The following is a 44,174-nucleotide window of genomic DNA, read 5'->3' as shown; positions in this document are numbered from 1 at the left end:
GTTCAAGAAAGACCCTGCAACAGCGAGTACTCCTCTTATAACAACTTTAGCCGATATAATCGGAACGGGCATTTTTCTGGGGATAGCACATTTAATGCTTGGTTGATATATGAACCAAGTGCACAATTCATCTAACAGCGGCTATGCGGTTCGGGTGAGTACTGCCCTCACCCAAATTGCCCCACGCTGCCTTTCGACAGGTGCAGGGAGCAGCTTCGGACAACTTCGCATAGCCACAGAACGTTATACCAAATAATAAGGAGAAGCCAGCATCTTCATAAATACCAAAAAGTTCCCAGCCCTCAAACTTTCGGCTTTAAAATGAAGTAAAATAACAAGGAGAGAAGAAATTATTTTCCTTTGTTAATAAGAGCTTCTTTATTTCCTACTTTCTTCCACCATTCATCTATTTCATCTTTTCTAAATCTGCATTGATTAGCAATTTTCACGGCGGAGATTTTGCCTTCCTTGCCATCTTATCAAAAGTAAACTTCCCTTTTCCCAAATATTCTACAGTCCCCTCGAGGATCACCTTTCTAACTGCCAAAATTTATACCACATAAGGCAGAGAAAAGCAAAAAGTCAATCTAATCTCCAAGCCTCTAGATTTATAGTTATACATCACCCCATCCACCTTTCTACCAAAAATGGAACCTTCAAATACTAAAATATCCCCCAAAAGTCTTTCTTTTCCCTCTGTAATAATTCGGTTCACAATTTACGGTCAGCGATCGTAGTCCGTCTCGCTACTTTCTGCTTTATGGTTCCTTAGTATATGTGTAAGTTCAATAAATCAGGGGAGGAGTTTTTAATCTGAACTTTGGCTTGCCATTACCACATACCGTTAAGTAATATTAAAAGAATTTCGCAAAATAAAAGCAATGCGACCGAGGATAAAATTTTTAATTAAACATGACGCCTGAGAATAGAAGGGGAAGACCAATCTCTCTTATAAGCCTAATGCTTTTTGCTTGGTCCTTCAGTCAGTTAATGGTTAAGCCTCCATTCTCGCCGAAAGAGAGGGATCCTCACTACTTCCTCTCAAGAGACGGATTAAGGCTCTATTACAAAGAGTTTGTTCTCAAGAAGGAGATCCGCGGGATAGTAATGATCACCCCGGGCATCGGCGGAATAAGAGAGGGAGATTACAATAAATTGGGTGAGTTACTCTCAGGAGAAGGTTTCGCCCTCTATATCCTCCATCCCCGGGGTACGGGATACTCCGAAGGCAAAAGAGGGGATATTTCGGACTTTGATCTACTCCTAAAAGACTTCAGGGACTTCGTCAAAAAACTTGAGGAAAAACACCCGAAAAAGCCTTTATTTTTGTTCGGGCACAGCCTGGGGGGTGCTATAGCCATCCAGCTTGGAGCAGACCTGGGGAGAGAGATCGCCGGCGTCATCCTAATAAATCCTGCCTATCGCTATTCAAAGCGATCTGGACCATCCTTCTGGACCTACATCTATTATGCCTTCAACTACATCTTCCGCCCATCCGCCCTTACCGTGGATATGAAAGGAGACCCGAGGAAGATAAGGCATCCCGAAGATAGAAAAGAGGCTATAGCGCGAGCTAAAGATCCCCTTATCGTCAAGAAGTTCAGTATGAGATACCTCACAGGCGCGAGAAAAATTATGGATAAATCAGCGGAAAATGCCAAACTCATCAAAAAACCGCTCCTTTTGATCTACGGAGCACAAGACGAGATTATAGACCATAGCGGAAGCGAAGAGATATTCAAGAACTGGAAATGCGGTAATAAAAAGAAGGTGATCCTGAAAGAAGGGGGCCATGGGATACATACGGTAAATATGAGTCTCACGATTATAGGGAAATCCCAACTTCTCCGTCTATTTCAAAAACCAAAGGTTAAAACCATTTTGTCAAAAAAATCGTTCAAATATATGCGGTAAACGAGTAAGAATCAAATCTAAGGAGGACAACATGAAGCTTAAGGGATTAGTTGGTTTGATATTGGGGATTGTTCTGGCGGTTTTCGGGATGATCAATCTCTCGAAAGGAAGCCCCGGAGGAATAGTAATGCTATCCATTGGGGTAGCACTCATCTATTTAGGGTTTAGAGGGGGAAGGACAGCTCTCCTCGTCTTTGGCCATACCTGCATCATCCTCGGATGCTTCCTCATTACCTGGGGAATATACCTTCTACCTTATGCAAAACCTACCATATCTCATATCTTTGGCCTTCCTCTCTTTTGGGGCTTGTTCTCTTTGATGGGTGGGATTTGCGCTAACTACCACGGATTCTGCCGGTGTGTCAGAGAAGGATGAAAAAGCAGGGATCGGCTCTTAGTTTTAAACTTATGGCGCTTTCGTTCAAGCTGCGCGACCTCCTCCTACCGAGAATGAAGATCTTGGAAGAGGTGGGGATCGAGCCCGGCTTTAGCGTGCTCGATTATGGAGTAGGACCGGGAAGCTATATCATCCCCACCTCAAGATTGGTAGGGGAGAAGGGTAAGGTCTATGCCCTTGACATCAACCCGTTAGCAATTGAGAGGGTTCAAAGGATCATCGAGAAGAAAGGGCTTACCAATGTTGAGACCATCCATTCCGATTGCAAAACGGGTTTGCCGGACGAAAGCATCGATGTCATCCTCCTCTACGACACCTTCCACGAGATAGATAACCCAACTGAACTACTCGCTGAGCTATACCGGGTATTGAAGCCTAACGGCATCCTTTCCTTCAGCGATCACCATATGAGGGAGAAAGAGATATTGTCCCAGCTGACGAGCGGAGGATTATTCCAGCTATCAAAAAAGGGCGAAAGGACCTATAGCTTCTCGAAAGTAAAACGGAAAACAGAATAACTCTTCTTTAGCTGGAATCGGAACCAGAGCCTAATTGGTTGGCGGAAGAGAGAGCATAAGCGATCATCTCCACCGGAGGGACACCTCGTATCTCCCCGGAAGAGGTAGTGTATATCCGACAACAGGAGCCCCCTTCAGAAGGCTCGACTCCCGCCACATCCTCTTCGTTGACCAGGATGGTAGGAGAGCCATAACGCCGTACATAAGAAGGGCTTTCGGGATTACTCCGACCACCGGAAGGGAATGTGTTTTTCTCCCTTTATCTCTGATATACTGTTTGGAGGAAGGAAAATAAGTTCGAGTTTGGAAAACTACTCTGTGTGGCAGACCGTGGAAGGACAAAATAAGATGAAGAAACGGAGGAATAGCAATATGTTTCTTCCAACGATCATAATGGCGATACTCGCTTTGGTTCTTCTCCTCGTAGGGTATTACAAAGGGGAAGGGAAGCACATTGTTGGGATGAGGCTCGCTTTTAATATGACGGTGGAGATCCTTCCCCTACTTATCCTCGCCTTCATAGTGGCTGGTATGGTGCAGGTCCTTCTCCCGCGAGAGCTCCTTTCACAGTGGATAGGGGCGGAGGCAGGCATCAGGGGGATACTGATCGGCACCATTGCTGGGGCGCTAACCCCGGGGGGACCCTATGTCAGTCTTCCTACCGTGGTTGTCTTCCTCCGTTCTGGCGCAAGCATAGGAACTATGGTTGCCTTCCTCACCGGATGGTCGTTGTGGGCAGTTAGTCGCCTACCGATGGAAGTGGGAATATTAGGTTGGAGGTTCACCCTGATCCGTCTTGCGAGCACCTTCTTTTTTCCTCCAATCGCTGGATTGATAGCGGAGGCTCTCTCCACCGGCCTCAAATGAATAGGAGGCTTTCAAACTTTTAGGAGTTCAAATTTGAAAACCTCCGGGGTATTATAAACTCGATTTTTGGTAGTGAAAGAAGGAGGAGACGATGCAGGAAGTAGCAGTAATCGAAAGATATCTAAGGGCAAGATACCTGTTTTTTAAATGGCGTTATAGCTTAACCGCGGCAAATAAGCTCATACTCGCATTTGGGATGGCTTGCTTAACCGGACTTTTAGCCCGGATCTACATCCCCTTACCCTTTACCCCGGTGCCCATCACCGGTCAGGTTTTAGGCGTCCTCCTAAGTGGGGTAATCTGTGGCGGACTGTTTGGTTCGATCAGTCAGATGATCTATGTGGGTTTGGGGATAGCTGGAATGCCCTGGTTCGCCGGGGGGGCATCGGGCTCCTTAGCCACCTTCATCTCTCCTACGGGAGGGTATTTCATCGGTTTTATCATCGCTCCCCTGATAGTCGGGCGATATATAGATAGATATATCTCCGCTCGTAGCTTCCTCTCTCAGCTGAAGTATATGATGCTTGGGGTGGGGATCATTTATCTCTTTGGGGCAACTGTTCTGGCACTTGCTATAAAAGCTGGTTTCTTAGAGGCACTGGTTAAAGGGGTGATACCCTTCATCCTCGTCGATCTGGTGAAAGCAGTTATAGCTGCCGCTGTTAGTACCTCTATTCTTCCCAAGGCTTCGTATAACGGGGAGGTGGATAGGTCGAAATACCTCCATCGGAAATACTGATAATATGCGCATCCGAGCCCATCACCTCTTATGCCTTCAGGGGTTCCAAGGATATGGATATAGCCGGGATTTCGTAGGTACTATGGCTCAAGTGGTGAAGGAGATAAATTCCTCCCCCCATTTGGAAATAGAGATAATCGATAAATGTGATGTTATCTGTTCTTCTTGCCCTCACCAAGAGAAGGGAATATGCAGGCGGAATCCAGACTCTGATGAGAGGACAAGGGGGACAGATGGATATATCTTAAGGCGGTTAGGGTTAAAGGCAGGGGTGAGGGTTAAAGTTGAAGATATCTTTCATCTTGCCAATGAAAGGTTGAAAAACAGCTCCGATATCGAGCGTATATGCGGAAAGTGCGGGTGGAGAGAAAAATGTCTCTGGTTTCTCTCCCAGAAAAATACCTCGGAGGATAAAAACTCCCTCCCTCCTCCCAAGGAGAAGCTCCTCTAATAAGGAAGAAAAAACAGTACACCGTCCTTTGTTTAGAGGAGGCAGAGAATAATATTTATTGATCCTGCTACTTCGCTCCCCTCCGCCATACAGCGATAGTACAGAAGCCCCCGAGGAGGGCAATCAAGCCCCAGAAAAGCGGATCTGTGAGGACTGCCTTAAAGCTTGCCGAGCCCTTTATCCCCCAGGTAATGACATAGCAACCAACGACAAAAAAGATATGGGCTACGATAAGCCCGCCACTTGATCTTTTAGCCATTTGAACCCCTCCTTTTGCTAAAGGAATACCAGAGAGGGAATCACATTGTCAAGGGATAAATTACGACAAATAAAAAGAGGGAGTTACAACCGATAAAATCAAAAAGTACTCCGACCACGCGCTTCTCTACTTCGAGGTCCAGCGAGTATAAAACTCTGCGCATATATCGGTAGGCAAAGGAAAAGACCAGATGCCTCTCCTCCTCAATTACCGGGCAAAAATAAAGGGTACACCCTTTTGAAAAAGAGGACTATTTCTTTTTGTTAATGAGTTACTTTATCTCAGCCTTGAAGGGTATCACCCCTTTGAGCTGCTCCTTCCTCAGAATATCCCTTACCTTGATCTCAGAGAGACCAAGTCTCCCCGAAATCTCGCCAGCATCGATGGCTTCCTCCTTCCGCAACATCGCAAAGGCAAACTCGAGGACCCTCTTTCTGATATTCATTCCCTTTTTCCCGAAGTAGATCATCAATGAACCACCGCCAGCAAACATAAGGAAACCAAGGATAGCTCCTCCAGGATCATTGGTCACCGGCTCCACGGCAAAGTTCCCTATCAGGCTGAGAACAGCGATGCTTACTAAAATGATCCCTCCTACAAATAGCTTCATAGTACCACCCTCCCTAAATCGTTAGACATTTATTGGTTACAAAAGATAAACCATTCCGGATAACACTGAAGCACCTAAAATTGAGGAGCCAGATAAGTTAGCACGAGGAGCTCTCTAAGATGGTGATGATCCAGTGAGGTGGAAGGATAACAAGTTTCCTTCTTTTAATCTGGGCAGGCAAGCGTCGGAAACTTAAAGAGGAATTACCTCCAGATAAGTATTCGGTACCAGTGGCTCTCCTTGATAAATTCAAAAACCCCCAATTTCAAATTGATAATACCGAAGAAAAAAGTCATTTGTCAAACATAAACGCCATAGTGAATGTAAGGGTAGCAAAAATGCGAAGTTCACGAAAAAACTAAGAGAAGTCGGTCTTCATCCTTGGTGAGGCTATATTCCTCAAGCAGATCGATAACAGTAATTGAGCTACCAAAAAATCTTGAACCCATCGGGAAGGGTGGGTTCAAGTCGTATTCTCAAATCAGTCTTATCTCATCTGCCTCATATCCTCTAAAAGAGCCTCGAGGTCCTCCTCGTGCTCTATCTCATCCTCAAGGATATCAAGAACCATATTATAGGTGATAGGATCCTTATCCTTAACCATATCGAGCAGTTTAGAATAAACCTCAATGGCACACTGCTCACCCTTCACATTCTGCTCTAAAACCTTCCTCACCGAAGGATCCGCAGGAGCTTCATAGCCACAATTGGTCATCTTATACCAATCCTCCGGCTTAAGGATCGGCGTCCCCCCAAGCTTGATGATCCTATCAACGAGCATCCCCGCGTGTTTAAGCTCATCCCCGGCATGCTCCTCAAGCTCGGCAACCACCGCTCCCCGCATAGGACCTACTACTACCTTCGCTCCAATCCAATATTGATAATAGGCAAGCCACTCATCAGCAAGCGCCTTGTTCAGAAGCTCTATCAACTTGTCCACATTGACCCCTATTATCTCTCTTCCCTTGGTTCCCATCTTGCTACCTCCTTAATCTTTAAGAGGGATGAAAGACAAAGAAAAAATCCGTCTTCTTACTCTAATTCATTGTAGCTGAAATAGAAGAGGGAAAGCAACAAGGAAATATCCTATTTTGTTAACCGCCAGGTTTTTCCGCGCTCACGAACAGAGAAGGACCGATCAGCCACCTCCCCCAACTAAGTAAAGCAACCAGATTGGAAAAACCATATACCAGTTGAGCAAAAACCCTCTTCCTGAAGCTAAACTTCCCTTCCGAAGGATCGTTCAGAGATAACACCGAATTCGACACCGCAATTTTGACAAATCCCGTTTCCTTAAGAAGGCGCTCTATCGATCTCCTATCAAAGGAGTAAAGATGAAAAACAGAGGGGTCGAAAGAACCGAATCTCTCCCATACACCGCCGAGGAAGGAAAAGAATTTATGGCAGGCGATTTGGAAGGCTCCATTAGGAAAACGAAGAAAAAGACCGCCACCGGGCCTCAACACCCGGTGAACCTCAACCAATGTGGCTTTTGGGTCTGGCAAGTGATCAAGGACATTCCATAAAGTGACCACATCGAAGAAATCATCGGGATAATGAGCCTCCTCAAGAGAGCCCTCAAATATCTCTAAATTGAACTTTTCCTTGGCGAAAGTCACCGCCTCCTTCGAGATCTCCACTCCATAACACTCCCACGAGCGTTCGGTACAGAGCCTGAGAAAAAAGCCGTGCCCGGCGCCGATATCCAATAGGCGGTTTAGCCTTCGGAAATTATCTAACAATTTTATGTAGTGCCGAAAAAGCGCTCTCCTACTCGCCGAGAGATCCTCTGGCTGATACTCCTGTTCATAACGCTGACGGATAACGGCAGTTGACTCCCTAATATTCCGATAAACAAGACCACACCTTTCACAACGGACAATCCCCTCTCTCCGTCCATCAGGGAGCTCCCTAAGATGAAAGAGCAACCTCCCCTCGTCAGCACCACATAGGTTACAGACTACATAATCCCTGCTTCCTGGTGACATACAACCTTTCCTTTAACCTTGATCATTGAATGCAAAACACGAACTTTTTTTATTATACTCAATGTGGAGAGAAAACCAACGCTTCACCTCTACCCAAGGAAGGGCCCTCCACTTTATTTCGTTTTTATCTCAGATCGTTGAACCTTGAGACAAATTACCCTCTATGTTAGTCTGTATGGGACGCTCAAAATCCTATTCCTATGCGGTAAGAATTCCTGCCGTTCTCAGATGGCGGAGGGGTGGACGCGTCACCTCAAGGGTGATGAGATAGAACCTTATTCCGCAGGAATAACTCCTCACAGGCTTGATCCCCTTGCAGTCAAGGTAATGGCTGAGGCAGGGGTGGATATCTCCCACCAAAGATCGAAACCTATAGATGAGGTTAAAAACATCGGGTTCGACTATGTGATCACCGTCTGCAGTGAAGCGGAGGAGAATTGCCCCCTCTTCCCGGGTGGGGTCAAACTATGTCATATCTACTTCGATGATCCTCCTGAACTTGTCTCTTCTCTCAAGGACGAAGAGGAAGCACTCTTTCATTACCGCCGGGTCCGGGACGAGATAAGGAAATTTGTAGAGAAGCTGCCTGAGATACTTGCCGAGCTTTGCCTTTAAAGCTATAAGTAAGAGGGCTTGGTCTTAATCAAAGTCAAGCCCTTCAGCAGGGAAAAATGGATCTGCCGCCTACTCCTCAGGCGAAAATTCATCCTTCCCCGCACCACAAATGGGACAGACCCAATCATCGGGGAGATCCTCAAATGGGGTCCCTGGGGCTATGTTATTATCGGGATCCCCTTCCGCAGGATCGTAAACATAGCCACATACATCGCAAATATACTTCTTCATCTTTTCCCTCTTTTCTTTATTTATTGATTCCCCCTATAGGTTGGCGCCTTCTTCGGGCTCTTGCCTCTCTTCTTCTCGTGGTAGAAGGCATAGGTAAGGGGTTTTCCTTTCCTCAACACCTCAGCAGAGACAAGTTCACCCACAAATATGGTATGACTGCCCATATCAAGCTTATCTATCACCTTCGCCTCTAAGATAGAGAGTGCGTTATCGGTCACCAAGGGGCAGCCAGTAGCCCCCTTCTTAAAGGTCACTTGGGCGAGCTTATCCACCTCCTTTCCCGACTTGAAGCCGAAAAGCCCGATGAATTCCACCGGAGTATCCTCATCAAGGATGGATACCGCAAAGGCGCCACTTTTTGCAATGTATTCGTGGGTCAGGTTTTCCTTGTTGATACTCACCGCAAGACGAGCGGGCTCGGCAGTAACCTGAAACACGGTATTCGCTATCTGTCCGTTCAGCTTACCATCACTATGGGAGGTAACTACATATAGTCCATAGCTTATGCTCCATAAGGCTTTAAGATCCAGCTCATTCTCCATCACTTCCCCTCCTTTGTATCCTCGAGCATTACCAGGTCCACCGGCTTTGGTCCCTTGACCGAGAGGAAGAACGCGGGTTCATCCCCGATGTTCTCAAAGGAATGGGGGATATCCATCCTCCCCTGAACAAGATCACCCTTTACCGCTACTATCTCCTTATCTCCCACCCTGAACTTGATCCTTCCCTTAAGAACGAAGAAGAGCTCATCGGTAGTAGGATGCTTGTGGAGGGGAACCCTCTTTCCCACCGGAAGATTGTAGATGTAAGGGGCGATAGCCTGGTAATCCCCGAAGAAGGGATTTACATCCACCTCATCCCCATAAGAGACCTTCTCTCCGTAATGCATATGTAGCTTCGCAAAATCGGGGGACACCTCCACGAATTTTTCCCGCGGGGCACCGCAGTTGGGGCACTTATCCGGTGGCTCTTCCCCCTGATGGATGTAGCCACATACGGTACAACGCCATCTTTTCATCCCACCTTCTCCTTTATCCTCTTGCCGATCAAGGCTCCAAAGGATCTGCACTCCTTGAGGGCATCTCTATCCGGGACATACTTCACCTTGATGCCCTCGCCCACCACCTCCACCTTCATCGCCTTAAGGATATCCTCGACCTGTCTCACCGCTTCACCACTCCAGCCATACGAGCCAAAAGAAGCCCCCACCAAATTTTGAGGCTTAAGCCCCTTAAGGTAACAGAGGAGATCCGCCACCGTAGGGAACATATTGTTGTTTATAGTAGGCGAACCTACCACCAGGGCACCAGCAGAAAGTATCTCGGTGGCGACATCGCTCCGGTGAGAGGAACGAAGAGGCATCAATTTGATGCTTCCACCAGAGGAAGCAATCCCCTCACCGATAGCCCGTGCCATAAGAGCAGTGCTACCCCACATCGTATCGTAGGCGATCACCGCCTTCATCGTCGGTTTCTGGTTTGCCCATATCCCATATAAGTCGAGTATCCGCCCGATATCCTTCCGCCAGATCGGTCCATGGTCCGGCGCTATCATCTTTATGCCAAGAGCGAGTTTCGTCACCCGTTCAAGAAGCTTCAACACAAATGAGGAGAAAGGAAGAAGGATGTTGGCGAAATACTTCGCCCCTTCGAACTCCAGAATGTCGCTTGGTACCTCATCGGCAAACCGTTCGCTGGTGGCAAGGTGCATCCCGAAGGCATCCTGAGAGAAGAGGATCCCCTCATCAGCCAGGTAGCTGAACATACTCTCGGGCCAATGAAGCATCTTGGTCTCGATAAAGGTGAGCTTCATATTGCCCAAACTGATGCTTTCCCCATCTTTAACCGGAACTAGCCTCTCTTGAGAATGGAAATGCTCGGCGAGGGTCTTCACCCCCATCGCAGAGGTGAATACCTTCTCCGGCTTTGCCAGCTCTATTACCTCGGGGAGTGCCCCGGAATGGTCCATCTCTGAGTGATTGGAAACTATATAGTCTATCTTTTCTGGCTCAATGACCGAGGCGATACGGGCGATGAGCTCATCCTTAAACGGAGCCTTCACCGTATCGATCAGGGTCACCTTGTCGGCGAGAATGAGGTAGGCATTGTAGGTGGTTCCTCTTTTAGTGGAGTAACCATGAAAGTCGCGGATCGCCCAATCGATCGCCCCTACCCAATAGACATTCTCGCTTATCTCAACCGCTTTAAAAACTTCACTCATCCCTACACCTCAAGGTTTTCTTACTAATCTTCCTGATGAAATCCAGGCGACAACAGGCTTCTCTCCTCTTATCCTCAACCGATGTCAAGACCTGTTGCCGCCTTTCTTTAAATCTCCTCTTTTCAGTTATTTCTTCGCTATCTCGATGTCCTCAAGGATCGCCTGGAGGTCCTCCTCGTGCTCCACCTCATCGGAGAGGATCTTCAATACCATATGGTAGGTAACTGGATCCTTGTCCTTTACCAGCTTGAGGAGCTTGTTATATACCTCGATGGCGCACTGCTCACCCTTCACATTCTGCTTTAAGATCGCCACCACCGAGGGATCAACCGGTGCCTCGTAGCCACAATTGGAGAGTTTAAACCAATTTTTGGGATTGATGATAGGGGTACCACCGAGCTGAATGATCCTCTCCGCTCCCTCCCCATCCAAATAGGGTTCTCATTGTCCCTCCCCTGCGGTATCCGAGGAGAGGGTTGCCTTTCTCTTTCCCAATTCCCTGTCGAGCATCAAAAGGCCATTTCCGGAATCGCCGATTCGCTCAAGCATCTGCACCACCTTCAAGGTGGAATCCTCCTCCTCCACCTGCTCGGTAACGAACCATTGAAGAAGGGCTTTCGCCGGATAATCCTTTTCCTTTTCGGCAAGCTCGACCAGCTCGTTTATGGTAGAGGTGATAAACTTCTCGTGTTCGTAAGCATCCTTGAACGCCTCAAGAGGAGATGCCCACTCCTTCTTTGGCTTTGAAAGGGCGGGAAGCTCCACCCTGCCACCGCGCTCATTGATGTGATTGAAGAACTTCATCGCATGAACGATCTCCTCTATGGTCTGCGCTCTCATCCAGTTCGCCATCCCATCCAAGCCGAGTGAATGGAAATAAGCAGCCATCGAGAAATAGAGGTAAGCGGATTCAAGTTCATTCTTTATCTGCTCGTTAAACGCACGCTCCATCCTCTTCCCGATCATCAAGAACCTCCCTTCCATAACCCGTGGATGTTGCAGAACTCCCGAGCGGAGACCTTCTCCGTCTCGATCTCGAAGATAGCCTCGGGGGCATCGCCCGGGGTCAAGAACTTGCGGTAGGACCTATCATCGGCGATCAGCTGAACCCACTCGATATGGTGCTTTTCCTCCATCGGGTGAGGAATGCTCCCCACCTTTACCTTAAGCCCCTTTTCGGTTTTCTCAATTACGGGAACATGCTTTTCATAACCCTGCTCCTCCGTCTGTTCCTCGAAGAGCTTCATCGGCTGGCCACAGCAGACAAGCTGCCCTTTTCCCGGGTGGAGCACCTCTACGATGTTCCCGCAGACCTCACATTTATGAATCTGAAACCTCTTGGTCATTACTTCCTCCTTATGTTAACTTTTTGTGGCAGAACCACCAATCGAAGCAGGTGTACTTCTTAGTCCTTTCCTTCGCCGTCTTCTCATCGAGCGGAGGTGGTACGATAACCTCGTCCTTCACCAGTTCGTTGTTGGGCCAGTTCGCCGGGATAGCGACCTTATGTTTATCCGATATCTGGAAGCCTTTCACCATCCGCAGTATCTCATCCATATTCCGCCCAAGCTCCTGCGGATAGTAGAGGATAGCTCTTATCACCGCTTTGGGATCGACGATGAAGACCGCTCGTACTGTGTTCGTCCCCTTCCCCGGATGGATAAGTCCGAGAAGGGAAGAGACCTTTCCCGTATCCGATATGATGGGGAACTTGATCTCGACATCGAGCTTGTCCCTGATCCACTCAACCCATTTAATATGGGAGAACACCTGGTCCACGCTCAGACCAATTAACTCGCAATCCAATTTCTTGAACTCGTCATACCTCTTCTGGAAAGCGACAAACTCGGTGGTGCATACCGGGGTGAAATCAGCCGGGTGGCTGAACAGAATGAACCATTTACCGGCAAAGGCATCGGGAAGGGTGAGAGCCCCCTGGGTCGTTTGTACCTCAAGCCTGGGGAACTTATCCCCAATAAGCGGCATCTTTTTCTCCATCTCTCCCATAACCAAACCTCCCTTTCTCTGTTTTTTAAAAATGTAATTAACAAACCACGAAGAAGATTATTCCTTCGAGCCTTTCCCTTCCTTCAGGCACTTAGGGCACAAGCCAACGAGTTCAAATCTGTAGCCGATTATCTTGTAAGGAGTTGCCTTACGAACATTATCCGTAATGGGAAACGGTATGTCAACATAAATATCGTCCACCCGACCACAGCGGATACAGCAGATATGATGATGGGGCTTAATATCACCATCGAACCTCTTGGGACCACCTCCCATCTCGAGCTTCTTTATAATTCCCTCCTTGGCGAGCATCTCGAGATTCCGATACACAGTAGCTAAACTGATGCGGGGAAGCTTCTTTCTCACCACCTCGTAAACCTCATCCGCGGTGGGGTGAGTTTTCATCTTCCTAAGCTCCTCAAGAATAACTCTTCGCTGTCTTGTCACCCTAAACTCTTCTTTTTCTCCCAATCCTTCCTCCTTTTGAAAATAATAATCATTATCAAATATAATGCCGGATATCCCCTTTGTCAAGCTTTTTCGAAAGTTTTAGAAAAAAAGATACATTAAAAAAATGTGTTCGCAATGAATAGCAATGAGAGTCGGCTGCAGAACCGAAACCAAGGGGTTTGAGTTAAAAGTAGATTTGTTCTATACTATAAAAAATATAAAACGGAACTTAACATTTAAGGAGGACAATTTATGAGCCCCAAAATTAAACTTTATGAGCAAGGGCTGGAGAAGTATCCCAAGGGGGAGATAGTCTTCAACAATGTCCTTTTCATCCTGCTGATCGCCTTGGGTACCATCGCCTGTCGTTTCATACATCCCATTCTCGGCTGGATCTACCTCTCCTTCGCCATCGTGACGGTCGGCATCGTGCTCCGAAGACTGGTCTGCACCAATTGTTACTACTACGATAAATGGTGCTCCATCGGTTGAGGGAAACTATCCGCTCTTTTCTTTAGCCGGGGCGATATTGAAGGGTTCAACGAAAGCGTCGGACTGAAACTTGCCCCGGCTGTCTATGGACTTTTAATGGCTGTTCCCCTCATTTTGACCGTCTTCTCAATATTTCAAAGATTCACCACCTCAAAAGTGGTGGTATTATCGCTTCTTCTCTTATTATCGTTTTATAACGGACCGATCGGCAGGAAAAAGGGTTGTACCAGGTGCAGGATGAGGCTTATTTGTCCGGGAAGCGCGGTAAGGGGAGAGAAGATTAACTGAACTTTATCCCTCCTTCTGCGGCGATGAATATGTCTTGGACGCAGGCTGTGGTTTAGGAAAGGTAACCGTCGGGGTAGCCAAACTCCTTACGGAGGGGAGGGTAGTCGGTATCGATATCTGGGATAAGCTTGATATAAAAGGTATCTCGCCCAGACAGGCTTACCAAAATGCAGAAATCGAGGCGGTAAAGGATAAGGTGGAATTCAAGACCGGTAATGTGCTTAATATCCCCTTCTTGAACAATTCTTTCGATGTAGTAACCGCCGGAGGTTCGTTGCTTTCTTTCTCAAGTAATAAAAAGAGGCCCAAAGCCCTATCCGAGATCCTCAGGGTGCTCAAACCAGGAGGTAAATTCTTGCTAATGGAACCACTACGGACTCCATTAACCCTTATATTATCCCCTGGAATGGCTTGGAAGTTCCTCTCAAGGAGAAACTGCCTCAATCTCTTGAATAGGGCTGGGTTTATAAACCTCAAAGAGGATTACCGGGATATTATGGGATATTTCCTCGCTAAAAAACCACAAGAAAAGTACAGATGAAAGAGAAAAAAGTAAGCAAACAGTATAAGATATGGGCGGAAAGCTATAACTATGACAAAGTAAAGCTGTTTGAAAAGGCAGAGGTTGACTACTATGAATTTATGACATCTTTCATAGAAATTTGCGCCTTAAAACCAGGGATGAAGATATTGGATGTAGGCGCCGGAACCGGGTTAACCAGCATCTTCCTTGCCAGGGCTCTTTCAGGGAACTTTAGGATACTGGCAATCGAGCCTTCGGGCGAGATGCTCGAGAGAGCGAAGTCAAACATCGAAAAGGAAGGGCTCAGAGATATAATTCTCATCGTGAAAGCCAAGGGAGAGGATATACCATTTGAAGATGAGTGCTACGATCTGATAACCTCCACCTTTGCCATCCGGCATATGGAAGTGGAAAAGGCTTTAACCGAATTCAAAAGGGTCTTAAAACCGGAAGGAAAGATCGTTATCGCTGATATTGCTGCCCCAGAAAAATGGAGAACCCTTGGGGGAAGAATTTTCTCGTTCCTTATCACCCTTTTCTTAAGTCTCAAAGGGAAGTACAAAGGCGAGGCAGAATCGAAGGTGCTTACCGTAGCTGAATGGAAAGATTTAATTGGCAGGATGGGGCTTATAATCGTTCAACTTAAGGAGTTCCCCGGGAAGAAAGACCCGGAATGGGCGCTGAAACGGGTTATACTATCTCTCTGTAAGTTATAAAATAACAAACCATCTTCTTACTTGAAAGCCAAATTTTTAGGCCCATTTTGAACCTTACCTGGTTGACTTGGTAAATGGGGAAAGATATCATAAAGGCAGATGCTGTGATTCAGGAGAAAGAAACATGTTTACAAAAATAAAGAAGAGAGATGGACGAGTAGTTGAATTCGATGCTCAAAAGATCACTACCGCAATAAAAAAAGCGGGCGAGGCGACCGGGGAGTTCGGTGAAGAGATCGCTAAAAAGCTCACCCTTAGGGTCCTAAACTTAGCCCAGCAGATAATCACTCACAGGATCCCCACGGTAGAGGAGATCCAGGATATCGTTGAGGAAATCCTCCTCTCATCCCCCTACAAGAAAACAGCAAAGGCTTACATAATCTACCGCGATCAACACGCGAAGATAAGGGAAATTGTCTCCAAGGCAGGAGTGGACTTGATCGATCTATACTTAGAGAAGCTGGACTGGCAGGTAAACGAAAATAGCAATATGGCTTACTCCCTTCAGGGGTTGAACAATTACATCTCCTCGGAGATAAGCAAGATTTACTGGTTGAACAAGATATACCCTCCGGAAATAAGGGAAGCTCACCTCGAAGGTGACTTTCACATCCATGATTTAAATATGCTTTCCACCTACTGCGTCGGCTGGGATCTCAATGACCTGCTACTCCAGGGCTTTAAAGGCGCAGCGGGTAAAGTGGAAAGCAAACCAGCTAAACATCTACGAAGTGCTCTTGGGCAAATCGTAAATTTCTTTTATACCTTGCAAGGCGAAGCTGCTGGCGCACAGGCTTTCTCCCATTTCGATACCTTCCTCGCTCCCTTTATTCGATACGATAACCTGTCCTATCCCGAGGTGAAACAGGCTTTGCAGGAGTTTATCTTCAACATAAATGTACCCACACGAGTGGGGTTCCAAACACCGTTTACAAACATTACTATGGACCTAAAGGTCCCCAAGATGTACGCCGACTCACCTGTGGTGATAGGCGGGGAATTAAAGAGGGCAACCTATGGGGACTTCCAAGAGGAAATGAACATCTTGAACCGTGCCTTCCTCGAAGTGCTCTCAGAGGGGGACGCCAAGGGCAGGGTCTTCACCTTCCCCATCCCAACTTATAACATCACCCACGACTTTGACTGGGATGATCCTAATTTGAAGACCCTATGGCAGGTCACTGCTAAATATGGAATACCTTATTTCTCCAATTTCATAAATTCCGATATGTCTCCTGAAGATGCACGCTCAATGTGTTGTCGTCTCAGATTAGACCTTAGAAAACTGGAGAAGAGAGGCGGTGGGTTATTTGGAGCCAATCCATTAACCGGCTCGATAGGTGTGGTCACCATAAATATGGCACGGTTGGGGTACCTCTCGAAGGACGAAAGCGAGTTTATGAAACGCTTAGAAAGATTGATGATACTTGCCAAGGGGAGCCTGGAGATAAAAAGAAAGGTTTTAGAGAAACTCACGGAGAAGGAGCTTTATCCTTATGCGAGATTCTATCTCCGCAATGTGAAAAAGAGGTTCGGGGAATACTGGAAGAACCACTTCTCCACCATTGGGCTAATCGGGATGAACGAAGCCTGTCTCAACCTACTGGGGGTGAATATTGGAAAAGAGGAAGGAAGAAGATTCGCCATAAAGGTCCTCGATTTTATGCGGGAAAAGCTCCTCTCCTTCCAGGAGGAGACAGGTAACAATTACAACATCGAGGCAACCCCAGCTGAGGGAACATCATACAGGCTGGCGAAAATAGATAAGGAGAAATACCCCCGGATAATATGCGCCAACGAGGAGGAGTGGAGGAAGGGAGCGGAGCCTTTCTACACCAACTCCACCCAGCTCCCGGTAAACTACACCGACGACATCTTCGAGGTGCTTGACCTGCAGGATGAGATCCAAAGAAAATATACCGGCGGTACCGTCCTACACATCTACATTGGAGAGCAAATCAAGGACCCCGAAAGTGTAAAGATCCTGGTGCGAAAGATATGTGAGAATTATCATCTACCTTACTTCACCATCACCCCGACTTTCAGCATTTGCCCTGCCCACGGCTATCTCCCGGGGGAACAAGAAAGATGTCCCAAGTGTGAAGCACGATGCGAGGTTTACTCCCGCGTCGTGGGCTATCTCCGTCCAATAAACCAATGGAATGAAGGTAAGAAGGAAGAATTCAAACTGAGAAAAGCTTTTAACATAAAGGGGTAGCCGTGCATATCGGCGGTTTTCAAAGATTCTCGTTAATAGAGTACCCAACCAAGATATCCGCTATTGTATTCACTCAGGGCTGTAACTTCAGATGTCCTTACTGCCATAACCCCGAGCTCGTTGACCCAAGATTCTTCGAACAGCCGATCGCAGAAGAAGCCGTATTTTCCTTTTTAGAAAAGCGAAAGGGGAAGATCGATGCTATCTCAATAACTGGGGGAGAGCCTACCTTACAAGAGGACCTCACGGAGTTTATTCGCAGGATAAAGAGTATGGGATATCTGGTAAAGCTTGATACCAACGGAAGCAACCCAGAGGTTTTAGAGCAGATAATAGGCGAAGGACTTGTTGACTACATAGCAATGGATATCAAAGCTCCCCTCAGCCGGTATCGGGAAGTGGTAGAAAGAGAGATAGATGGAGAGATAATAAGAAAGAGCATAGATATAATTGCCTCTTCAGGGGTAAGCTACGAATTCAGAACCACCTTAGTCAAACCACTGTTGTCAAAACAGGATATCTTGGATATAGGGAAGACCATCAAGGGCGTTAAAAACTACATCTTGCAACGGTTCGTACCATCAAAGACCCTGGCAAACGGGACCTTAAAGCTATCTCCCTTCCCTATGGCTGAGATGGAACTACTGAGGGAGGAGCTCCGCAGACACGGTGTCGGCTGCATCCTCCGGTGAAAGAAAATGCCTGATATCTCCTTTAAATCCAAATGGAAACACACCCCAACTATAAATTCCAAGCTAACCTTTTACCCCATAAACATTTATCATCATCCCCAGATGAAACACATCGAGCAACCTCAATATAGGCTTAACGGGTAGATATTTAGCTAACCCCTTCCCCAGAGGTAGTCTCTTAGCTATCGATCTTGGACTAATTCTTGAGACCCATTGAATCTCGCGCACCATGAAACCATATTTACCCAAAAGCAAGGAGAGGCTCTTAGGGGTGAAGAAGTTAAGATGAGAAGGAGGAGCGATGTACGGGTCCTTCTCCTGAAGGATAAGGCGAAAGATACTTGCAAAGTTGGGCAGGGCTATCGCCAACACTCCACCACCAGTGAGCAAGCGATAGGCTTTTTCAACCCATAGATTAACATCCCAAGCATGTTCCAATATCTGGCTCATCAGGACAACATCGTAGCTCTCCTTCTCAGCCGAGAAATCCTCAAATGAGGTAGGCAAGGGCTTGAGCCCTGTCATCTCTTCTGCAATTGCTCTTTCGGTGGTAGCGAACTCAAGGGGGGTAACCTCAAATCCAAATCTCAGTGCTTCCCTTGAAAAGAAACCATAGCCACAGCCAACATCCAAAAATCTTCTGCGCCCTTTAGCGGGTTCAGCCCCCAGAATATCTATGATCGTTTTGATCATTCTCTTGGCATCGATTGTTGAGTTTGGATATTCCTCCTCGCTTCTCAAAACCTCAGCAAGGGATCTATGCCCCCTATCTCCATGTCCCCGCTTGGAATAGAAACTCCTTAAGTACTCCAGGGTAGGTCTTGGATTAACGAAAGCGAAACCACAGCCATTACAAAGAACAATATTGAAATCTCCAAAGGAAGTGGTTTTGGTCTTCCAATGCCTGAAATCAGACGAGCAGACGGGACAGGAATCAAGGAAAATTGTCTTCATTATCAAGATCTCTGCTATATTATCCTATAGCGATGGTAGCAGATAAGTAAGTCTCCTTCAAGGAGATACTGCAGAACCCATCCGCTCCTTTTGGCAAAAGAGCCCTTGGAATTTGAAGAAGAACCTCGTATAATAAGCGTTGCAACTATGGATGTAAAAGAGAAGGTCGTAAAAGCAGAAAAAAGGATAAGACCCCACATCAGAAGAACACCGCTTGAGTTCTCGCCCTATCTCAGCAAGCTATGCAATTCCAACATCTACCTCAAATTGGAGAACGAGCAGTTGACCGGTGCTTTCAAGATAAGGGGGGCGATGAACAAGCTCCTTTCTCTATCCGAGGAGGAGAAGGAGCGGGGCATAGTAACCGCCTCAAGCGGAAATCATGGCTTGGCAGTTGCCTACAGCCTTAAGAAACTCGGTATCAAGGGTACCATCTTCCTTCCGGAAAACGCCTCCAGGGCAAAGGTCGAAGCTCTAAGCTACTATGATGCCCCGGTGAAATTTTACGGTACTGACTGCGTCGAGACCGAAGCCTATGCCCGGAAGGAGGCAGAGGAAAGGGGGATGATATTCATCCCTCCCTATAACGACCCGGAGATAATCGGCGGTCAGGGGACGATAGGGTTTGAGCTTCTGGAGGAACTTCCGGAAGTGGATGCGGTTCTCGTCCCGGTTGGCGGTGGTGGGCTCATCTCCGGAATAGGGGGATACCTGAAGGAGGAAAAGAAAAAGATAAGGGTCTTCGGTTGCCAACCGCTTGCCTCTCCGGTGATGTATGAATCGGTCAAAGCGGGAAGGATCACCGAGATGAAGAGCGAGGAAACCCTCTCCGATGGAACCGCTGGGGGCATCGAGCCCGGGGCGATAACCTTCGATCTCTGTAAGAAGTATGTCGATGACTACTTCCTCTTAACCGAGGAGGAGATAAAGGAGGCGATCTATCTCATCTTAGAAAAACATCATAAGGTGATCGAGGGGGCTTCTGCCCTCCCTGTTGCCGCCCTCCTCAAAGAGAGGAAGCGATTTAAAAACCAAAACATCGCTCTCATCATCTCCGGAAGTAATATCGGCATCGAGAAGTTAAAGGAGATAATAACCGCCAGAGAATAGCTCTCTCATACCACATAAATAGTAATTTGACAGAAAGAGCCCTCCTTAGATAGACTAATTTTGTCTTGATAAGAGCAACAATAATGGAGTTTAGATTGGGGAATGAATAAAAAAGTTCTTAAATCATACCTTAAGAAGATAGGGGACATAGCCAGTCGAGGGGACGCGCGTGAAGAAAGCTACTATTCAACGCTGGAGGATTTGCTTAATGAATACGCAAGATCCAGTAAGAAGGACAATATTAAGATCACCGTTCTCCCGAAAAAAACGGAGGCAGGAAATCCGGATTTCCGAGTCTGGGATGGTAAGGAACACATCGTAGGCTATATCGAGGCGAAAAAACCTGGCGAGAACCTGGACCACATAGAAGAAAGCGAACAGCTTAAGCGCTACCGCCACACCTTTCCCAACCTAATATTGACCGATTTCTTCGAGTTCAGGCTATACCGCAATGGAGAAAGGATGAAGAGCGTCTCAATCGGAAGACCCTTCATTGCTCAGGAACTAAAAACCACCCCACCACTTGAGAAAGAAAAAGAATTTCTCAACCTGCTCGAGAGCTTCTTCTCCTTTTCCCTGCCCAAGGTATATGATGCGAAATCGCTTGCTATTGAACTGGCAAAAAGAACCCGCTTCCTCCGGGATGCAGTGGTAAAGGAGGAGCTGAGGGAAGAAGAAAGAAAGGAAAAAGGCTTCATTTTAGGATTTTACGAGGCATTTAAGAAATATCTCATCGGCACCCTCGAAAAGGAGGATTTTGCCGATCTCTACTCCCAAACCGTCACTTATGGGCTTTTCGCTGCCCGTACCCGGTCAGCTAATGGGTTCAATCGGAAGCTTGCCTACGATATGATCCCTCACACCATCGGTATATTAAGGGAGATATTCAGGTTCATCTCTTTAGAAGACCTGCCGAAGCAGATGGAATGGATTATAGATGACATCTCCGAGGTGCTTTCGGTAGCCGATGTAAACAAAATATTGGATGATTATTTCCACAAAGGGAAAGGGAAGGATCCGATAGTCCATTTTTATGAGACCTTCCTTGCTCACTACGATCCAGAGACAAGAGAGAAAAGAGGCGTCTATTACACCCCGGAGCCGGTCGTCTCCTACATCGTCCGCTCCCTTCATCTAATACTCAAGGAGCGTTTTGGCAAGCGGGATGGCTTTGCCGACAGTTCGGTTACCGTGCTCGACCCAGCAGCGGGAACCCTTACCTTCTTGGCGGAAGCAGCGAAGCTGGCAGTAGAGGAGTTCATCTCGAAATATGGCGAGGGAGGGAAAGAGAACTTTATAAAAGAGCACATCCTTAAGAACTTCTACGGCTTTGAGCTGATGATGGCACCCTATGCAGTAGGGCACCTTAAGATGTCGTTTCTCCTTGAGGAGCTGGGCTATAGACTGCAGGAGGACGATAGGTTTAAACTCTATCTCACCAATACGCTGGAGATGGAAGAACTCGCCAAAAGCTCCCTTCCCGGGATGTCTTCCCTCGCTGAGGAATCACATTTGGCAGGCAAGGTGAAGAAAGAACAGCCAATCTTGGTGGTGCTCGGCAACCCCCCTTATTCGGGCCATTCCGCCAATGTAAGTGAGTGGATATCTGAGAAGATCAAAACCTACTACAAGGTAGATGGGAAACCTCTGGGCGAGAAGAACCCTAAGTGGCTACAGGATGATTATGTAAAGTTCATCCGCTTTGCCCAGTGGAAGATCGATCAGAATGGCGAGGGGATATTGGGCTTCATCACCAATCATAGCTACCTCGACAACCCCACCTTCCGCGGGATGCGGCAGTCGTTGATGGATAGCTTTAACGAAATCTATCTCCTCGACCTCCACGGCAATAGCCTAAAGAAGGAGAAATGCCCCGATGGCTCCAAGGACGAGAATGTGTTTGACATAAGGCAGGGGGTGGCGATTGCCCTCTTTATAAAGAAGAAAGGGGAAACGGGTTATAAGGTCTATCATTGGGAGATATGGGGATTAAGAGAGAAAAAATATAACTGGCTTTCAGGAAACGATATTAAGACAACCCCTTGGCAGAGTTTATCGCCGAGATCAGAATTTTACCTCTTCAAGCCGAGAGATGAACGGCTTTTAGAAAAATACGCCCAATATCCCAAAATAACTGAAATCCTCCCGGTAAATAGTGTGGGGATAGTCACCGGGAGAGACAGATTTGTAATTGATTTTAATAAAGAAACACTTAAAAGACGCCTTAGGATGTTTCGCGATGATAAAAAAAACTCCGATGAATCTATTAGGCAGACATTCAACTTAAAGGACAAACCAAACTGGATACTCAAAGATGTCCGAGAAAATGTGAGAAAGGATGATAAGTGGGAAGATTCTATAACAAAGATTTTATATAGACCCTTTGATATTCAATGGATCTTTTATCACGATGAAATGATTGAGCGTCCCCGTAAAAATGTTATGCGCCATATGCTCAAGGAAAACCTGGGGCTGATTACAGCAAGACAAATGGATAAGTCAGGGATAGAACCTGTTTTCGTAGCAAATTCGATAATAGATGCCCATTCTATAACTTCTGCCGTCTCAATTTCTAATATTTCTCCCCTCTACCTTTACCCCAGCACAGGCGAAAAAGACCTGCTGACGAAGATGGTACCATCAGGCAAGAAAGAACCAAATATCAACCCCAAGCTGTTCGATGCCCTCGCTAAAACCTACGGGGTAAAACCAACGCCGGAGGAGATTTTCTACTACATTTATGGGGTCCTCTATTCCAACACCTATCGAACCAACTACGCCGAGTTCTTAAAGATCGACTTCCCCCGAATCCCCTTCACCGCCGATCATCAATTGTTTAAAAAGATAGGGGACTATGGCAAAAGACTGGTCGACCTCCATCTCCTTAAATCGCCTGAACTCGACCCACCGATCGCCAAGTTCCAGGGCAAAGGCGATAACCTGGTGAAGAAGGTAGCCTACGATAAAAAGACCGCCCGGGTATATATCAACAAAGCGCAGTATTTCGAAGAGGTGGAAGAGAAGGTCTGGGGGTACCAGATAGGAGGCTACCAGGTCCCCTATAAATGGCTCAAGGATAGAAAGGGACGAAGACTCTCCGCTGACGATATAAAACTCTACTGTCAAATTATTACCGCCCTTAAAAAGACGATTGAAATCCAGCAGGCGATCGATAACATCTATCAAGAGGTAGAAAAGGAGACAATCGAGTTCCAAGAAATAAGCAAAAACAGATGACCAAAAAATACCGCTTAAGAAACCTTCATTGTGCCTCTTGCACTTCAGATATCGAGAAGAGCCTGAAAGTGGTGAAGCCGGGGGAAAAGATCCCCCTTGATGGCGAGGTAATAGCGGGTAGCCCCTAAGGGGATACCTCTGCGATATATAGGGAACCGTGGTTCACCTCGCGGTAGATGGGCTATACGCAGGCTACCTCATCATCTCCGATGAGCTCAATGTGGGAGGCGGTTTTCGCTGATGTGGGTGTTTCCCTTAACTATGAGAAGAGATTTGTGAATCATTAACATAAGTCTCATCACCACGAAAAAGAGTCCACATTGTGTTTTTGAAAACTATGATAATATTTTATTAAGGAGAATCAAAAATGGCGGAAAAGGAAAAACTGAATATGTTCTGTTACCAGTGCTCCCAGACTGCCTGGGGAACTGGCTGCACTATAAGGGGGGTATGCGGGAAGCTACCTACGGTCGCCCGCCTGCAGGACAACCTGATATTTGCTTCCAAAGGGATGGCAGCCTATCTCTACCATGCCCGGGAGTTGGGATATAGCGACCCCGAAATAGACGCTTTCTTAGAGCGAGTGTTCTACGCCACCTTCACCAATGTAAACTTCGATGCAGAATCGTTCGTTGAGCTCGCCGTCGAGGCGGGCAGGATGAATATAAAGACGATGGAACTCCTTAAAAAGGCGCACATAGAGACCTTCGGTGATCCAGAGCCAACCAAGGTTCAAACGGGAACAGTAAGGGGAAAGGGGATAATCGTAACCGGACATGGCCTCAAGGCGCTTGGGGAACTCCTAAAGCAAACAGAGGGAACGGGGATAAACATCTACACCCACTCGGAGATGCTCCCCGCCCATGGATACCCTGGCCTCAAGAAATACAAACACCTGGTAGGAAACTTAGGGAAAGCCTGGTTCGATCAAAAACAGCTCTTCTCGAAATATCCGGTAGCCATTCTCGGTACTTCGAACTGCGTACTGATACCCAAGGAAGACTACCGGGACCGGATGTTCACCACCGGACCGGCAAGGCTCCCCGGAGTGAAACACATTGCAGGATACGACTATTCCCCGGTTATCGAGATGGCTAAGGCCCTCCCCGAACTCCCCGAAGAAGCCGGAGAGGTGGTTCTCACCACCGGATATTCCAAATCATCCATTCTCTCCCTCGCTGGTAAGATAAAACAATTAGTGGAAGCAGGGAAAATCCGCCATTTCTTCCTCGTTGGAGGCTGCGACTCTCCGCTAAAGAAAGCCACCTATTACCGCGAGTTCGTGGAAAGGCTTCCGAGGGATACGATTGTCTTCACCCTCGCCTGCGGAAAGTTCCGGATCAACGACCTTGATTTAGGCGATATCGAGGGTATCCCCAGACTGATCGACCTCGGGCAGTGCAACGATTCCATCGTCGCCATCGAGATTGCACTCGCCTTCGCCGAGGCTTTCGGGGTAGGGGTAAATGAGCTACCCCTCACCCTGGTAATAAGTTGGATGGAACAGAAGGCGGTGGCTATCCTCTGGAGCCTCCTCTCCCTCAACATAAAGGGGATATATTTAGGACCCATCATCCCTGCCTGGGTGAACGACGAGATACTACAGGTCCTCAAGGAGAGATACGACCTCCGATTGATAGGAGACCCAGAGGAGGATATCAAGGAGATACTCGGCTGAAAGAGGACGCCTAAAAACAAAAATCAATTTTCTCAGGGAGTTATCTCCCTGAGTTTTTATTGATCAAAGACGAAGACTCCCCTTCCCCAATACCGCTTATCATCAATATCAAGATAAACTCACCAACAAAGCGGTTGCGGAGAGGGAAAAGGAGGTGTAAACTCCTTCGATAAGGAGCTTTTTGGGTTCGGAAAAGTTGAAACCGGGAGAAGGGCGTAGGCATCTCGGTAGAAAACAGGGGAGAGGAGCAATGAGAAACATAGCAAGATATCTTTTAGTAATCTCCGCTATGATATTCTTCACCCTTATCGCCACGGTCAAAATCTACCCCGAACTTTCCCCCTTCCCCAAGATAAGCCAGTGGAACTACCATCAACTCAAGAGGATAGATAAAAGTAAAAGGGAGTTCTCCTTCGTCGTATTCGGCGATAATCGCGGTTCGGTAGAACTATTTCCAAAACTACTTAAGAAGGTAGACGAAGAAAACGCCCTTTTTGCCGTCCATAACGGAGATCTCGTTGACAACGGGGAAAAGGAGCGCTACCGGCTATTCATAAATCAGATAAAAAAGATGAATACTCCCTTGCTCATCGTCATCGGCAACCACGAGTTGAAGAAAAACGGCAGGGGGCTCTATTATGACCTCTTCGGAAGATTCTACTACTCCTTTACTGTCGGCGATAGTTACTTCATTCTCCTCGATAATGCTAATTGGAGGAACATCGACCCCTGGCAGATGGATTGGCTTAAGAAGGAGCTCGAAAAGAGCAAGGATTATCGCTACCGCTTTGTATTTATGCATGTCCCCCTATACGATCCGAGAAGGGGGGAGAACCAAAGGGGACATAGCCTTAAAGACCTCAACTTCGCAAAGAAGCTCAACGCCCTCCTTGATAGATACGAGATAACGATGCTCTTCGCCTCCCATATTCACGGCTATTACAAAGGGGTATGGGGAAAGACGCCCTACATCATAACCGGAGGTGCGGGGGCACCTTTAGAGGAAGATCGCAATCCAAAACATTACTTCTACCACTATATAAGGGTAACGGTGCGAGAGAACGGGGTCAACTATCAGGTGGTGAGGATCTCTCCTCCAAGATACGAGGCTTTGAGCAACTTCCTCTATGCGGTATGGATGAAAACTTACATCGCTCTCCGGAGAAACTTCTGGCAATCAATCGCAATATTCGTCTTAGCCTATCTGGTGATCTTTTCAAGGATGACGAGGAAGAGATAGACGGACGGGGACAAGCCCCGTCCCTACAAAGGATCTGAAATAGAGAGAAATTCCTTGTGGCTAATCCTCAACCCAAATAACGGAGAGGGATGAACCCTGCCCCTACGGAAAATTAAAGAATAAATGGCAGAAAGAGGTCTACCTTCCTCTATAAAGAAAAATGTAGGGACAGCCCTTGTGGCTGTCCGGAAAATACGGCGAATAATGGGGAAGGATAAACTCTGTGCCTATATAAGGCATAAGGGAGAGTAAAATGGCTAAAGGGGAGATAGATGAGTTTAAAGCGGAGAGGGAAAAACTGAACAAGATAGTGATGAAATACGCAGGGACACCTATCAAACGGTTCTACAGTCTTGATTCCCAGGTCTACCGCGAAGGAGCACTTCCCTCGAAGGTAAAGGAGATGCTTGGCCTCGTCGCCTCGTTCGTCCTACGGTGTAATGATTGCATCAAATACCACACCATCCGCTGTTATGAAGAGGGGGTAAGCGATGCCGAGTTTGAGGAGGTACTCACCATCGGCTTAATCGTTGGGGGCTCGATCACCATTCCCCATTTGAGGGTGGCTTTCTCCGCCTGGGACGAGCTGAAGGAAAAGGGGAGCATCACAGAGTAAATCGTTTTATTCCTCTCTCCTCTTCCTTGATGACCTTTTATATTTTCGGTAGAATTGATTGTATCTTCACTCAAAAACTATCTAAGAAAAGAGCTACCTCGATTGAGAAGGAGATAATTATGAAAACAAAAAAGAGCTTAAAGGAGAAGCTTAATAAAGAAGCGCAGATCGTCGATATACCACCGAAGATGGCAAAAAGGTTCGGGGAAGGGAAGATGCTTATCCCGAGACCCCTCGACATCGCCCAACTTATAAAGAATGTCCCTTCGGGAAAACTCATCACCCAAAGGGCGATCCGGGAGAAGCTCGCCAAGGAATCCAAGGTAACTGTGACCTGCCCCATAACCACCGGGATCTTCCTGAGGATGATCGCTGAGGCAGCGGAGGAAGAAAGAAGAGAAGGAGCAAAAGACATCACCCCCTACTGGCGAGTGGTGAAGGATGATGGCAGCTTGAACCCTAAATTTCCCGGCGGGGTGGAGGGACAACGCGCCTATCTTGAGAGAGAAGGACACAAGGTGATCGAGGGGAAAGGCAAAAAGCCCCCCAAGGTGGTGGATTTTGAGAGATATCTGGTGGAGCTTTGAGGAGTGGGCTCCCTCTTTTAAAAGGGGATTAGCAGGATATCCCTTGCAGTCGCCATCCGCAAACAGGACCAAATAAAAAAGAAAGGGTAACTCTTGTTCCTACAAGGCTTGAAATGTAGGGACAGCCTTTATGGCTGTCCGCAGAAGGGCAAACCTTACGCTGAGTTCATAAAGGTTTTGACCGAGGAGATCAAATCGGATATATTGATCCCAAGATGGCAAACAGCCAGGAGTAAGTAATGAGCGTCAAAACCTTCTTTCTTCGTTTTTTCGTTGTCTTTGCTATAGCCTTTGTCGTCAATCTGGTGGTGGTCTATCTCTGGGAGGGAGCGTTCAACTTCGAAAAAGCACTCTTCTTCGGGATAACCTTCGGTATTATCTTCCCCCTTGCCGAAGCTCTTGGGAAAAAGTCGAAGTAAGATTACCGCAGATTAGCTCTTCCTAAAGAGGGAGAAGAAGTCCGCTCCCGCATCAGGAAGAGTTAATACCTACTCGAGGGGAAGAAATAGTCCGAGCGCCAGACGGCAAGACGGTAATCCCCTGAGGGGAGGGTTATCCTTCCCAAAATCGGAGGAAGGGGTTTTCCTATCTCCTTTATCTTGGTAAATCCCACCTTGCTTTCTATCAACTTCTCTTCCGCTCCTCCCGGCTTTACCACCGCAAAATGGTGTCTCTTCGGATCTGGCTCACCTAAGAGTCGAAGCTCCGCACCCTCTTTCTTCAAGGCGTACCACACCTCGGGCCGTCCCCAGACTATGCTTCCCGGCGGGATAACCTCCTTGAGCGGTTCTACCACCTGATGTCTATAATCACGAGCCCGCCACTGATAGGCTAAAGCGAGGTATCTTCCTCCGATCCCCCCAGCTACTATGTTGCCAAAAAGGAGCAATAAGAAAAGAAAGACCCATCTCCTCCTCCACCTCGAGGCATCTTCGCTTGCGGAAACTAAAGCTGAGAGACACATCCCAAGAGCGATGACGAGTATGGATACGGGATGCAGGTAGTAATGACCCACCGTCTTCACCATAAGAAAAGCGTTGAAGAAGAAAAGGATGGCGAACAAGACGAGAAGAAGACGATAAAAGCGATTCTTGTCATTGAATTTAAGAAGTAAAAAGAACACCGCGATAGTGTAAGAAAGAAGAAGCAGAGGAACAAGGCGATAAGCCCTAAGGTAACGAAGAAACTCAGCAATGAGTCGAGAAAGAAGGCCACCGGTTACCAAATGCCCCTCCCCATGAAGGATAAACTGGTCGAAGAAGAACCGGGGGAAGAAATAAAGCCCATAGCCCACCCATAAAAGCGGAGGGATAGCGGCGGAGATAACGAAATAAAGCGAAGATTTCAACCTCCCCTCCCCTGTAGAAAAAAGAACGAGCACCCCTATACCGATCGCCCAGGAGAAAGCCACCGGATGGGTGATGATAGCGAGACCAACCATCAACCCCGATAGAGCGAGGAAAGAATACCTCTTTTCCTCGCGGAACCGAAGGTAAAAATAGAGCCCCAGCAAAGCAAAGAAGAGGCACTGGGCGTCCATCCTCCCAGAACGAGCTGTCTGGATGAACTTAGGTTCCAAGGCGAAGACAAGGGAAGAAAAAAGCGCTCCCAACCTGCTTCCAAAGAGCTTAAAGGTGATCAAGCCGATGAGAAAGACGACCCCTCCCCCGAAGATGAGCGGGGGGATCCGCGTCTGCCAGATGCCGAAGCCGAAGAACCGGTAAGAAATCGCGGTGATGAACGGTTGAAGAGGGGGTTGCCAAAAATACGCCCGTTCAAACCCCCGCTCCCCAGCAAAAACCGACGAGCGGAGGATGCCGTTTTCCACCAGCTCCTTCGCCGGATCGTTCAGGGTAACCTCGTCGAGCCAGACCACCGGACTTCGGGTAAGCCCAACAAGGTTCATTAGAAAAAAGGAAAAGGCGACAAGAAAAAGTAATAAGCTGATGTTCTCCCCTTTTCCTTGCATTTCTCAACCCTTTCAAAAAACTCCGCTATTTATCCCTTGGTTGACAGAGATAGGTGGGACCAAGGGTAAATAGCTGATGCCTGGTCAGTCGGGCTAACATCCCTCCGCGCCGGTAAGTCCAATCTTCAATAATGTCAAAGCCATAATCCTCTATAAACCGACGGAATCCCTTCAAAGAGAAAAAGCGAAGATGGGGATAATTATGTTCAGAAGATCCGGAAAACCAGTTTGTCGTAATAAAGGATTCGTTTTTGAGTAGCTTCAGCAAATTGCGCCAATGGAACTCGTTAGGCACATGGGTCAATAGGTACCCCTCAGGCTTAAGAACCCTTTTTATCTCTAAAATAGCGATTTCTGGGTGAACCAAATGCTCAAAGAAATCAGTTGCGATAACCAGATCAAAATAGCTATCCCTGAAGGGTAAACCTCTTTCTCCATCCCCTACCACTCCATAACCACCCCTCCTCTTGAGCAATTTGATCCCATCTAAATCAATATCTACCCCAAATTTCTTATCTCCTGCTATCGTGAGCAAAACTCCTCCTCCGGAACACCCAACCTCAAGCACCCTTTTGAATGAGCGACCTCGCAAACATTTTCGATAAAAAGAACCCATCCTATAAGCAGCTTCATCCATCCTCTCAGAATAATCCATCGTCACCCACCTCGTTGGAGATACAACATCAGAAAGCTCTTCTCTTCAAAGTTATCCCTTCTTCCAGAAAAAGAATTCTTTTTATATTAGCACAAAAGGGTGAGGAAATCGAGCGCCTCCTCATTCTCCTCAAGGATGGAGCAGTAGAGCTTGAGCAAGCTTCTCGTCTCTCTCCTTATCCCGTTACAGAAATAGCTCATTCTCTCTTTGTCAAACCCAGAAGGACCATAAAAATGATAGAAACAGGCACGACAAAGCCTGAATGCCCAGCAAGCAGAACAAAACTCATTTCTTATCTGAGTTACCTCCTCAAGGAGGCCTATAATCCTCTCCACATCGAAGCCGGAGCGGACATCACCTATCCTCAACCTCTCGATCCCGGCAACCTTCTCGCAGGGGAAAAAATCACCAGCTGAGGTCACAAAGCATTTCGTTGTCCCTGGGAGGCAAAAGCTACTGTAAGAAAGCAACCTGCCAGAGACATCGGTAAGCTCTCGGTTGTGGATCACCCTGAGGGTGTTACTGAAAAGAACCCGCACAAATCTTCCTTGTGGGTGGTTGAGGTTTCTATTATATACACCCTTTACGCACAATCTCTTGAACTTCTCCGCAAGCGACTTCGTCCCTTCGAGCCTTACCAGCTTATCCTTCAAAAGCCTATCCCAAATACCTCAACCATTGAAAAAAACAATCCCAATACCTATGGAGGAAAAAAGCGATTTAGCTCGATAAGGTAAAAACGGAAACCTTTAACCGGAGACTTATTGAAGGTATCACTTACCTTCCCCTGATAATCTCCGCCACACTTAATGAGTTCATAAATCCCCTCCCCCACCTGATATATTTTATTGCCGGTTGCTTCATAGACATAACATCTGCCACCGGCTTTGAACAGAGCTATTAGCCTCATATCTTTTAAAAGATTGAGGTTACACCAGGCGGCTAATTTTTAGTCAGTTAAATACTTATCCCCAATCGGCCGTCTTATCGCCTGCCCAATAGTTGAATTTCCCTGCTCTGGTAAGAGCAGGTTCATCCTCTACTTCGCAATCGCAATCACTACTGCCACAATGGCAGGAACAGATCGCCCTCTTCGTCGCCTTTCTTGGGCTTGCCTTGGCGAAGTTCTTCTCCGCAATCTCGAAAAGCTTAGCTCGTCCTCCATCTGATCCCTCCTCTCCCCCAGCACAACCCCTCTACTGCCTGCTTTCTATCAAAACAAGCCCATATCTTGAAATTATTACAAAAAATTTAGCAACTTATTGGTATAAAAAGATATAAAATAAAGGAGGGAAATTTTCCCTCCCTAGTATTATTATTCCCTATGCCTCCGGCGTCAGGGGAAGATACCCCGTTGGGCTATAGCGTTCGCTACCCTCTTCACCGCGATGGTGTAAGCGGCAGTGCGAAGGTCTACCTTTTCCTCCTCAGCTATCTTCCATACCTCCTCCAAGCTCCTCGTTATCCTCCTCTTCAGGTTGGTGTTAACCTCCTCGAGGTCCCAGAAGAAACTCTGAGTGCTCTGAACCCACTCGAAGTAAGAAACAATCACCCCTCCACTGTTCGCCAGGATGTCAGGCACAACGATCACTCCTTTATCGCGAAGGATATCACTCGCCTTAGGAGTAACCGGCGCATTCGCCCCCTCGATGATAAACTTCGCCTTTACCTTATCCGCATTTTCCTCGGTGATCTGATTCTCGATAGCAGCCAGGACAAGGACATCGACATCAAGCAGGAGAAGCTCGGGATTGGAGATGGAATCCGCCTCTCCTTGGAACCCCTTAAGAAGTTTCTCCTCGGATTTAGCCAGGTAGTCGTTTACCGCCGAAAGGTCCAAGCCGTTCGGGTTGTAAAAGGCGGCACTTACATCACTTATTCCCACTACTTTACAGCCAGCTTCAGCAAGGAGGTTTGCTGCTACCGATCCCACATTGCCGTATCCCTGAACCGCCACCCTCGTCCCCTCGATATTCTTTCCCAGCTTCCTTAGCAGATGAAGGGTAACCTCGGTCACTCCTCTTCCAGTTGCCTCTTTCCGCCCGAGCGAGCCGCCGAGATCGATCGGCTTTCCGGTTACGATATCGAACACCGTCCTTCCCTCGAGCATACTGACGGTGTCCATTATCCAGCTCATAATCTCCTCGTTGGTACCAACATCAGGGGCAGGGATATCACGACGGCCGCCAAGGATGGGCATTATCATCACCGTATAACGCCGGGTAAGCTTTCTTATCTCATCCTTGGACAGCCTTAGAGGATCACAAACCACCCCACCCTTTGCCCCGCCAAAGGGGATGTTGACCAAGGCACATTTCCAAGTCATCAAGGCAGCCAACGCTTTTATCTCATCAAGGGTACATTCGGGATGGTACCTGATCCCTCCCTTACAAGGACCGCGTGCGCTCGAATGCTGAACCCTAAAACCGGTGAAGACCTCAATATGACCGTCGTCCATTATCACCGGGACAGCCACCGTCAACTCCCGCTCCGGCTTCCGTAAAACGGCGTGGATCCCCGGATCGAGCCCGATCATCTCTGCTACCCGATCAAACCGCTTCATTACCATTTCATAGAGGCTCGTTTCCGAATTTTCTCTTTTAGCTTTGCTTACTTTATTCATAATATCATTGCCTCCTTAATAAAACGAGCTTTCGCTCAAGATGATTTTATCTAACTCCAAATAACCAATTCTTCAATATTTTACCATAACATCCTCCAAAAAAACAATAAAACCAATCCCTCTCTCCCAGTTGATAATATGAGCCAACTTTCTCCCAATTTCAACCCTTATTTCCTATCTTGGAAAGCAAGCGGGGAAGAGAAAATAAAGCCCCGGAGAACTCCGGGGCTTCTTAGGCAGCAAGAAAGGCTCTTATCTTCCCCCTACCCCTAAGTGGTCCTCGAAGTAACGGGCGATACGCTTCATCAGATCAGGAAGATCGGGATCATGTAGGGTCATCATATGGTTGTCCCGGGGGTAGATCATCAGATCGAAATACTTCCCGTTGTCTATGAATTCCTGAATCATCCACACCGTATCCTGGAAGAAGACATTTATATCCTGCATCCCGTGAACGAGGAGTAAGTTCCCTTTGAAGCCCTTAGCGTGGAAGCGGGGAGAGGTCTTCCGATAGACCTTTTCATTATCATCCTCTTTGGGCCTTCCCAGTCGCTGGGAGGTGTAGCTATCCCAATAGTTGTGCCAGTCGGTTACCGGCTTCCAGGCAACGCCGGTGTTGAACACCCCGGGATGGTCACACATCACCATCAGGGTAAGGAAACCACCATAGCTACCGCCCCAGATGCCCAGCCTGTCTCCATCGATATAGGGGAGGCTCCTTAGATAATTGGCACAACTCACCGCCTCCTTGGCATCCACGATGCCGAGCCGTTTATAGTAGCCGTAATGGAAATCCTTCCCATAGCCCACACTTCCCCGGAAATCTACCCGAACGATAATATAGCCCATCTCAGTAGTCATATAGAAATCAAGCGGGTTATACCGAACCCATCCATTCTTCCCGATGTTGGCATAAACACAGGAGAGGACCGCAGGGTACTCCTTCCTCTTATCAAAGTTTTTAGGGAATAGGATGTATCCGTATATTGTCCTCCCATCCTCTTCGTTCTTGAAGGTGAAGTAATGGGGCTTTACCTTTTCCATCTCGTCAAAGGCAGGAAGCGGTGAGTGGGTAAGCGGTTTCATCTTCCCTTGTTTTCCAAGCAGGTAGAGATCGTTCGGCGAGGTAACGCTTGAATAATCGAAAGTGATGAGCCTCCCATCAGGCGAAGGAAACTCGCGATAGGTCCCGGGAACACGGGAGAGCCTCTTCTTCCTCATATCGGTAAGAGAAAGAGAAAATAGGTGGCGCTCCAGGGGATGGACCTCGCTCGAAGTATAGATGATCCTATCCCCCTTGGGACAAACGGTGAAGGAGAGAACATCGAAGGTGCCCTTCGTTAACTGCTTCACCTCACCAGTGGCAAGAGAAAGGGCGTAGAGATGGCGGAAACCACTTTTCTCTGAGGTGAAAAAGAGGGTTTTCCCATCCCCGTTTGGCTCGGTCTCGATCGTCCAGAACCAAGGCTTCTGCTCCTCCTGATAGACGACCTTCTTCTTCCCCTTCTTCGGATCGATGAGATAAACCTTCCATTTCTGCCAGCTTTTATCATTCCAGTTAAAAACAAGCGCTGAGCTATCGGGAAGCCATTCCCAATCCCTTAGATAATAGCGGTTGTCTCCAAAATCCACCCACTTCATCAAACCGCCAGAAGCGGGGATGAAGCCGAGCCGGGAAATGGGAAGGGGCTCTCCTACATTCTGCCTTCTCACCTTCCTCACCTTCACCTCCTTGGGGTAATAATCAGGGACATTGACCTTCTTCCACATACTGCGATCGACCACGAAGCAAGCGATCCATTTCCCATCCGGGGAGATGAGGTAGTCATCGATCGTCCCCTTCCCCCGAGGGAGGGTGGTCAGCTGGATAAGTTCTCCTTTTTCCAGATCGAAGCGGTAGAGATTCCCCCCTTTGATGTAAGCGATGCCCTTCCCGTCGGGGAAGAAGCGGGCGTTTCCCTCGCCCTCGAGGCTCCTTATCACTGGTTTCACCTTTCCCCCTTCCCTCGCCTCCACCAGATATATATCTCCGCGATAGGTGAAGACTATCCTTGAGCCATCGGGAGAGAAATTGAAGCCGCTTATCCCTCGGTCAAGGAGTTCCGCCTCCTTCTTTTCTTCCTCCGTCCTCTTATCCTCCTCCATCTTGAGCTTGGGGAATTTCTTCATTTCGGTCAGCCGTACCCTCTTTCTTCCGGGAAAGGTGATGAGGTAAAGGTCCAAGAAACGCTCCCCTTTCTCGTTCCAGAGGAAGGCGAGTTTCCTCCCATCCTTCGACCACTTGATGGAGGAGGGAGCGGTACCCCAGATGAAGGGACGAGAGAACCGCTTCTCGATGGTAAGTTTTCCTTTGAGAGGTGTCCTGACAAACTTATCGGCGGCGATCGCCCCCGAGGCAAGGAACAAAACGAGAACGGTTAAGATAATCCAACCCCTTTTTGCCATTATCCCCTCTCCTTTTATAAGATTGATCATCCACCTCTTACCCAAAGTTAACAAAAAGGGGGAAAGGGTTCAATGAGTTTATCGTAGGATATCGGTTCCAATTTCCCTCCATTGGGGCTAAAATCTACAGAGGAGCGAAAGAGATGGAGCAAAAAAGTAAGCACTCAGCAAGGGATCTCTTCTTCTCCTTCTTAAGGCTTGGGCTCACCGCCTTTGGCGGTCCGGCAATAATCGCCTATATCCGCGAGCTTTCGGTGGAGAAAAAGGGGTGGCTCTCTTCGGATGAATTCGCCGACGGGATATCCCTCTGCCAGACAATACCCGGGGCAACTGCGATGCAAGTTTCCGCTTATATAGGGCTCAAGGCAAGGGGAATCCTTGGTGCTCTTTCAAGCTTCATCGGATTTGGCTCGCCCAGTTTCTTCTTCATTCTCGGTCTCACCATCCTCTACGCCAAGTCGCGATCTCTTCCTGCTTTTTCCTCACTTTTCGCCGGGCTCAAGGTCGTGGTAGTGGCACTGGTGGCAAACGCCTTTTTCTCTCTCCTAAGATCGTACCTCAAAGAAAGAAGGGACATCATACCAGCAGTCTTTGCCTTCCTTCTTTTCTTCTTCGGGATAAATCCCTTCTTAACCATCATCCTCTCCGGGATTATGGGGATCATTATCTATCAGGGAAAAAACCGGAAGGAGTCTCCTCACTTTACCCCCCATCGCCTTCCAAAGGTGAAGGGTGGCTTGAAACCCGGCTTCATTTTGACGTTTCTTTTCCTTCTGGGAATATCCTTATTGTTTCTTATCGACGAGGAGCTCGCCTCCCTCTCCCTGATTATGGCTAAGATAGATCTCTTCGCTATGGGAGGAGGTTATACCTCGGTGCCTCTAATGCTCAACGAAGTGGTTGGAAAGAAGCGCCTTCTTGACGGTGCCACCTTTATGGATGGGATCGCTTTAGGGCAGGTGACGCCAGGTCCCATCGTCATCACCGCCACCTTCGTGGGCTATCTTCTCTACGGTCTCGCTGGCGCCTTAGTGGGCACGGTGAGCGTGTTCAGCCCCTCCTTCATCATCCTTATCACCATCGCCCCCTACTTCGAAAGACTGAAACGCTCTCTCCTATTTCGCCGGATGATGCGGGGGGTGCTCGCTTCGTTCATCGGTCTCCTCCTCTTTGCAGTGGTTAAGTTCGCCTCTTTCATCCCCTGGGATATCCCCCGGGTCATTCTTCTTTCAGGTGCTCTGGTCGCCTTACTTCTCAAGGTGGATATATTACTGGTTGTAGTTCTTGGAACTGCAGTCTCCTTTTTCATCCTCAATCCGTAAAAGGGCTTTATCTCAACTATTAGTCATCATATAATTTATTTAAGGGGATATCCTATGATCGGCTGGTTCGTCAAGGTGTTCCTCTCAAATGATAAGGCGATGGGGGTCCTCTGGACGATCGTCCTCAATCTCTTCATCCTCGCCTCCCTCATTTATCACAAGAAGTATCCCGGCTACGAGGGGTTTATCATCGGTAAGGAGGAGAAGATATACTCGAACCAGGAGATCCTATCCCGCCATTTCCGGGTGAAAACGCTTACTGGAGAAGTGATAACCATTGAAACCAATGTGATAAGATGGGCGGTACAGCGAATCGGTGACTATGTAAAAAAGGAAAAGGGGTTTACCAAAAAACTGGTCTTCATCCCCGACCGAGACCCCACCTCGGTGAAGAGAAGATGGGGTATAACCGACGGCAGAGAGGTAATCAAACGGATAAAACTTGAAGAGAAGCTGTTAAAGAAACTCCAACAGAAATATGGCTTTACCCCACCGGGAAAAGGGTTGAGATATCCCTGAGGTTTACCCCTTCCTTCTCATAATGAAGGAGGCGAAACGGCGAGGATAGACCCTTCCATACATCGAGCAGGAGAACCTAAATCTCCGCTCATCCTCGATAACGAAAAAGGGAGCAAAGAGAGAGGCTATCTCCTCAGGGGTTCTTACCCGGGTACGGATGCCGTTTTTCGGATCGATGAGGATCCCCTTCGCTCCTTCTGGTGAGGTAGCAAGCAAAGAAGCGTAATAAGGGTCTTCCCTGAGGAAGAAGTAGATGAGGAAATATCCTCCCTTCCTCATCGTTCTTGCCAACTCAGCGGCATATCCGTGGGCGAGATCGTCGATGAGAAGATTATCAAGCACGGTGATATCGAGGGCGAGATCGAAGGAGGAAGCGGGAAAGGGAAGAGGTTCGGCAATGCTTTTCCGATAGAGAAACACCCTTTCTGAAAAACCTCGCTTTTCAGCCTCAACCCGGAAATCGGAAAGCGCCTTCTCCACTATATCGAGCCCATATACTGAGAAGCCGAGCTTAAGAAAGGGAAAGGCATTTCTCCCCTTCCCACAACCGACATCAAGAACCCGTCCTTTGAAGGGGAAAGCTTTCTCCCTTAAAAAGTCGATGAAATAAGAAACCGCCCTCGCCGGTTTCAGGCGCTTCGAGGTAGGTATGCCCTTCAGCTCCTCATACTCCCTCCGCCAGGCACGATATTGCTCAATATGAATATCAATCAACTCGTCCATTAGATTTCCCTGTCCAAAGGTGAAGATGGGTCCTTTCGTCCTTATTGAAATTATATCACAAAAGGCTTACCGCATCGGCAACCAGAAAAACCGCTTTAAAACCATCTTGAGGAAGCTATGCTCTGGATGCCCTGATCCAGATAAAAAAGGGGAAACAGCTGAAATCTATCGCAAAACAGGACTTCTTGCGTTATAATGAGTGGCTCTTTTATTAAACTATCTTGTGAAGAAAGGAGTAGTTCGAAATGAAAAAGCTCTTCATAAGCCTGATGATAGCTGTTTCTACCCTTTTCCTAATTATACCTCTCGGAATGGGGGACGATTGGGAATACTGGCAGAGGTTGAGCCTGACCATCCCGGTATCGGAGAGACTATCTATCGGCATTACTCCCACTGAACTTCGCTTCCATCATGCGAACGACCTCTATCATGTAAGGATCTACCTCGGAGGAAGCTACAAGGTATCAGACAACTTTTCAGCCGGGATCTACTACAGCCGTAAGACCGTGGAGAAAGGGGGCGGCTGGCAGGGGGAAAACATCCTCTATTTTGATGCGGTGCCAAAGGTAAAACTCGGCGATTTTGCTTTGAGCAACCGCTTCCGGGTAGGACGGCTTTTTGCCACCAGCTCCTTCGAGATAAGGAACCTCACCAAGCTCGCCCATCCGAAAATCCTTTGGGGTAGAAAGTTCACCCTGTTTGTAGCGGATGAGATCTTCTACTATACTAAGGGTACCGGATTCAAGGAAAACAGGTTCTATCTTGGAGGAAGTACCGCTTTAGGAAAGGGTTTTTCCCTTGAGCTATCCTACCTCTTCAAGTATGTAAAGAAGGGGGATAACTGGGAGCGGTTCCATATAATAATAAGCAATATAAAATATAGCTTCTAAGGAGATGAAGATGCGGAGGGCAACGATTTTATATCTGAGCCTCTTCCTTCTTCTCTCTTTCCTTCCTTCCTGCGGGAAGAAGGAAGCTAATTTTGAGAAAAAAATCGTTCATCTTCGTCTCGCCACCACCACCTCGCTCAACGACTCCGGTCTTCTCGATGTCATCCTCCCCCCATTTGAAAGGGATCTTGGGGTAAAAGTGGATGTTATCTCGGTGGGAACGGGAAAAGCACTTAAACTCGGGGAAAACGGAGATGTGGATGTCGTCATCGTCCACGCCCCGAAAGCGGAGAAGGAGTTTATAAAGAATGGCTTCGGGGTGAACCGGCGGAAGCTGATGCGGAACGACTTCCTCATCCTCGGACCAAAGGAAAACCCTGCCGGAATAAAGGGGAAAGACGCGGTCAAAGCCTTCAGGATGATCAGCGAGAATAAAGCCACCTTCATCTCCCGGGGTGATGATTCCGGCAGCCATAAGAAGGAAAAATCGTTGTGGAAAAAGGCGGGGATCACCCCTAAGGGAGATTGGTATTTGGAGGCAGGGCAAGGGATGGGAGCAACCCTGATGATGGCTGATGAGAAAAAGGCTTATGTCCTCTGCGATCGGGGAACATATTTAGCTTATCGGGATAGGATCTCACTTATCCCCCTGGTGCAAGGAGACCCCAAGCTCATCAATCGCTACTCAGTCATCGCGGTAAACCCCTGCCTCCATCCTGAGGTCAACTATGTCTATGCAATGGCTTTCATCGGTTGGATCACCTCGCCCAAATGCCAGAAGATGATCGGAGAGTTCAAGGTTAAGGGCGAGGTCTTATTCCATCCAACAGCCTGTGAGAAATAGGCTCGTAAGATGGAGTTTATAGCTGAGGGGATAAAAAACGCCTTTTCCCTCATAATCGGGCTCGACAGGGAGATGGTGGCGATCGTCTTTCTCTCTCTTAAGGTATCCACCCTTGCCACCACGATCGCCACCATCATCTCCGTTCCGATAGCGTTTACCATCGCCCTTCGCGAATTCACCGGAAAGAGGCTTCTCATCACCCTCATCAACACCCTGATGTCCCTTCCCACGGTGGTAATCGGGCTCCTCCTCTACTCCTTCCTCTCCCGAAGGGGACCACTTGGCTTCACCAACCTCCTTTATACCCCGTGGGCGATGGTCATCGGACAGGCGATCTTAGCCTTTCCTTTGATCACCGGTTTTTCCCTTTCCGCTATACGGGGGGCGGACCCACGGATAAAAGAGACTGTTCTCGCTCTCGGCGGAGGTGATATGCGGGTGGCGATCGGAATAGGTTTGGAAGAGCGATTTGCCCTCCTTGCTGCCATCGCCGCCGGTTTTGGCAGGGTATTCTCCGAGGTGGGAATATCGATGATGGTGGGAGGAAACATCCGCTGGTATACGAGAAACATCACCACCGCCATTGCTCTCGAGACGGGAAAAGGGGAGTTCGCCTTAGGCATCGCCTTGGGCATCATTCTACTTCTCACCGCCTTCGTCATAAACTTTCTCCTCCGCTACCTCGAGGGGAAGAGGTAGATGGGAAGCTCGATCTTAGCCTTTAAAAACTTAAAAAAGCACTATTCCCCTCGATTCTCCCTTGAAATCGACGACCTCATATTTGAGGGAGGAAAGATATACGCCGTCGTCGGTCCTAACGGCTCCGGGAAAACCACCCTTCTCAAATTGGGCGCTCTCCTCATCCCCCCCGATGAAGGACATATATATCTCTTCGGAGAGGATATATACCGAGTACCAGCGGGGAAACGAACGAAATTAAGGCAAAAAATATCGTTCCTCCACGAAGAACCCTATCTATTTCGGGGAACGGTCTTCGACAATGTCGTCTATGGCCTTCGCATCCGGGGGATGAAGAAAAAGGAGATGAAAAAAAAGATCCTCCCTATCCTCTCAGCACTGGGCATCTCCCCCCTCGTCAATAAGAAGGCGAGGGAGCTCTCCGCAGGGGAGAGAAAAAGGGTGGCACTCGCCCGGGCAGTGATCATTGAGCCTTCCCTTCTCCTCCTCGATGAGCCGATGGCGAACATAGACAGAGGAAATATCGGGCTGGTAGAAAAATTCATCAGAGGATTGAAAGAGCAGGGGGTGACGGTCATTCTCTCCACCCACGATCTCTCTCAAGCCTACCGGCTATCCGACGAGATCATATCTCTCAAGGATGGTAAGATGGGAAGGTTCATCCCGGATAACCTGCTCGTCGGCGAGGGAGTAATTGAGGGGGAAGAGATGTTTCTCGCCCTGCCTACTGGCACGAGAATTGCCCTCAGCGGGGAAAAAAGAGAGGGTAAGCTCCTTATATCCATTTCCCCCCGGGAGATCATCCTCTCAAAAAAGCCCCTTGACTCAAGTGCAAGGAACTCCTTCCTGGGGAGGGTAACGAAGCTGATCGAAGAGGGGGAAGAGGTGAGGGTAGTCCTCGATGTCTCCGGTATCGAGTTCACCTCAATCATCACCAAGCGGTCCTACCATCAACTCGGGATCAAGATCGGCTCTAAGATGTACCTCACCTTCAAAGCCTCGGCGGTAAGAATCTTATGATTCTGGCAGAAAGGGACTATTTCGCTCAATTTATATGCTAAAATTTGAGATGCTATGGGAAAATCGGTTATCGCGGTGATCGATGGCCTCGGCGGAGGGATAGGGTGCGCCATTATAAAAGCACTCAAGGGAACCTTAGGCGAAGAGGTGGAGATACTCGCCTTGGGAACCAACGCTACCGCCACCCAGGCAATGCTTAAAGCAGGGGGAGATAAAGGAGCTTCAGGAGAAAACGCTATCGTCCTCAACTCGAGAAATGTCGATATCATCGTGGGTACCTTAGGCATAGTCCTTGCCAATTCGATGCTTGGTGAGATCACCCCCAAGATGGCGGAGGCAATAACCTCCTCAAAGGCGGTAAAATTCCTCATCCCGATGAAAAACCTATGCCGGGTTTCCATCGTCGGGGAAAGCAAGGAACCCATTCCCAAGCTTATCGAAGAGCTGGTATCCGAGGTCCGGCGATATCTCAAAGAGGGTGAAGTCTCCCCTTGACAGGAGAGGGTAAGAAAGATACAATCCCCTTCGGGAATTAAGGGGAGGAACCCCTTAGGGTAAGCCGAAGCTGAGAAGCGAGTAATAAAAAGCCACGAAGGCTTAATCCTCCGAACGAATTCGGAGAAGAAGCCTCGTGGCTTTTATTTGTTCAAAAAAAGAAGGAGATGGTGCTATGCGAAAAAAGGCGGTTATTCTACTATTCCTTATTCTTACCGTTCCCCTCTTCCTTCTCAGGGGAGAGGAACCTAACGATGGACAAAAGAAGAAAATTAAGATCAGCGAAACGATCGTGGTAACCGCCAAAGCGGAGAGTGATATCCAGAACCCGGCAACCACTACCATATCCCCTGCTGAGATCAAACTCCCTCAGCTGAGCCAGACGGTAGCTGGCCTCCTCGAAGGAGTAGCTGGGGTGACAATTTCCCGTCAGGGGGTAATTGGCGGTACAACCTCTGCAGTGGGGGGTCCCGGAGCGATCCAGATTCGGGGGTTCAACGAATCCCGTTCCCTGATTATGGTTGATGGTCGTCCAATAGGAGGTGCTGGTGTTTACGGCGGTTTTTTCGTCGATTTCTCAACCATCCCCAATGAAGGAATAGCACGGATAGAGGTCATCCGCGGGGCGGGTTCCGCCAAATATGGAAGCACTTTAGGGGGAATGATAAACATCGTCACCAAGGAGGGAAGCGAGATCCCCCACTTCTCCTTTGCTTCCTCCTTAGGGGTAATCACCGACGGGAAAAGGAAGAGCGGACACTACCTCCTAACCCACTCCTACCATTTAGGAGGAATTTACTACTTCCTCTCCTTAGGGAAAAGGACTGCTGATCCTTACCTCCGAAACAACGACTTTTCTGCTGAAAGCTTCTTCGGTAAAGCAAGCACCACCCTGTTCTCCGACCTCCATCTCTCCTTCTCCACCTCCTTCAGTCGTATCAAACGAGGGTTTATCATTACGAATAGGTGCTCGATCGATCCTCATTCCCCATTATTCAACGAACCGCTCGATCCCTCCTTCCCGGCGGCGAGTGGCGATTGGTTCGCCGGGGTGAACCTTCTCCCCGGCTACTCGGTAGGAGATGGAAGCTATTACAAAATGCGGGCGGGAAGATACGATCTCATCGCGAGCAAGCCTATCGGAGAGAAGAACCTGGTGAACCTCCATCTATATATGAACCGGGCAGATAGAGAGGAGCATTACTTCGACAGCTCAAGTGATAAAAATTTGATACTCGAGCGGACGATAAAGGTTGACAGAAGTTCCGGCTTAATCGGGAGCGTAAGTACGGAGCTTAGAAAGGGATACAGCATCGAGTGGGGGGGCGAAGGAAGGTGGCTCACCTACGATGGGGTAGGAGAGACAACCGCAAACCCCAAATACTTCCCTGCTTGGGCGCTTCCTCGGAATTATGAGGACTATTCGCTCATCCGCATATTCTCCGGCTTCGTTCAGGGGAATTTCTCCCTTACCCCGAAGCTCATTTTTGGCGCTGGTCTCCGCTACGATTATTATCGAGCGGTCCCGGTTGGCTACCTCGGGAACATCCTCACCAGAAGCGGTATAAGCCCTAAGCTTATTTTGCGGTATGGCCTTTCCTCTTCCCTATCCTCTTACTTCACGGTAAATCGGGCTCTCCGCTTTCCTCTGATCCCCGAGTTCTACTGGTGGAACAACGGGTATCAAACAGGGCGTGATCTCCTTCCTGAATCGGGTCTTCATTACGAAGGGGGGGTCTCTAAGGACTTCGGCGATAAGGGAAAGCTCCGCTTCTCCCTCTATCACTACCGCGTTTCGGATTACATCCGGACGATCTTCGGCTATAGACCAAGTCGGGTGGTCTACAACATCGACCGGGCAGAGTTTACCGGAGCCGAGCTTGAAGGAAGCCTAAAACCCTTCTCCTCGCTCATCCTATCCGGAAGTTATAGCTGGCTCAAGACGAAGAAGATGGGAGACATCCTCGATACGACGAACGAGCTGAGCGACGAGCTGGTAGAGCTACCTAACCATCAGCTTTTCCTTCGGGCGTTTCTCGATCTTCCCCGGGACATCTTTCTTTCTTTTTCCCTTCGGTTTGTTGGTGAACGGAAGGTGGTAGCGGGGAATCTGGCGGTACCCGGTGGTGCCGAGCTTCTTTCCCTTAAGAGCTACACCCTGATAAATATCCGGGCGAATTATCCTCTCTTCGTTTTCAAGGGGATGCGGGGGGTTTTATCCGGCTCGGTGGAGAACATCGCTAATACGCGTTATGAGGAGCTATTTGGCTTCCCGATGCCGGGGCGCAGGCTCGTAATAAGTTTCAGGTTTGAGCGTTGAGTTTTGCGCTTTACTCTTCTCCCGGGGGTGGGC

The 44,174-nt window shown here is 48.1% G+C and carries 49 protein-coding genes; 27 read left to right on the top strand and 22 right to left on the bottom strand.

The window, feature by feature from the left end; translation table 11 throughout:
• Positions 1–960 precede the first annotated feature (960 nt).
• The 3 genes from J7L64_03080 to J7L64_03070 all read left to right on the top strand — a co-directional run bounded on the left by J7L64_03080 (position 961) and on the right by J7L64_03070 (position 2,829).
• The gene (locus J7L64_03080; protein MCD6451337.1) at positions 961–1,914 is read left to right on the top strand and encodes an alpha/beta fold hydrolase; all 954 of its coding nucleotides are present in this window, start codon (positions 961–963) and stop codon (positions 1,912–1,914) included.
• A 127-nt stretch (positions 1,915–2,041) separates the two neighbouring features.
• Positions 2,042–2,290 carry a hypothetical protein gene (locus J7L64_03075; protein MCD6451336.1) on the top strand — a complete coding sequence of 83 codons (249 nt, stop codon included), beginning with the start codon at positions 2,042–2,044 and terminating at the stop codon, positions 2,288–2,290.
• A 32-nt stretch (positions 2,291–2,322) separates the two neighbouring features.
• A complete protein-coding gene (locus tag J7L64_03070) occupies positions 2,323–2,829 on the top strand; it encodes a class I SAM-dependent methyltransferase (GenBank protein MCD6451335.1) in 507 nt (168 codons plus the stop codon).
• Positions 2,830–2,836: 7 nt separating this feature from the next.
• Here the strand turns inward: J7L64_03070 and J7L64_03065 are convergent, their stop codons facing one another.
• Entirely contained in the window at positions 2,837–2,986 is a 150-nt protein-coding gene (locus J7L64_03065) for a hypothetical protein (GenBank protein ID MCD6451334.1), read from the bottom strand.
• A 191-nt stretch (positions 2,987–3,177) separates the two neighbouring features.
• On the opposite strand from J7L64_03065, the gene J7L64_03060 reads away from it, so the two are divergent.
• The 3 genes from J7L64_03060 to J7L64_03050 all read left to right on the top strand — a co-directional run bounded on the left by J7L64_03060 (position 3,178) and on the right by J7L64_03050 (position 4,886).
• On the top strand, positions 3,178–3,696 hold the full coding sequence (locus J7L64_03060) for a permease (GenBank protein ID MCD6451333.1): 519 nt from the start codon (positions 3,178–3,180) through the stop codon (positions 3,694–3,696).
• 91 nt (positions 3,697–3,787) lie between these two features.
• A complete protein-coding gene (locus tag J7L64_03055; GenBank protein MCD6451332.1) occupies positions 3,788–4,435 on the top strand; it encodes a biotin transporter BioY in 648 nt (215 codons plus the stop codon).
• Between the two features lie 4 nt (positions 4,436–4,439).
• The gene (locus tag J7L64_03050) at positions 4,440–4,886 is read left to right on the top strand and encodes a DUF1284 domain-containing protein (protein ID MCD6451331.1); all 447 of its coding nucleotides are present in this window, start codon (positions 4,440–4,442) and stop codon (positions 4,884–4,886) included.
• A gap of 67 nt (positions 4,887–4,953) precedes the next feature.
• On the opposite strand, the gene J7L64_03045 is transcribed toward J7L64_03050, so the two are convergent.
• The 4 genes from J7L64_03045 to J7L64_03030 all read right to left on the bottom strand — a co-directional run bounded on the left by J7L64_03045 (position 4,954) and on the right by J7L64_03030 (position 7,743).
• On the bottom strand, positions 4,954–5,145 hold the full coding sequence (locus tag J7L64_03045) for a hypothetical protein (GenBank protein MCD6451330.1): 192 nt from the start codon (positions 5,143–5,145) through the stop codon (positions 4,954–4,956).
• A gap of 271 nt (positions 5,146–5,416) precedes the next feature.
• Entirely contained in the window at positions 5,417–5,755 is a 339-nt protein-coding gene (locus tag J7L64_03040) for a hypothetical protein (protein MCD6451329.1), read from the bottom strand.
• Positions 5,756–6,242: 487 nt separating this feature from the next.
• Positions 6,243–6,731 carry a ferritin gene (locus J7L64_03035; protein MCD6451328.1) on the bottom strand — a complete coding sequence of 163 codons (489 nt, stop codon included), beginning with the start codon at positions 6,729–6,731 and terminating at the stop codon, positions 6,243–6,245.
• Positions 6,732–6,849: 118 nt separating this feature from the next.
• Positions 6,850–7,743 (bottom strand): class I SAM-dependent methyltransferase, encoded by an 894-nt coding sequence (locus J7L64_03030; protein MCD6451327.1) that lies wholly within the window; start codon positions 7,741–7,743, stop codon positions 6,850–6,852.
• Positions 7,744–7,914: 171 nt separating this feature from the next.
• Between J7L64_03030 and J7L64_03025 the strand changes: the two genes are divergently transcribed.
• Positions 7,915–8,358, top strand: a complete 444-nt coding sequence (locus J7L64_03025) for an arsenate reductase ArsC (protein ID MCD6451326.1) — start codon at positions 7,915–7,917, stop codon at positions 8,356–8,358.
• Between the two features lie 69 nt (positions 8,359–8,427).
• Here J7L64_03025 and J7L64_03020 read toward each other — a convergent pair whose 3' ends face one another.
• The 9 genes from J7L64_03020 to J7L64_02980 form a co-directional block, all read right to left on the bottom strand.
• Entirely contained in the window at positions 8,428–8,589 is a 162-nt protein-coding gene (locus J7L64_03020) for a rubredoxin (protein MCD6451325.1), read from the bottom strand.
• Between the two features lie 20 nt (positions 8,590–8,609).
• Positions 8,610–9,119 (bottom strand): flavin reductase, encoded by a 510-nt coding sequence (locus J7L64_03015; protein ID MCD6451324.1) that lies wholly within the window; start codon positions 9,117–9,119, stop codon positions 8,610–8,612.
• A gap of 11 nt (positions 9,120–9,130) precedes the next feature.
• On the bottom strand, positions 9,131–9,607 hold the full coding sequence (locus tag J7L64_03010) for a cupin domain-containing protein (GenBank protein MCD6451323.1): 477 nt from the start codon (positions 9,605–9,607) through the stop codon (positions 9,131–9,133).
• Positions 9,604–10,809 (bottom strand): flavodoxin domain-containing protein, encoded by a 1,206-nt coding sequence (locus J7L64_03005; GenBank protein MCD6451322.1) that lies wholly within the window; start codon positions 10,807–10,809, stop codon positions 9,604–9,606. The genes J7L64_03010 and J7L64_03005 overlap by 4 nt, the downstream gene beginning before the upstream one ends.
• Before the next feature lie 126 nt (positions 10,810–10,935).
• Positions 10,936–11,241: a hypothetical protein gene (locus J7L64_03000; protein MCD6451321.1), complete on the bottom strand. Its 306-nt coding sequence runs from the start codon at positions 11,239–11,241 to the stop codon at positions 10,936–10,938.
• Positions 11,242–11,250: 9 nt separating this feature from the next.
• Positions 11,251–11,775 (bottom strand): ferritin, encoded by a 525-nt coding sequence (locus J7L64_02995; protein ID MCD6451320.1) that lies wholly within the window; start codon positions 11,773–11,775, stop codon positions 11,251–11,253.
• Complete coding sequence (locus J7L64_02990; GenBank protein MCD6451319.1) at positions 11,775–12,155, bottom strand: desulfoferrodoxin; 381 nt, start codon at positions 12,153–12,155, stop codon at positions 11,775–11,777. The genes J7L64_02995 and J7L64_02990 overlap by 1 nt, the downstream gene beginning before the upstream one ends.
• 10 nt (positions 12,156–12,165) lie before the next feature.
• Positions 12,166–12,807 (bottom strand): peroxiredoxin, encoded by a 642-nt coding sequence (locus J7L64_02985; GenBank protein MCD6451318.1) that lies wholly within the window; start codon positions 12,805–12,807, stop codon positions 12,166–12,168.
• Positions 12,808–12,873: 66 nt separating this feature from the next.
• Positions 12,874–13,287: a transcriptional repressor gene (locus J7L64_02980; GenBank protein ID MCD6451317.1), complete on the bottom strand. Its 414-nt coding sequence runs from the start codon at positions 13,285–13,287 to the stop codon at positions 12,874–12,876.
• A gap of 231 nt (positions 13,288–13,518) precedes the next feature.
• Between J7L64_02980 and J7L64_02975 the strand changes: the two genes are divergently transcribed.
• The 5 genes from J7L64_02975 (at position 13,519) to J7L64_02955 (ending at position 18,195) form a co-directional block, all read left to right on the top strand.
• The gene (locus J7L64_02975) at positions 13,519–13,758 is read left to right on the top strand and encodes a hypothetical protein (GenBank protein MCD6451316.1); all 240 of its coding nucleotides are present in this window, start codon (positions 13,519–13,521) and stop codon (positions 13,756–13,758) included.
• Between the two features lie 322 nt (positions 13,759–14,080).
• Positions 14,081–14,587 carry a class I SAM-dependent methyltransferase gene (locus J7L64_02970; protein ID MCD6451315.1) on the top strand — a complete coding sequence of 169 codons (507 nt, stop codon included), beginning with the start codon at positions 14,081–14,083 and terminating at the stop codon, positions 14,585–14,587.
• A complete protein-coding gene (locus tag J7L64_02965; GenBank protein ID MCD6451314.1) occupies positions 14,584–15,285 on the top strand; it encodes a class I SAM-dependent methyltransferase in 702 nt (233 codons plus the stop codon). The genes J7L64_02970 and J7L64_02965 overlap by 4 nt, the downstream gene beginning before the upstream one ends.
• 124 nt (positions 15,286–15,409) lie before the next feature.
• A complete protein-coding gene (locus J7L64_02960) occupies positions 15,410–17,503 on the top strand; it encodes a ribonucleoside triphosphate reductase (protein ID MCD6451313.1) in 2,094 nt (697 codons plus the stop codon).
• Between the two features lie 2 nt (positions 17,504–17,505).
• Positions 17,506–18,195 (top strand): anaerobic ribonucleoside-triphosphate reductase activating protein, encoded by a 690-nt coding sequence (locus tag J7L64_02955; protein MCD6451312.1) that lies wholly within the window; start codon positions 17,506–17,508, stop codon positions 18,193–18,195.
• A 63-nt stretch (positions 18,196–18,258) separates the two neighbouring features.
• On the opposite strand, the gene J7L64_02950 is transcribed toward J7L64_02955, so the two are convergent.
• Positions 18,259–19,149: a class I SAM-dependent methyltransferase gene (locus tag J7L64_02950; GenBank protein MCD6451311.1), complete on the bottom strand. Its 891-nt coding sequence runs from the start codon at positions 19,147–19,149 to the stop codon at positions 18,259–18,261.
• Positions 19,150–19,296: 147 nt separating this feature from the next.
• Here J7L64_02950 and J7L64_02945 point away from each other — a divergent pair, with 147 nt between their 5' ends.
• The 7 genes from J7L64_02945 to J7L64_02915 all read left to right on the top strand — a co-directional run bounded on the left by J7L64_02945 (position 19,297) and on the right by J7L64_02915 (position 28,036).
• Positions 19,297–20,259 (top strand): threonine/serine dehydratase, encoded by a 963-nt coding sequence (locus J7L64_02945; protein MCD6451310.1) that lies wholly within the window; start codon positions 19,297–19,299, stop codon positions 20,257–20,259.
• A 102-nt stretch (positions 20,260–20,361) separates the two neighbouring features.
• The gene (locus J7L64_02940; protein ID MCD6451309.1) at positions 20,362–23,496 is read left to right on the top strand and encodes an N-6 DNA methylase; all 3,135 of its coding nucleotides are present in this window, start codon (positions 20,362–20,364) and stop codon (positions 23,494–23,496) included.
• A 391-nt stretch (positions 23,497–23,887) separates the two neighbouring features.
• Positions 23,888–25,174, top strand: a complete 1,287-nt coding sequence (gene hcp / locus J7L64_02935) for a hydroxylamine reductase (GenBank protein MCD6451308.1) — start codon at positions 23,888–23,890, stop codon at positions 25,172–25,174.
• Between the two features lie 250 nt (positions 25,175–25,424).
• Positions 25,425–26,414, top strand: a complete 990-nt coding sequence (locus J7L64_02930; GenBank protein ID MCD6451307.1) for a metallophosphoesterase — start codon at positions 25,425–25,427, stop codon at positions 26,412–26,414.
• Positions 26,415–26,667: 253 nt separating this feature from the next.
• The gene (locus J7L64_02925) at positions 26,668–27,030 is read left to right on the top strand and encodes a carboxymuconolactone decarboxylase family protein (GenBank protein MCD6451306.1); all 363 of its coding nucleotides are present in this window, start codon (positions 26,668–26,670) and stop codon (positions 27,028–27,030) included.
• A 119-nt stretch (positions 27,031–27,149) separates the two neighbouring features.
• Positions 27,150–27,617: an MGMT family protein gene (locus tag J7L64_02920; GenBank protein ID MCD6451305.1), complete on the top strand. Its 468-nt coding sequence runs from the start codon at positions 27,150–27,152 to the stop codon at positions 27,615–27,617.
• A 239-nt stretch (positions 27,618–27,856) separates the two neighbouring features.
• Positions 27,857–28,036, top strand: coding sequence for a hypothetical protein (locus J7L64_02915; GenBank protein MCD6451304.1), 180 nt, complete (start codon positions 27,857–27,859; stop codon positions 28,034–28,036).
• Positions 28,037–28,098: 62 nt separating this feature from the next.
• Here J7L64_02915 and J7L64_02910 read toward each other — a convergent pair whose 3' ends face one another.
• The 6 genes from J7L64_02910 to J7L64_02885 form a co-directional block, all read right to left on the bottom strand.
• Positions 28,099–29,586 (bottom strand): glycosyltransferase family 39 protein, encoded by a 1,488-nt coding sequence (locus tag J7L64_02910; protein ID MCD6451303.1) that lies wholly within the window; start codon positions 29,584–29,586, stop codon positions 28,099–28,101.
• A gap of 25 nt (positions 29,587–29,611) precedes the next feature.
• The gene (locus J7L64_02905; GenBank protein ID MCD6451302.1) at positions 29,612–30,241 is read right to left on the bottom strand and encodes a methyltransferase domain-containing protein; all 630 of its coding nucleotides are present in this window, start codon (positions 30,239–30,241) and stop codon (positions 29,612–29,614) included.
• Positions 30,242–30,327: 86 nt separating this feature from the next.
• Complete coding sequence (locus J7L64_02900) at positions 30,328–30,894, bottom strand: SPASM domain-containing protein (GenBank protein ID MCD6451301.1); 567 nt, start codon at positions 30,892–30,894, stop codon at positions 30,328–30,330.
• A 47-nt stretch (positions 30,895–30,941) separates the two neighbouring features.
• Positions 30,942–31,151: a hypothetical protein gene (locus J7L64_02895; protein ID MCD6451300.1), complete on the bottom strand. Its 210-nt coding sequence runs from the start codon at positions 31,149–31,151 to the stop codon at positions 30,942–30,944.
• A gap of 426 nt (positions 31,152–31,577) precedes the next feature.
• Complete coding sequence (locus tag J7L64_02890; GenBank protein MCD6451299.1) at positions 31,578–32,864, bottom strand: Glu/Leu/Phe/Val dehydrogenase; 1,287 nt, start codon at positions 32,862–32,864, stop codon at positions 31,578–31,580.
• A gap of 252 nt (positions 32,865–33,116) precedes the next feature.
• Positions 33,117–35,309 (bottom strand): prolyl oligopeptidase family serine peptidase, encoded by a 2,193-nt coding sequence (locus J7L64_02885; protein ID MCD6451298.1) that lies wholly within the window; start codon positions 35,307–35,309, stop codon positions 33,117–33,119.
• 143 nt (positions 35,310–35,452) lie between these two features.
• Between J7L64_02885 and chrA the strand changes: the two genes are divergently transcribed.
• Positions 35,453–36,631: a chromate efflux transporter gene (gene chrA / locus J7L64_02880; GenBank protein ID MCD6451297.1), complete on the top strand. Its 1,179-nt coding sequence runs from the start codon at positions 35,453–35,455 to the stop codon at positions 36,629–36,631.
• A gap of 54 nt (positions 36,632–36,685) precedes the next feature.
• Positions 36,686–37,150, top strand: a complete 465-nt coding sequence (locus J7L64_02875; GenBank protein ID MCD6451296.1) for a hypothetical protein — start codon at positions 36,686–36,688, stop codon at positions 37,148–37,150.
• Positions 37,151–37,153: 3 nt separating this feature from the next.
• Here the strand turns inward: J7L64_02875 and J7L64_02870 are convergent, their stop codons facing one another.
• The gene (locus J7L64_02870; GenBank protein ID MCD6451295.1) at positions 37,154–37,873 is read right to left on the bottom strand and encodes a methyltransferase domain-containing protein; all 720 of its coding nucleotides are present in this window, start codon (positions 37,871–37,873) and stop codon (positions 37,154–37,156) included.
• Between the two features lie 245 nt (positions 37,874–38,118).
• Between J7L64_02870 and J7L64_02865 the strand changes: the two genes are divergently transcribed.
• The 6 genes from J7L64_02865 (at position 38,119) to J7L64_02840 (ending at position 44,141) form a co-directional block, all read left to right on the top strand.
• Positions 38,119–38,763, top strand: coding sequence for a DUF2490 domain-containing protein (locus J7L64_02865; protein MCD6451294.1), 645 nt, complete (start codon positions 38,119–38,121; stop codon positions 38,761–38,763).
• Between the two features lie 10 nt (positions 38,764–38,773).
• Entirely contained in the window at positions 38,774–39,607 is an 834-nt protein-coding gene (locus tag J7L64_02860; protein MCD6451293.1) for a substrate-binding domain-containing protein, read from the top strand.
• A gap of 9 nt (positions 39,608–39,616) precedes the next feature.
• A complete protein-coding gene (locus J7L64_02855) occupies positions 39,617–40,306 on the top strand; it encodes an ABC transporter permease (protein ID MCD6451292.1) in 690 nt (229 codons plus the stop codon).
• The gene (locus J7L64_02850; GenBank protein MCD6451291.1) at positions 40,307–41,326 is read left to right on the top strand and encodes an ATP-binding cassette domain-containing protein; all 1,020 of its coding nucleotides are present in this window, start codon (positions 40,307–40,309) and stop codon (positions 41,324–41,326) included.
• Positions 41,327–41,380: 54 nt separating this feature from the next.
• Positions 41,381–41,821 (top strand): DUF3842 family protein, encoded by a 441-nt coding sequence (locus tag J7L64_02845; GenBank protein ID MCD6451290.1) that lies wholly within the window; start codon positions 41,381–41,383, stop codon positions 41,819–41,821.
• A 175-nt stretch (positions 41,822–41,996) separates the two neighbouring features.
• On the top strand, positions 41,997–44,141 hold the full coding sequence (locus J7L64_02840; GenBank protein ID MCD6451289.1) for a TonB-dependent receptor: 2,145 nt from the start codon (positions 41,997–41,999) through the stop codon (positions 44,139–44,141).
• Positions 44,142–44,174: the final 33 nt, after the last annotated feature.

The organism is Acidobacteriota bacterium, assembly GCA_021161905.1.
Classification (GTDB): Bacteria; Acidobacteriota; B3-B38; order Guanabaribacteriales; family JAGGZT01; genus JAGGZT01.
The sequence above is the reverse complement of the archived record's forward strand: the minus strand, read 5'-3'. Positions and strand labels throughout refer to the sequence as shown.

What these genes read in the sequence shown, in the direction of transcription:
- J7L64_03080 (MCD6451337.1), top strand. Translation starts at nt 961, where the DNA reads ATGCTTTTTGCTTGGTCCTTCAGTCAGTTAATGGTTAAGCCTCCATTC.
- J7L64_03075 (MCD6451336.1), top strand. Translation starts at nt 2,042, where the DNA reads ATGCTATCCATTGGGGTAGCACTCATCTATTTAGGGTTTAGAGGGGGA.
- J7L64_03070 (MCD6451335.1), top strand. Translation starts at nt 2,323, where the DNA reads ATGGCGCTTTCGTTCAAGCTGCGCGACCTCCTCCTACCGAGAATGAAG.
- J7L64_03060 (MCD6451333.1), top strand. Translation starts at nt 3,178, where the DNA reads ATGAAGAAACGGAGGAATAGCAATATGTTTCTTCCAACGATCATAATG.
- J7L64_03055 (MCD6451332.1), top strand. Translation starts at nt 3,788, where the DNA reads ATGCAGGAAGTAGCAGTAATCGAAAGATATCTAAGGGCAAGATACCTG.
- J7L64_03050 (MCD6451331.1), top strand. Translation starts at nt 4,440, where the DNA reads ATGCGCATCCGAGCCCATCACCTCTTATGCCTTCAGGGGTTCCAAGGA.
- J7L64_03045 (MCD6451330.1), bottom strand. Translation starts at nt 5,145, where the DNA reads ATGGCTAAAAGATCAAGTGGCGGGCTTATCGTAGCCCATATCTTTTTT.
- J7L64_03040 (MCD6451329.1), bottom strand. Translation starts at nt 5,755, where the DNA reads ATGAAGCTATTTGTAGGAGGGATCATTTTAGTAAGCATCGCTGTTCTC.
- J7L64_03035 (MCD6451328.1), bottom strand. Translation starts at nt 6,731, where the DNA reads ATGGGAACCAAGGGAAGAGAGATAATAGGGGTCAATGTGGACAAGTTG.
- J7L64_03030 (MCD6451327.1), bottom strand. Translation starts at nt 7,743, where the DNA reads ATGTCACCAGGAAGCAGGGATTATGTAGTCTGTAACCTATGTGGTGCT.
- J7L64_03020 (MCD6451325.1), bottom strand. Translation starts at nt 8,589, where the DNA reads ATGAAGAAGTATATTTGCGATGTATGTGGCTATGTTTACGATCCTGCG.
- J7L64_03010 (MCD6451323.1), bottom strand. Translation starts at nt 9,607, where the DNA reads ATGAAAAGATGGCGTTGTACCGTATGTGGCTACATCCATCAGGGGGAA.
- J7L64_03005 (MCD6451322.1), bottom strand. Translation starts at nt 10,809, where the DNA reads ATGAGTGAAGTTTTTAAAGCGGTTGAGATAAGCGAGAATGTCTATTGG.
- J7L64_02995 (MCD6451320.1), bottom strand. Translation starts at nt 11,775, where the DNA reads ATGATCGGGAAGAGGATGGAGCGTGCGTTTAACGAGCAGATAAAGAAT.
- J7L64_02990 (MCD6451319.1), bottom strand. Translation starts at nt 12,155, where the DNA reads ATGACCAAGAGGTTTCAGATTCATAAATGTGAGGTCTGCGGGAACATC.
- J7L64_02985 (MCD6451318.1), bottom strand. Translation starts at nt 12,807, where the DNA reads ATGGAGAAAAAGATGCCGCTTATTGGGGATAAGTTCCCCAGGCTTGAG.
- J7L64_02975 (MCD6451316.1), top strand. Translation starts at nt 13,519, where the DNA reads ATGAGCCCCAAAATTAAACTTTATGAGCAAGGGCTGGAGAAGTATCCC.
- J7L64_02965 (MCD6451314.1), top strand. Translation starts at nt 14,584, where the DNA reads ATGAAAGAGAAAAAAGTAAGCAAACAGTATAAGATATGGGCGGAAAGC.
- J7L64_02960 (MCD6451313.1), top strand. Translation starts at nt 15,410, where the DNA reads ATGTTTACAAAAATAAAGAAGAGAGATGGACGAGTAGTTGAATTCGAT.
- J7L64_02950 (MCD6451311.1), bottom strand. Translation starts at nt 19,149, where the DNA reads ATGAAGACAATTTTCCTTGATTCCTGTCCCGTCTGCTCGTCTGATTTC.
- J7L64_02945 (MCD6451310.1), top strand. Translation starts at nt 19,297, where the DNA reads ATGGATGTAAAAGAGAAGGTCGTAAAAGCAGAAAAAAGGATAAGACCC.
- J7L64_02940 (MCD6451309.1), top strand. Translation starts at nt 20,362, where the DNA reads ATGAATAAAAAAGTTCTTAAATCATACCTTAAGAAGATAGGGGACATA.
- hcp (MCD6451308.1), top strand. Translation starts at nt 23,888, where the DNA reads ATGTTCTGTTACCAGTGCTCCCAGACTGCCTGGGGAACTGGCTGCACT.
- J7L64_02930 (MCD6451307.1), top strand. Translation starts at nt 25,425, where the DNA reads ATGAGAAACATAGCAAGATATCTTTTAGTAATCTCCGCTATGATATTC.
- J7L64_02925 (MCD6451306.1), top strand. Translation starts at nt 26,668, where the DNA reads ATGGCTAAAGGGGAGATAGATGAGTTTAAAGCGGAGAGGGAAAAACTG.
- J7L64_02920 (MCD6451305.1), top strand. Translation starts at nt 27,150, where the DNA reads ATGAAAACAAAAAAGAGCTTAAAGGAGAAGCTTAATAAAGAAGCGCAG.
- J7L64_02915 (MCD6451304.1), top strand. Translation starts at nt 27,857, where the DNA reads ATGAGCGTCAAAACCTTCTTTCTTCGTTTTTTCGTTGTCTTTGCTATA.
- J7L64_02910 (MCD6451303.1), bottom strand. Translation starts at nt 29,586, where the DNA reads ATGCAAGGAAAAGGGGAGAACATCAGCTTATTACTTTTTCTTGTCGCC.
- J7L64_02905 (MCD6451302.1), bottom strand. Translation starts at nt 30,241, where the DNA reads ATGGATTATTCTGAGAGGATGGATGAAGCTGCTTATAGGATGGGTTCT.
- J7L64_02895 (MCD6451300.1), bottom strand. Translation starts at nt 31,151, where the DNA reads ATGAGGCTAATAGCTCTGTTCAAAGCCGGTGGCAGATGTTATGTCTAT.
- J7L64_02890 (MCD6451299.1), bottom strand. Translation starts at nt 32,864, where the DNA reads ATGAATAAAGTAAGCAAAGCTAAAAGAGAAAATTCGGAAACGAGCCTC.
- J7L64_02885 (MCD6451298.1), bottom strand. Translation starts at nt 35,309, where the DNA reads ATGGCAAAAAGGGGTTGGATTATCTTAACCGTTCTCGTTTTGTTCCTT.
- chrA (MCD6451297.1), top strand. Translation starts at nt 35,453, where the DNA reads ATGGAGCAAAAAAGTAAGCACTCAGCAAGGGATCTCTTCTTCTCCTTC.
- J7L64_02875 (MCD6451296.1), top strand. Translation starts at nt 36,686, where the DNA reads ATGATCGGCTGGTTCGTCAAGGTGTTCCTCTCAAATGATAAGGCGATG.
- J7L64_02870 (MCD6451295.1), bottom strand. Translation starts at nt 37,873, where the DNA reads ATGGACGAGTTGATTGATATTCATATTGAGCAATATCGTGCCTGGCGG.
- J7L64_02865 (MCD6451294.1), top strand. Translation starts at nt 38,119, where the DNA reads ATGAAAAAGCTCTTCATAAGCCTGATGATAGCTGTTTCTACCCTTTTC.
- J7L64_02860 (MCD6451293.1), top strand. Translation starts at nt 38,774, where the DNA reads ATGCGGAGGGCAACGATTTTATATCTGAGCCTCTTCCTTCTTCTCTCT.
- J7L64_02855 (MCD6451292.1), top strand. Translation starts at nt 39,617, where the DNA reads ATGGAGTTTATAGCTGAGGGGATAAAAAACGCCTTTTCCCTCATAATC.
- J7L64_02850 (MCD6451291.1), top strand. Translation starts at nt 40,307, where the DNA reads ATGGGAAGCTCGATCTTAGCCTTTAAAAACTTAAAAAAGCACTATTCC.
- J7L64_02845 (MCD6451290.1), top strand. Translation starts at nt 41,381, where the DNA reads ATGGGAAAATCGGTTATCGCGGTGATCGATGGCCTCGGCGGAGGGATA.
- J7L64_02840 (MCD6451289.1), top strand. Translation starts at nt 41,997, where the DNA reads ATGCGAAAAAAGGCGGTTATTCTACTATTCCTTATTCTTACCGTTCCC.